This is a genomic window from Pseudomonas sp. ANT_J28, from assembly GCF_008370005.1.
Taxonomy (GTDB): Bacteria; Pseudomonadota; Gammaproteobacteria; order Pseudomonadales; family Pseudomonadaceae; genus Aquipseudomonas; species Aquipseudomonas frigoris.
The window spans coordinates 1-56,367 of sequence record NZ_VOBM01000033.1 but is presented as its reverse complement, the minus strand read 5'-3'; the positions used below and the strand labels follow the sequence as shown (position 1 = coordinate 56,367).

The window sequence follows — 56,367 nt, the reverse complement described above, 5'->3', positions numbered from 1 at the left end:
CCACCCAGGCTTTGCTGCCATAAACCGGCGCGCAGGGCGTTGGCTTCGACCACCAGGTTGCGTGTCGCCGCCATGATCAGCGCCCAGGTCAGTTCCGGCGCGGCGTGCTTGTAACTGTCGGTGCCACAGACCTGGATACCCAGCGCGGCGGCCGCTTTCAGGTCCAGGGCGGCGTTACGCATGCTGCCGGTGACCAGCAGCTTGAGTTTCGGTAAGCGCCGCAGCAGGTCCTCATCGAACCGGGTGCGCTCGCGCGTCACGCAGATCACCTCGAACTTGCCCAACCGTGCCGCCAGGGTTTCGTTGTCGGCAGGGTAGTCATGGATGAAGCTCACTTGGCCGATGTGATCCAGCACCGACCAGTCCACCACGTCACGGGCCACGTCCTTCCAGTCATCAATCACCGCAATCTGCACTGCCATCAGCCTTATCTCATCAATGAACGGGGTTGGTTTTGTTCAGCCAGGCAAGCAGGGCCTGGTGGAACTGCGCCGGTTCTTCCATTTGCGGCGCGTGGCCCATGCCGGGGAATTCGACCAGCGTCGACCGGGGTATCAGTTTCGCCACTTGTTTGCCGAGTACATCGTAATGACCGATTTTCGCCTTGACCTCCGGTGGTGCAATTTCTTTGCTGATGGCCGTGGTATCGGCGGTGCCGATCAGCAACAGCGTTGGAACTTTCAGGTCCTTGAACTCGTAGTACACCGGTTGGGTGAAAATCATGTCGTAGATCAGTGCCGAGTTCCACGCTACCTGGGTTTTACCCGGGCCTTTGCTCAGGCCCGCATACATGTCCACCCAGCGGTCAAACTCGGGTTTCCAGCGGCCGTCGTAATAGGTACTGCGTTGATAGTCATGGATGCCTTGTGCGGTGACCTTCAACTCGCGCTCATACCATTGATCAACAGTGCGATAGGGCACGCCGAGGGCTTTCCAGTCTTCCAGTCCGATGGGATTGACCAGCGCCAGTTGCTCGACCTGATCGGGATATTGCAAGGCATAACGAGTGGCGAGCATGCCGCCGGTGGAATGCCCAAGCAAACTGGCCTTCTGGATGCCGAGGGCCTTGAGCAGTTGCTGCGTGTTGGCCGCCAGTTGCTGGAAGGTGTACTGATAGTTGTCCGGTTTGCTGGAGGTGCAGAAACCGATCTGGTCCGGGGCGATAACCCGGTAACCGGCTTCGCTCAGGGCCTTGATCGAGGTTTCCCAGGTCGCGCCGCAGAAATTCTTGCCGTGCATCAGCACCACGCTGCGTCCATTGGCCTTGCCGTGAGCGGCGACGTCCATATAACCCATTTGCAGGGATTTGCCTTGGGACTCAAAGGCGAAATGCTTGACCGTGTAGGGGTACTCGAAACCTTGCAGCTCCGGGCCATATTCCGGGCCTTCGGCGTGGGCGATGACAGGCAATGCAGCGGTCAGCAGCAGGCCGGGCAGCCAGCGGGAGCGGGTGAGGGACATGGGTGAACTCCATTGGAAATCGGCCGATGCTGGATCGGCGTGATTAGGGCGACATTAAACACAGGCAATCGCCGTGGATGATCGTTCAACCCATCCAGCCCGATGTGGCCATGGCCAACACACCATAACGGGCGCCTTTGGCAAGGGTCACGATCAGCAGGAATCGCCCCAGCGGCTCGCGCATCACGCCGGCCACCAGGGTCAGCGGATCACCGATCACGGGCACCCAGCTCAGCAGCAACGACCAATGACCGTAACGCTGATAATGGACTCGGGCTTTTTCCAGATGGCACGGGCTGACCGGAAACCAGCGCCGATCACGAAACCGCTCGATACCGCGCCCCAGCCACCAGTTCAGCAGTGACCCCAGAACATTGCCCAATGTCGCCACGGCTAGCAGCGACCAGAGCCAGTACTTGCCGCTGAGCAACAGCCCCACCAACACCGCTTCGGACTGCAAGGGCAGTAAGGTTGCCGCACCGAATGCGGCGACGAACAGCCCGATGTACGCACCGAACATCAATGGGCAGGGTAGTCCGCCACCACCACGTCAGTGCCGTCTTTTTTCACACCGATCACTTGATACGCATCGCTCATGCCGTCCATTTCCATGCCGGGTGAACCCATGGGCATGCCGGGGGCGGCAACGCCCAACAGATCGTCGCGCTTGCTCAAGGCCAGCACCTGATCGGCGGGGACATGACCTTCAACGAATTTGCCGTTGATCAAGCCAGTATGGCACGACGCCAGACGCGGAGGCACGCCGTGCTGTTGCTTGAATTCGCTCATATTGGCTTCGACGTGATCGTCGACTTTGAAGCCGTTGGCCTCCAGGTGGCTGATCCATTTTTTGCAGCAACCGCAATTGGCATCGCGGTGGACTTCAATCGGGATCAGGTCGGCGGCCTGGGCCAGGGAGGAAATGAACAGGGCGCTCAGGGCGACCAGACGCAGGTGGGTTCGCATGGGGAATCTCTTTTCGAATTGCGGCCAAAAAAATGCATTCTGACCATTTTTTTGGCCAGGCATTCAAGGAGTGTTTCGAAGTAATACAAAACTGGGCAGCCTTGATCATCGTAGATCAAAGCTGTCAGTCAGATGAGGCGCACATTACAAGATTGTCAGGTTGGCCGCTGAGTGCCGGGGACGGCACTCAGGGTAGGGCAGAATTAACGAACTCTGAACCGCCCCATGATCGCGCTCACGCGACTGTTGGCTTCCAGCAGTTGTTGGGTATTGAGCTCGCTGGCCTGGCCGCTTTTCACCAGTTCGTCGACCATGTGGCGGATTTGCACCATGCTGCGGTTGATCTCTTCGGTCACCGCGCTTTGCTGCTCGGCGGCCGTGGCGATCTGGGTGCTGAGGCTGTTGATGTGGCTGACGTTGCCGGCCATTTCATCCAGACCGGTGTTGACCCGTGCCGTGGCATCAGCGGCCGACTGGCAGCTGGTCTGGGTGTTTTCCATGGCGGTTACCGACGAACTCACGCCTTGAGTCAGGCGCGTCAGCATTTCATTGATTTGCGACGTACTGGCCTGAGTGCGGGCGGCGAGGGCGCGGACTTCATCGGCGACTACGGCAAAACCGCGGCCCTGTTCGCCGGCGCGGGCGGCTTCGATGGCAGCGTTGAGGGCCAACAGGTTGGTTTGCCCGGCAATGGCGCCGATGACCCCGAGAATCTCGGTGATGCGTTGAGCGTCCTGTTGCATGCTTTCGACTTTATGGGTGGCGCTGGCCACTTCGTCGATCAACGCAATCACGCTGTTCGACGCTTCCCCCACCACGACCCGCGAACGGTCGGCGTTTTCGTTGGCGCGCTGGGTGAAGGCCGCGGTTTCGGCGGCGTTTTGCGCGACGCTTTCGGCGGTCGAACTCATCTCCGTGATGGCGGTGACAGTCTGATCGGTTTCCGAGGCGTGACGCACCAGAATCTGGCTGGTGTGGGCGGAGGTGCGTTGCAGGTTATCCAGGCTGGAAGCCATGGCGCCGGTGGCCTGGGTGACTTCGCCGATCATGTTCTGCAAGTAGGCGATGAAGGCGTTGACCGAGTGGCCGATGGCGCCCAGTTCGTCTTCGGCGCGAATGGTAATGCGTTTGGTCAAGTCGGCGTCACCGGCCGACAGTGCGTCGATGTTGGCCTTCAGGGCTTTCATACGCTGGACCAGTTGGCGAATCGCATAGATCTGTAACAACACCAGCAGGATCACCATCGGGATTTGCAGCAGGCTCAGGGTGCTGAGCACGTCGTCGCGCTGGGCGGTGATCAGCTTGGTCGGCAGGGCGGTGGCGAGGAACCAGGGTGTGCCTTCGATCGGGCGCATGAAGAAGGTGCCGGCTTCGCCGTTGTTGTCGAACTCGACCCGCTGCGACTGGTCACGGTTTTGCAAGCCGGCCTTCACCTGGCTAGCGAACGGCGAGTTGCCGGCCAGCTCACTGATGTTCTTCAGTACGATCGGCCCGCTGATGCGCGAGCTGTTGCTGATGATCTTGCCGTCGGCTTCGACGATCAGCATTTCGGCGCCGAGGTCTTTCTCCTTGCGTGCCACCAGGTCATTGAAAAAGCCCAGGGTCACATCGATGGTCGACACGCCGTAGGCCGCGCCATTCTTCTGGATGGCCATGGCGCAGTTGGTGCGTGGCTCGGCGCTGGCGTCATCTTTATAGGCTGCCGCCCACGCGCATTGGCCGCGCGGGGTTTGCATGCCGCCTTTGTACCAGGTCTGGTCGTAGTAGTTGGGCGCGGCATCGCTGTTCCAAAAGGTGTTGACCGCCAGTTTGCCCGAGGCATCCCGGTGCCAGAACGTGCTGAACTTGTTGCGCCCGGCTTCGCGCTGACCGGGCAGCGGCCAGATTCCGCCGCCGAACACTTTCAGCTCGCCGTACTGGTCGACCAGGCCCGGCAGGACGGTGTCGATGGCGGCGCTGTCGAGCAGGGGAATGGTCTGGGTGATGCTTCGCTGTTGCGCCTGAACCTTGTTCAGTTCGCCCTGGATTTGCTCGGCGACTTCGGCAATTCGGTTGAGGGCCACTTGTTCTTCGGTGTGGCGCAGCTTCGGTGCGACCAATTGGCTGATGCCGACCACTGTCAGCACGGACAACAGCAGGATGAACAGGACCAGAAACAGCGTGTAACGAGCCTGAATGGTACGGAATGCGGGCATGGGACCGGTCCTTAGTGCAGCGTTCTTGTTGTGGTCGTCGGTATGAAGTCGACGTTTCCAAGGGCTATCGGCTCGCGAAAGCCGAGCTTTAGGTACCATCGTGCAGGAACGGTGCGGGGTGACGGGCGGTGCGCGGTATAGTGATGGATACAAACTAACTAACCAAAGCGTACGTACCACTTGGTTAGTTGCTATTTCACTTTCCAAGTTAATGCCTGGATCAATGAAAAAGGGCACTTGCCTGGTTGTATCGTAAATGTATGAGAATTGTAAAAAGTCGGAAATAATTGTAGGTGTGGCTAGTGGCCAGGCTGATACTCGCCCGCTCTAAACCAGATTAAACAAGGAGCTTTTTATGGTCGCCTCACACGGACGTCTGCATCAGGTAGCGCAGTCGGAAGTTCGGTCATGACTATCGGCTATACCGGGGCCTGGACGGCCAAGGCAGGGTTGCTGGTCAAGGACACGGCGGGCGGCAAGCCTGTGACGCATAACGCCAGGGTCAAGCAGATGCTGGCATTGGTCGGTACCAATCCAACCTTGCTGAACACCGCGAAAATGGATGAGCAGAAACTGCACAGAAACATCAAAGGCTTCGACCCGGAAAACGTCACCCCCAAACAGCTGGGCAATCTCAGTGCCTTCTTGAGAGGCAAAGGCCTGATTTCCGATATTACGTCGATGACGCTAATGAATGCCGGTGACAAGTTTGACCGGTTTGGGATACAGAAAGACCCGGATGCGAAATTCAACGCACTGGAGTATTTCGCCACCCAACTGGACACCATTCAGAACAACAGTATCAGGGGTGACAAGTACGCCGTGGGCCTGATCCCGGAATACAAAACGGCGATCTACGTGCTGCAGAATTTACAAACTTACGGCAAGGGTAATGGCACGACGGTGCCGACCGACAAAGGCGTCAGCTCCAAGGCGTGACGCCCAATTGTCCTGGCCCACTCAACTTGTCGAATGGGCCAGGTGTCGGTTACCGGTCAAGCAACTCCATGACTTCCTCCGGGTAACGTAAACCGGCTGTGGCATTGGCCGGGAATATCGCTTCCAGCGCTTGCAAGTCTTCGCCGCTGAGCTTCACATCCAGCGCGGCCACATTTTCTTCCAGGTATTTACGCTGTTTGGTTCCCGGAATCGGGATCACGTAATCGCCCTGAGCCAGTACCCATGCGAGCGCCAGTTGGCCGGCGGTCACGCCTTTTTCTGCGGCGAGGTCCTGCACTTGCTGCACCAGCAACAGATTTTTGGCGAAATTCTCTCCTTGAAAGCGCGGGCTGAAGCGCCGGTAGTCGTCTGCCGCGAAATCATCAGGGCTTTTCAGCGCTCCGGTGAGAAAGCCACGACCCAAAGGGCTGTAGGGGACGAAGGCAACCCCCAGGCGCTGACACGCAGCCAGACAACCGTTTTCCTCCTGGTCACGGCTCCATAACGAATACTCGCTCTGCAGCGCACTGATCGGATGAACCTTGTGTGCCCGCTCAAGCGTTGCGACCGAGGCCTCGCTCAAACCCAGGTACCGAACCTTGCCGGCTTTCACCAGGTCGGCCATGGCGCCGACGGTTTCCTCGATGGCCACCTGCGGATCGATGCGGTGCTGGTAGTACAAATCCAGGGTCTCGACACCGAGGCGCTTGAGGGTGCCGTCGATAGAGGCGTGAATGTAATCCGGTCGGCCGTTGACGCCCCGCGCAACCGGATTGCCCGGGTCGCGGACGATCCCGAATTTGCTCGCCAGAAACACCTGGTCACGTTTGCCGACGATGGCCTTGCTGATCAGTTCTTCATTGGTGTGCGGGCCGTACATGTCGGCGGTGTCGAGCAGGTTGATCCCCAACTCCAGCGCGCGGTGCAGAGTGGCCGTGGCTTCGCGGATGTCCACGCCAGTCGTGTAGAAATCGCTCATGCCCATGCAGCCCAGACCTATCGCGCTCACTTGTGGACCGTTTTTGCCCAGTTGTCGTGTTTGCATGAAATCATCTCCCTGTGAATGTGGAGCCTATTGTTAACCTCGACAGAAACGAGATAAACCGGCTAAAACTGCTATCACTGTTCGTAATTTCTAAATAATCAGCCGGTAAGCAAAAGCAATGGACCGTTTTAACGCGATGCGCGTATTCACTCGAATCGTCGAACTGGGCGGCTTTGCCAAGGCGGCGGATAGCCTGCAATTGCCCCGGGCCTCAGTGACCATCCTGATCAAGCAGCTGGAGGCGCATCTCGGTGTGCAGTTGCTGCAACGCACGACGCGGCAGATCAGCCTGACGCTCGACGGTGCGGCCTATTACCCTCGTTGCGTACGGTTGCTGGCGGACCTGGAGGAAACCGAAGCGGTGTTCAGCGCTGCACGCAACAACCCCAAGGGGCTGTTGCGCGTGGACATGCCGGCGGGCGTGGGACGCTTGATGGTGATCCCGGCATTACCGCACTTTACTGCCCGGTATCCCTTGATCGAGCTGGAAATCGGCTTGAATGACCGGCCAGTCGACCTGATACGCGAAGGCGTCGATTGCGTGCTGCGGGGCGGCGACTCACTGGACGATTCACTGGTGGCGCGGCCGTTGGCCATGCTGGACCAGGTCACGTGTGCCAGCCCCGACTACTTGAAGCGATTCGGAACGCCTCAGTGTCTGGCTGACCTTGAAGGCCATCAGATGGTGGAGTACTTCTCCAGCAGCAATGGCAAACGTTATGGGCTGGAGTTCAAGGTCAATGATCAGGTGCAGGCCATTAATCTGCCCAAGCAGGTTTCGGTCAACAGCGCCGATGGTTACCTGGCCGCTTGTGAGGCGGGGTATGGTCTGGTCCAGACCCCGTATTACCACGTAGCCCGTCAGTTGAGCGAAGGCCGTTTGTGTGAAGTCCTCAGGACGGTGCCGACACCGGGGATGCCGCTGACGGCGCTCTACCCGCCACACCGTCAGTTGTCCCGGCGGGTGAGGGTGTTTGTCGACTGGCTGGTGGAGCTTTGCGCGCAGCCGGGCAATGACTTTTATCGAAAAGACTCACGCGGCTGAGCGGTCTCTGTTCAGCGCTTCGGCGCAACTGTGCGTGTTGGCGTTTTGCTGTAAATCGTCATGCAAGCGTTGCATGTGAGGGCAGTGCAGGTTGAGGTGTCGAGACTGCGCCCCTCGATGAAACAGGGCGAACCACCCATTGGTGTTTGATGTAGGCATCAGCCCGGTAAAGGTGAAGCCAAGGGCCGCCAAATTGCGAAAGTCCTGGGCAAAGTGCCGTGACATCTGAAGTTTGGCCGAGATCAGCCAGTGCCTGGGCAATTGACCGATCTGGTCAAGCAGACGTTTGGTCAAACGCTGAATGACCATGTCGAATCTTTTATGGTGTTGCTTGAGTTGCAAGGGCAGAGAAGACAACGGCGTCGTGTCCGGATGAGTCCCGAACACGGAACACAAGTGCTGCATAAACCCCCGGCAGCTGTCAGGCCATGGGATGTCGGGGAGTGGACGCGTATGTCCTTCGGCGACGTAACAACCCATCACGATGGTTTCCGGCAGCGGCTCAGCGAAGGGCGAAGGGACGTAGTCAGGAAGCAAACCCGTGCTGTGGAAGCCGATGTTTGCTGCCATGCGTTGCGTGTAGGGATGGTGTGTCACTTGTTTGATCGAGACGCTCTTGAACCCCATGGAACCTGACCGAGACAGCAACTCCCGTCCCAGACGGGTCGCGATACTCTGCCCCTGCGCGGTGGCATGCACCACACTGAGGGCCAGCTCGGTAGTGTCCGCAGGTGTGTCATGGCACAACGCGGCATGCCCCAGAACGCGTACGTCATCCACCGCCAACATCGACTTCCAGCGCCCCTTGGCATTGTGCTGATTGATCATGTTCGGCAAGTAAACATCCGGCTGAACGTAATGATCGCCATAGACCTCGCGAAACAACTGGCTCACGGCACGTGCGTCGGATGGCCGATAGGGTCGAAAAATCAAATGCGGCATCATGCGGGCTCCGGCGACGGTGCGTCATACACGCGCCAATCCAGGACCCGCAGTTGTTTGCCGGAGCGTGGGTGAAGCTTCAGGGCTGTGACATCACAGGACAACACTCGCAACTCCAACAGACCCTCGCGGCTCAGTTCCTCGATGGCGGGATAGTGTTCAACCAGCGCCTCGTACAGCGCCCGGCATACCGGTACGGTGGCCATGGATTGAGCCGAGGGAACCCACTTCACACTCAAAATGTCTTTGTATCCGTCATGTTCGATCAGCAATTGCCATTGGTCGTTGTGGGCAATGCGCTGGACGATCTCGTGGATGTCGTCGATCAGCAGCGACAGCACGCCCACCCGCACTCGCTGGCTGTGCGAGCTACGTCCCTTGAGGGCGAATTTACGCCTAGGGGTTGCGCCGGGTTCGCGCCAGCACGCGCGATCGCCCACTGGATAACGCAGCAGTGGCATGAGCTGGCGAGTCAGATTGGTCACCACCAATAATCCGGTGCGATCGCATTCTTCGATGACTTCACCGGTGAGTTCATCGACGATCTCCAGCAAGGTTTGTGGTTCAAACACCCGATGCTCGCCCAAGGCGCAGTCGCGACCGCTGGCTCCGATAAGGCCGGCGTCTACACTGGCGTAGCCAATGGAAGCAATGCGCACGTTAGGAAACACGTCGGTGAGGATTGCCACCTGCGGGGCAAACAGGCTTTCGCCGCCATACAGCAACGTATCAATCCCGCACAGTACTCGCCGATGCTGGTTCAGGTAGGCCGCGAATCGCAGCAGCTGCGCCGGGATGCCAACCAGCACGTTGATCCGATGCTGATCAATCGCATCGTCCAGTACGTCCAGTTCGACTTGCCCGGTAAACGGAAACTCGCAGATGGATCGCCTGACATGTGCCAGGGAGTCGTGGATGAACAGAAAACTGGCGTAAAGATCACCGGAAAAAAACAGATTGGCGACACGGTCGCCGTCGTTCAGCTGAGAAGAGAAACTTTCTCCAAACGTACTGACCAGTACTTGCCATTCGTTATGGGTGTACACCGTCAGTTTGCCTTGGCTGGTCGATCCGCCGGTTTTAAACACCAGCGCATCGTCGACCTTTCCGGTCAGGACCGGCCAATGATTCAAGTCATTGCTGTCGGCCCAATAGTCCACCGCATTGGTGAGCGGGAGATCTTTTAGTGTAATTCCCTGCGGTGGTAAGTGTTCCAGTTGTTTGCTATAGAAGTTTGAATGTTGTCGTATATGAGGCAGCAGTTGTTCGAGCGAATAAGTTGATTTCATTGGGTTCTCTTTTTTATATAAGTCGTCTAGACGGTTAAAATCAAGTTGTGAGTAGTTGACGGTATTTTTAGCTTCTTTTATCAATAACCAACGGTGTTTTGCCGCTGTGTTTGTTTCGAGTGAACGCTTGCACCGTGCACACTTGAACTTCGACAGTTAACAGGTTGGCGTTTACGGCATTTGCCAGCGCTTCATGGCTCAGCAATGCGTTGCGAACCTGGTTGATGTCTGCATCCGTTAGAACGTTGAGTCGCTCGACGCCATCAGGGGCGTGGTCGAGAACAATCTGAATCGGTGCGCCGACGCTATCCTGCAGAGCCGACGACGAAATGAACTCCGTGCCCATTCGCACCAGTTTTCCGTGGCGCTGGAGCAGTTCGAATCGGGGTGAATCCAGCCCGCACGGACAGGCTCCGGGTATCCAGCGACCGGTGTCTCCAACGTCATACCTGCGCACGGTTTGGCCTTGCCGTGCTCGTGAAGTAAACAGCAGGCGCCCGATCTTATTGGCCTGAACCGGTTCATCCTGTTCGATCTGCACAATTTCCAGATGCTGGGTATCGCACATCAAGTGAAACACCCCGTTCTCAGTGGCTGCGCACGCATGCCCCAAGGGACCTGCGTCGACGGAACCATAGATCGCGGAGCGGATCATCGAGACCCCGCAGCTTTCCATCAGGCCGAGGCTGGTTTGGCCCGGATGCTCGCCGCCCAGGAACACTTTGCCGATACCTGCGTACGCGCGGAGCCGGGTCTGTTCGTTGAAAAACAGACGATGCAAGGTGCTCGGCATGCCAATCAGCACGGTGACTCGCTGGTCGACGATAAGTTGGGCGATTTCGCTGAAGTCATCGTCCTGGGGCGCACCCATGGGGAAATGTGTAACGCCCATCTGTTCCAGTATTTTGGTAAAACTGAGGAAACCTCCGTACAGGCTGCCGCCGTAAAACAGGTTCATGACCCGGTCCTGTGAAGGATCGAGCCCGGCGGCGAACAGGCCGTCTGCCGCTGCGCGCATCTGCCGTTGAAAGTCGCGGTAGCTGAAACCGGCGAGGGCCGGAGTGCCGCTGCTTCCTCCAGAGCGAAAATACAATTGCGCCGCGGTTCCCATCGGCTGGGTTGTGAAGGCGTTTTTGTCCATGATCGGCGCATGGGCGGTGTCAGGGGCGGGCGGGACCGGGTCGAGCGTTGCACGGCCCGTCAGCACATCAGGTGCCAGACTCACCGAAAGGCGGCGACTCAGACGCGTCAGCGCGTAGACGCCATCATGCGGCTCACCGGCGTAGCCGTCATGAATCCCGCCACATTCTGCAATACGGGTGACGCCGACGTTGACCAGCGCTCGAGCAAGGCCTGGCGTTTCTGCCGCAGAGCAAATCAGCGCGCAGCTTTGCAGGACCGTGCGCCAGGGCAACAGCGTCTCGGCGATCAAGTGTTGCGGCACGGGCTTGAGCAGCACCGTACGAAACAGCGGCGACGGTGCGAGCGTCTGATGGTGTTCCCAGATGATCCGCCATCCGTGGCCGGCCCAGACCTGGCCGGTCTGGTTCGCAAAACAATAATCCAGTTGCGCCATGGCCGTGCGGGTGGTGATCTCGCACGCTTCCTGATCCGTGGGCACCAGCGCCGGCCAGTGCGATGCACGACGCTTGAAGGCCTCGCTCAAACGCTCACCCAGGTCCTGCAGGATGGCCGGATCATCGCTGTCCACCAGCACCCATTGCGGGCTGGAACACGCTTGCTGATCCAGGCTGCAAACTTCATCCACCAACGCATCCAGCGCCGAAGGGCTGGCCGCGTCAGGCGACAGATAAGCGAAACTGATCCTGTGTCCCCAATCGATCCAGCGACATCCAGCGGGGATCTGCTGCCGAATCGCCTTGAGCGCCTTTTCACCGCCCCAGGCTGACACGCCATCGGCCTGAGCGCAGAGTTCGGCTATCCGGGAAGTGCCCACGGGCAGCACCGCGACGAATTCGGCAAGCCTGCCACTGGTGTCGCACCGCACAAGGGCGGCCAGCAATTGTGCGGTCAAACCCGCATCGCTGGCGCTGGGGCGTAACCAATTGATGTTACCGGCCAGCAGGCTTTCGAGAACCGCGCAAAACGCCAGCATCGGCGCATTACCTGGCGTCACATGCACCACCAGTCCCAACGGGTGCCAGCTTTCAAAGTGTGGCTGCCGGTAGTCGATGCGCCTCAGCGAACGGGGTTGCGAACCCAGTTCCCGCTCAAGCTTCGTGCTCAGGTTGCTGCGCTGGCAGAACTCGATCAGCCCCTGACATTGATCGTCGTCCAGAGGCAGGTTCAGGCTGCGAGTCTGTAGTTGCGTGACGAAACGAGCCGCGGTTTCGATGACGGTCTCGCTGTCGATCGGTGCAGCAAGCAACCTGGGCAATTGTTTTCGAAGGCAGTCGAGGGCGCTTTGCGGGGTAACGTCGTCACGCAGTTGGCCATTGATGAGGTACATATCAAGCCCCTCCCAGCAATTCGGAAGCCGCCATGGCGCAGCTGCGACTGGCGGTTGTGCCGGCACGTCCGTGCAGCTCGAACCAATCGGTCGTCAGGCCGCATCCGCAATGTGCGCCGGGGCGTAATGTCGCCAGATCGCCCATGACCACAGCATGCGCCGGGCTTGACGAAATGTACGGGGAGACGAATTCCAGCAAGCCGCGCTGGCCGTATGGCTGGACCGTGAAATCGGATGGGTTGCGCACGAAAACCTTCGAGTAAATGGGTGCATGAAAATGATGGCGGGCACATTGGACATAGGGCACGGCATGCTCGACGGCACCGTAACCATCCCGGCATCGGGACAGGTCGATACCCAATTGCCGATTGATTCGGGCATACAACTCAAGCAGGGGAATCTCTTGTGCTGCCTGGGTTTTCCAGCCGCCCCCCAAAAATACCAATGACTGAGCGGATAGCTTGAGATTCGGTGCGCAGGTGTTTTCCATGTGTTGTAGCGCATGCGAAAGAAATGCAGGAAATCCGAGTATCCGCACGGGCAATCCCTCTTCGGCAAACTCCTGCAAGGCGCGAATCACGCCAAACAGGTCGAACTCGTGACCGTTACCGGTCAGGCGCAATCCATAGACGACTCGATTGACGGGTGCATAGCCGCAAAGAAACTGGTCGGTGTAAGCAGTGCCCAACGTGATGGCCGCCTCGGGCTCGTAGCTCAGGAGCAAATAATTGCAGGGGCTTTGCGGAGTATCCCAGCCGTAGTGCCGGAAAATGTGGCTCACCATGCCTTGAGCCGCTGCCATGCTGCGAGGGTCATAGCGCATGCGACTCTTCTGGCCGCTTGTGCCGGACGAGGTCAGCTCCAGCGCGCCTTCGCCGGTGGGGCCGAACAACAAGTGGCGTTTGAAATAGTTGGCGAAAATCGGTGGCAACCTGGACCAGTCATCCAGTGTCTCCAGGTCTTGGGCATCGAGCCCGTTGGCGTTTAGCCAGCGTTCGTAGCCAGGCGTGTGGTGACAATGAAACAGGCTGATTTCCCCCATCGCCTGGTCGAACAGGCCCTCGGGTACGGAATCCAGGCAATAGGGTTGCGTTAACGCGCAGAGCGCATCGGTATGAGGTAAATGGATCATCAGAAGACCTACTGTGTGGTGTCAGACGGCAAGCGCGATGTGAGAGCGCCGCAGAAACAGGCGTAGGGGTGCCAGGCTCAGAAGCCCCGCAATACCCGCCATCAAAGCGAACGATTCGTGGCTGTCACCGGCACCGGCGGCCGCAATAAGCGAGCCGCCGCCACCCATGACGGCGATCGAGATCATGCCAATCATGGCCGAGACCAGACCTTTGCTGTCGTCGCTGGCGAACAGCGCAAGCCGGTACAGCGCCGCATTGCTCATGCCAAGCCCCACGGCATAAAGCGCCAGGCAACTGATCAGCACGGCTGACGAAGCACCGTAGACGCTGACGGCGACTAGCGCGATGAGCCCGCCGCAAAACGGCCAAAGCGCGTATCGAATCAGTGATGGCAGTTCAATGTTGGCAATCAGTCGGTTAAGGATCAGATTGCCGAGAATGACGGCCGCGAACACCGGGATTTGCCACAGGCCATAGTGCAGCGTTGAAAGCCCCTGGTTGTGGATCAGCAGGAGCGGCGCCAACCCGATCCAGGCAATCAACGGCAGGCTCATCACGCCCAGCGCGACAGCGGCGCACAGGAATCGCGGGTTAGTCAGCAACGCGGTATAGCGGCGCAGGATGCCGTGCCATTCAAAGCGCACGGCTTCCAGTCGCTGACCGTCTTGGCGCAGGGTGCCCACGGTTTCCGGCATGAACAGGTAAAGCCCGAACCAGACCATCACGCCGCCAAGACCCAACAGTAAAAACAATTCCCGCCAGGACAACCATTCCAGCAGCAGACTGCCGAGCAACGGCCCCAGAAGCGGGGAGAGCAGTGCAACGTTCCCCAGCAACGCCATGATTTTGACCGCGTCGGCTTCGCAGAAAACTTCTTGCAGGGCTGGATAGCTGACCGCGATGACAAACCCCAACCCCATGCCCTGAATCAGTCGCAAGCCATTGAACGCATAAATGCTTTGCACGTTGAACGCGGCGGCACAGGCCAGGGCGAATACCGCGCAACCGATGAGCAATATCCGGCGGCGACCGAAATGATCAGACAACGGGCCAATCAGCCATTGCAGAAGAATGCCGCCTGCCAAATACAGATTGAAGGCGTAAGGGACATGATCAGGACTGGCATTTAGTTGATGGGTGACGGTCAACATGGCCGGCATGATCATGTCGCTGGCCGTATACGTCAGAAGTTCGAATAAAGTCATTGCAAGGCAAAAGCCAAACAAATGGTGGGGGCTGATATTGATCAAAGGCTTGTGCATGGCATCCCTGTTCTTGCTCGAAGTTTAATAACGGGTTTATTGCGATGCACCGAGACTAATCATTGAGTATGAATAGCTCCAATGAACTATTGAGACTCAAGGTTTCGATTATTTTCGCTATGTTTCGATATTCGATGGGCAGTAAGAGTTGATTATGCACGTACGAAAAATGCCCGCGACAGGGCGGGCATTTATTCAGAAGTTGTTGGGTGGGGTAATTAGCTTACAAATGGAGGTTCAATTATTCACGTTATCGATGCTGGTAATAACCGGGCCCACCACGGTCGTAATGGTGACCGCCGTGCCAGCCGCCGTGGGGGAAAATGATGCAGCCGCTCAGGGTCAGGAGAGCGAGCAGGGGAATCAGCAGTGTGATTCGACGGAACATTTCAAAATCCTCATGGGGCAATAAAGCCAAATCTCTTGATCGGCTGTAACATGAGACCCCTTTTGTAGCGTCCCATCCCCGGAGAAAGGTAGGGGCTTGGCATGCATTCTGATACAAATCGGATACATTTTTCAGGTTCAGGAACTCGCAATGACTCAGTCGCAACGTTTGAAATACTCGATTCTGATCTCCCTCGTAGTGTTGGGGATCATGTTCGGCCTTTCGTATCTGCAAAACACAGGCGTCATCAGCGAGAAGCTGTTTCAGTACATCGCCATCGGCGTGGCGGTGATCGTGGTGGTGATCAATGGCGTGATGCGTCGCAAGGTCAAACCCTGAGTGACGCAGCTAAGCTGATTACTCGCGATGGAGCATGGCCACAGCGTCCGGATGCAGGCTGTAGCTTTTGTCCGGATTGAGCGTGATCACGCCTTCGCTGCACAAGCGTTTCAACACTTCCCGCACACTGAGAAAGGACAGGGGAATATCCAGGTCCAGCAAGTGGCTGTGCACGCCACGCACGCCAAGGCTACGGTCACTTTCGGCGGCGCTCAGCAAGGCGTCGATGACTTTGAGGCGGATCAGACTGGTTCGCAGACCATAGCTTTTGAGCAGTAACCTGATCCGCTCGTTGCCATTGCGCTCACTGCGTTGACTAAAAACACTGGAGCCCATGGCAGAGCCCTTTGGCGCATTGCTACCGTCCGTTGGCAGTTGCGAGTTGTACATGCAAAAACTCCTTTTCCGAGCCGGCCAGGAAATGTGATGGGTGCTCTCATTCAATAAGACGTACGAGCAGGGCAAATAATGAAGCCCCGAATGTAGAAATTTTGTCGCCATCACGTCAGCGGCCTGTGAGATGGCCATGAAAAGGACTTTTCAGGGCCTAAATTTTTGTCATTTCTTTCGTTTCTAGGGGAAGGCGCAGTGCGTGTATGACGCAGGGTGTTTGTCTTTTCGATCAGGAGCGAGCGTGATTATTTCCAGGCAGTTAACCCGGTTGAGCCTTACAGGCGTATTGGTGGGCTTAAGTCTTGCGGCAAACGCACGCAGTCAGCCGGAGCAGGCGAGCGCCGACATTCGCCGGACCAGTTTCGGTGTGCCGCATATCCGTGCCGACAATGAGCGCGGGCTCGGTTATGGCATTGGTTACGCCTACGCTCAGGACAACCTGTGCCTGTTGGCCAATGAGATCACCACCGTGAACGGCGAGCGTTCACGCTATTTCGGCCCGGATCAGTTCACGGTCGAAGAGCGCGAAAACCTGGTCAGCGATCTGTTTTTCAATTGGCTGAACACGCCACAGGCCGTCGAAGGTTTCTGGCAGGCGCAAACCCGGGCAGTGCGCGATCTCATCGAAGGGTATGTGACGGGCTATAACCGTTCGCTGACAGAGCGTCGGGCGCAGGGTTTGCCGCAGCAGTGTCAGGGCGAGTGGGTGCGCGAGATAACCGCCCAGGATCTGGTCAAGTTGACGCGGCGTCTGCTGGTCGAAGGCGGAGTAGGGCAGTTTGCCGAAGCCTTGGCCGGCGCGACGCCACCCAAAGTCGTTACTCATGTGGCAGGCGACCCCGTGTCGTTCCAGGTGGCTGACTCGCGCATGCAGCGTTTTGCCCTGGATCGCGGCAGCAACGCCGTGGCGGTCGGCAGTGAGCGTTCTTTCAACGGCCGGGGAATGTTGCTGGCCAATCCGCATTTCCCTTGGGTCGGCGGGATGCGTTTCTATCAAATGCACCTGACCATTCCCGGCAAACTGGACGTCATGGGCGCGGCACTGCCGGGGCTGCCGATGATCAACATCGGTTTCAACCAGCACCTGGCGTGGACCCACACCGTGGATTCGTCCAAGCATTTCACCTTGTATCGCCTGCAACTCGATCCCAAGGATTCGACCCGTTATCTGCTCGACGGCAAGTCATTGCCTCTGAAGAAACAGACCCTGACCGTGAACGTGAAACAACCGGATGGCCAGACCAGGCCGCTTTCTCATGTGGTCTACAGTTCGCAGTTCGGCCCGATCGTGCAATGGCCCGGAAAGCTCGACTGGGACAACCAGTTCGCCTACAGCTTGCGCGACGCCAATCTGGACAACGACCGGGTCTTGCAGCAGTGGTATGCAATGAACCGCGCGGTCAGCCTCAAGGACCTGCAGGCCTCGGTGCACAAGATCCAGGGGATCCCGTGGGTCAACACCCTGGCGACGGATGATCAGGGGCAGACGCTGTACATGAACCTCTCGGTCGTGCCGAACGTCAGTGCCGACAAACTGGCCAGGTGCAGTGATCCGCGGGCCGGGTTGCAGATGATCGTCCTCGACGGTTCCAACAGTGCGTGTGCCTGGGACATCGACCCGACGGCTGCACAAAAAGGCATTTTTGCGGCAGACAAGTTGCCGCAGCTTTTGCGCAAGGATTTTGTGCAGCACTCCAACGATTCGGCCTGGATGGCCAACCCGGCGCAACCGCTCACCGGTTTTTCGCCCCTGATCAGCCAGGATGGCCAGCCATTGGGGCTGCGCTCGCGTTTTGCGCTGGATCGCCTGAACACGTTGAACAAGGCCGGCCCAATTGCGGCGGTGGATTTGCAACTCATGGTGATGGACGACCAGGTGTATCAGGCGGCACAAGTGATGCCGGACCTGCTGCAGTTCTGTGCGGCGGCACTGGGTACCGATACGCCAGCGCTCGGGCCGCTGTGTGCCAGTCTCAAGGCCTGGGATCGCAGTGCGAATCTGGACAGTGGTCTGGGCTTTATGCATTTCCAGAATGTCATGGAGTCGCTACAGCAAACGCCTGATCTCTGGCGTGTGGCGTTCGATCCGAAAGATCCGCAACACACCCCGAGTGGCCTGGCGGTCGATCGTCCGGAAGTCGCAAAGGCAGTTCGCGAAGCGATGCAGGCATCGATAGCGAAGATCAACAAGATGGGGCTCAAGGCCGATAGCCGCTGGGGTGATATCCAGGTGGTCAGCAGCGGTGGCCAGCAGACACCGATTCACGGTGGACCTGGCACTCTGGGGGTTTATAACGCCATTCAGAGCGTGCCGAGAACCGACGGTAAACTCGAGGTCGTCAGCGGTACCAGCTATTTGCAGGTGGTGACCTTCGATGACAAGGGGCCGCAGGCCCAGGGGCTGCTGGCATTCTCGCTCTCCAGTGACCCAGCCTCCAAGTACTCCAGAGATCAGGCCGTGGCATTTTCCAGGAAGCAGTTGAGTGTGTTGCCGTTCACCGAACAGCAGATCACGTCCGATCCGCAGTACGAGGTTCAGACGATCCGCGAGCAGGATGAAAAAGCCGGGAAGGTGGCCGCACAGTAACGCTGATGGTGTTTGAACGAAGAATGAAGGCCGCACCCGCAAGGGTCGCGGCCTTCAGCTTTTTGGGACTTGTTGCGGAATGGAATTGAGGACCGGATTGCCGTCCTTGTTGCGGGTCAGGTAGACCGGCAATACCTTGGGCAGGGAAGCCACCAGGTTGTTGAGCTCTTTGATGTTGTAGATGCCGCCGATACGAATCGAGCCGGTGCTGTTGTCGGCCACCATCACCGGTTTGCTCAAGTAGCGATTGATCAATGGCAATGCGTCGGTCAGCGTCAGATCATCGAGCACCAGTTTTCCGCTGCGCCAGGCCAGTGAGTTGTCATAGTCGTAGGTCTGACTGATCCGGGGAGTGAAGTCGCCTCGTCTATAGCTCGCCTGCATCGCTGGCTCGAGGCGCAAACCGTCGCCCGCAACGGCGTCATTACTGCTCACCAGCACCGAACCTTCTATCAGGTTCACGCGTACCTGATCTTCATACATCCAGACGTTGAATTTGGTTCCAGTGACTCGAATCCTGCCTTCGGCCGCTTTGACAATGAAGGGGTGCCGAGTGTCGTGGCTGACGCTGAAGAAGGCTTCGCCTTTTTTCAGGGTGATCCGACGTTGATCTTTGTAGTTGCTGAACGTCAGCTCACTGCCCAGGTTCAGTTCCACCTGACTGCCATCGCTCAGAGTGACCTGGCGGACATTGTCGTTCGCCTCGAAATGTTGGTAGGAATTGGGTAGCCAGCCCAGGTTCCAGCCGCTATAGGCCGCCAATGGCAACGCCAAGGCGCAAACCGCGGCGGCGATACCGAAGGTGCGCCAAGGCGTAGCAGGTTTGGCGCGCACCATCGGGACCACGGTTTCTGGACGTGGCAGGTCCCCCGCGACATCCCAGATCTCCAGCATGGCCTCGTACTCAAACGCGTGAAGCGGATGAGCGTCATGCCATTGCTCGAACGCCAGCCGCTCTTCAGCAGTGCAATCGTCGGCGTGCAGACGCATGCACCAATGCGCAGCGGCATCGGTGACAGCGTCGTATTCGGCTTGCGAGTGAGGGTTGTCGGTCATTGACTCATCCTGATTTCCTGCATTCTAACCTTGTGGGGAAGTCTGCGAGAACAATCGTCATGGCAATTACCCATCAAATGGGAGTTTATTTTTCTGATTCACGGGGTGCTGGTATGCAGTTGGCGCCCCATATGGCTGATGAGCCATGCAACGCTGTCGGCGTTTCCGAGTAGCACTTTGAGTCTGACCAGTGGATCTCTCTTGAAAATTTTGCGGGCACCGCTCAGGTTTTCTCCGCCGGTCACGGTCAATATATGCGCTTTTACCCGATCAGTATTTTCATATGAAGTGCTGCCCGGATCCTCCCACTCACCGGTATCAGGATCCTGGGTCATGAACAGCTGAGTCAGGGGTGTCTTGATCGAAAGTGCGGTGTCCTGAAGGGTGGTCAACCCCTCCTTGAGGTCTCTGGCGGTTGCGCTGGTCGTTTTAATCAGATGGGGAAATGGTCTGCCGGAATCGAGGTAAGCAATGTCTTCGGTTTTGCAGACGAGGTGGGAAAGCTCATGAATAAGGGTTACTGCTCGAGCATGGGTGTCGATTGGGAAGGCAAGGTCGGAAAGATGTGGGCGGTAGAAGTCTAAACCGGTGTTGAAGAATTTTTCTGCCAGATAAATTTTCCGCTTTGCATCCGTTGGAACGGTGAAAGCGAATGAATTTTCCGCGCCACTGATCAGCCTGCCGACTACAAAACGACTGCTCTTCGGCTTTCTGAGTGAGGGGTCCAACAAGGCCGCAAAAATCTCGCCCAAGACTTTTTCAAACGGCTCCACATGCGCAGACTGCACCTGCGGAACATCAAAAAAATCCATGATGAGTTGATGCACGGGGGTAACCGTGTTGTCGGAGAATTTCAGCAATTGCAGGTTTTGAAAGCAGTTCCAGGCATAGGTGGTTGCCAGGTCCAACGCTTCGTCAATCTGACGAGCCTTTTGCGGAAACAGTCGACGGATTTCGGGCATTCCACTGGCATCGACGTTCATGCCTTCCCAAACCGAAAGTGCGGTGAGCAACCGATTGCCGATGCTGAAACGGGGCGCTGGCGTTTGCCTATCCAGAACCCATTGTTTCGACACGTTCCGAGTCAGCCGAGGACCACGAATTTTTGTGTCGGCGATGCGCCAGCGTGTGCCGCGCTTTGCGACCGGATATACCTTTCCTTCAACCGGTGCGTAGGTTTTTTTTGTTGTCGGATGGGTATAGAGCCCAAGACTTGAGTTCAATGTGAGCGAATTCAGATCGACGTCGATGCTTTCATGACGCTTCAACTGCGTACGTTCGGGGGCTGTAATGGCAACGTTCTGCCATTTGAACCGGGTATCGGGCGTTTCTGGCGCAGGTGCACTTGGCGTAGAAGATGGCTTCGCTTGCGCTACCAGCGGTTGTCGCAACGTGGCGAGTTGCGCAATGCCGCTGATGAACTCTTTTATCGCGGGCCCCCATTTGTGCATCTGAAGGTCTTCGGCGGATTGCTTGATGTCGCGATAACTGCGCCACACCGTAATCGGGTAGGCAAGCTTGCCCATCAGGAGCGTAAATGCCTCATGCAGATCTTCACCCAGCACATGCTTGATGGTTGCCCATTCGCCCTGCTTTTTGTCATCGGACTGACAACCGAGCAATCGTGCCAGTAACTCGGCATTGTCGTTGAACAAGTGTCTGAACAGATTCCCCTTGGCCGGATTGGACGCCAGCGTCACCTCGGGGAGGCGGTTACTCGCAGTCGCCATCCGGTTTTCCAACAGCAACCGGTCAGGTTGCGGCAGGTTCATGAGTACCCAGTCGAGCAGACCGCCGCGAGTCTTCAGTTCTGTCAGCAGTTGTGTTTCATTCTTGTATTCTTTCACTCCGTGCCGAGGGCTATGAGGCGCGACAAGGACCTGTGGCGCGGTCCTATCGGCCGATGAGCCAATCAGATAGACGCCTGGCACTTTGACCGCCTGTCCACTCTTGATGCCCAGGAGCTCAAGTGGGCGGATGATCGCGTGGGCACCGTCGACTGCCGCGCGGGCGATAGCGTCAGGCATGTCCATGACTTGGCGTATCAGATCAAACCCCGTCTCGCTCAGGCGCTCCTGCAGTTTTTCCGTGTGGGCGTAATGCATCAGCTGCCAGGGTAATTGCGTGTAAAACCGCTTCCTGCGGTCCGTTGCGTTCGCCTGGGTGTCTGCAAAGGCTTCGTTCAGTGTTTTTTGTTGATGTTCACCCAGCTTCAAGTTTCGTATCAGGGCTCTGATGTAGCTTTGGTCCATGTCCTCGGGAATCTTGGTGTTAGCAAGCGACACCAGTTTGAAATGGGTTTTGTCCAGATCCTTGAAATGGGTCAGTGCAAAGTCGGTCAGGGTTTGGGTGCTGGTCGCAGAGCTCGAACGTGTGTCGATCTGTATCTGGACTTTGTCCGGATCGATGTCGAAGGTGTCAGCCTTGAGTTGTTTTTCAAGTTCATGGTGCGCCGTACGCGCCAGGGAGCGTATGCCGGTTAGGTAGTCCTGGTCGTCGGTGACGTTGTCGAGGTATTGCTGAAGCAACTCCGCATGCAGTATCTGGTCTTGAATGGAGGCCTTGGCCAGCCATGCCGGCAGTTTTTGCTGGGTCGTCAGGGATTGGGCGATGTCCGTCGCGCGGTCTAACCCGGTCATCGGTTGGCGTAACGCCACCAGCTTCAGAAGACTGGCCAGGGTCGTCGCGGGGAGCTTCGTGGCCAGCGCACGGGTGACGCACGCTTGGTCCAACTGGACATAGGGCTTTTGCACGTGATCGAGAAAATGCTCATCTATTCGCTGCAGCGGCGCCAGGGTGTAAGTCTGCCAAGCCACTCTCTCGCTACGTCCAAGGCTCTCCAGAAGGGTGGTGCGATCATCGGTGTCCTTGAGGCGTCGATTCAGCTCGGTCAGCAACGGAGTCAATGCCCTGAAGGCTTCAAATCCCGACGCCGGCGTCCACAAAATCGCCTTGCCCGAATGCTTCGGGTCCAGCCCTCCACGTTCCGTCAGCACAAAACAACTAGCCAGCTTCAACGGGGCCGTGGCTGCGCCTGTCTTCAACGCCAAGGAAAATACGTCCGGCAAAAAGCCGTTCAATGCAGCTCGCTGCAAGCGTACCGGGGTATCAAGCACGGTTTTGATGATCGCCTGTTCCGTCGCACTCAGGGTGCGCGTAACGGCGTGCAGCTTCAATTCACTGCGCAATGCCGTTGACAGGGTCTGAATGAAACGCGATTGCAAGCTTCCGAGTGACGAATCGACGATGCTCTGCGCCTCGGTAAACGTGCGGGTTGTTGCGGGAATGACCGGGAGGTTTTCGAGGAGTAGGTTGAGCGGCCGCTGAACGGTGGGGAGATGGGCCAGATGCTCTTTGGCCGACTCGCCACGAACGGTGGCTGGTTGCGCGCTCAGGCGCCGGTCTGGGTGTGTACTCCAGCGTCCTGCGGCATCGGCCGTCAGCAGTCGATTGTTGATCAGTCCCCGGACATCCAGTGCCTTGTCGAACAAGGCACGGGGATCCTGTGTGCCTTCGCTTTCACGGTAATGGCTCAGCGCATGGGACAGATTCTCTCGTTGCTTGCCAAGGATGTCGGTCATCAACTGCTCAAACACCGGGCCGATGATCGGTTCACCGACAATCACTTGTTCATCCGTCTCCATTGAAAGAAACGTAGCGCGTTCGTCCAAGGACATGAAGTTGAGCAGCGTGTCTTCGTGCCCTTCGCTTTTCAACATCTGCGTGACGATTTTCCTGACAGCGGGCAGGTCGCTCGTTGCCTCGATGCCTCTGGACGGGGTGTACAGAAAGCCCGGCGTGTCGCTGCTGCCGATCATCACGGTCGAGGCGAGCTCCACGTAATGCCTGGAGGGGGCGGTGATACGCACTTTTTCGATGCGAAGAGGATCGTCGGTGTCAGGTTCGAGGCTGAGATTCAACAGTCGCAGGTATTGCTGCGTCGTTAGTACACGTTGCTGACGCTGTAGCAAAAGTTTCACGTGAAAGGTATCGCGCAAACCCTCGGCAAAAACCTCCCGGCGTGACTGCCCATTGTTCATCGGTGTGTTCCAGAACGTCTTGAGCAGGCCTTGCAAGTGAGGGGTAAAACTTTGCGCGATCGCTTTGACTGCGCTTTCCCAGGCCTGGTTATCGGCGTCGCTGCTCACACTGTGTTGGGAATTGGAAAAGACTCTGGAATCGCCAGTCGGCCACTCGTTGGTCAGGTAGTAATGCAGCAGGGCATCGCTCAGTGAATGCGAGGAAAGCGTGTGCTGGTAATCGCTGCCCGAGGCTGAAGTCGTCATGACAAAGCTCTTCAGTCGAGTAAGGCGCTGGTCCAGTTTGGGGAACGGTTTGTGCAGCGCGTTCTTGAGGGTATCGTCCAGCATCGATTGCAGCGTTGGCAGCTTGACCAGCTCACCCATCATCGTCTTGATGTTCTGAGCCTGATTGCGCTCAAGGGTGAGCTCCTGGTCCTGGAACACCGCACCTTCGATTATTTGCTTGGAAATGTCTGGCGCAGTGGCCGCGGATAAAGCACTGCGTTGTTCGATGGAGAGAAAACGCAGCAGCTCACGCTTGCCGGTGGCCTGCGCCAACCATTCCTTGAGCTTGCTTTTGAGGTCCGCCATGTCCGCGAATTTGATCAGGCCTTTCCACGGTGTGTAGAGCGTAACTTCTCCATCGTTGGGCCGGCTCATGGCAAAAGCGCCGGCCAGGGGAATGCCTGGCGCATCAGGTACGCTTAAAAGCAGCTGGTCGACGTGCATGGGCTCGCTATTGGCGATACGGGCTTCATGCGTCGCCAGATAAACAGTATTCAACCACTTCAGGTCATCAAGCGTGAAGGACAGTGCCTTTTCGCGTTCACCGGGCTTTTGGGCTTTGGATGCAAGTACTGCTTCGTCGAAAAAATACGGCAGTGGGGGAGCAATCATGGTTTTCCCTCGAAGTGCTGCGATCGGCGGTTAATCGCAGGCTGTTGGATTGAGGAAAAACAGTACGGTCAATGGAAGGCGCGGGTGCGGTACATATTGCTTGATCCGAAGGCTGTCGAGACTTGACAGGAAGCCGGTAGAACAGCGCTTAATCGACAAATGTTTTGGGTTGCCATGCAACCTCGCTTCACCCTGTTGCCCGTACTCAATAATAAAACTGGAGCTTCAGATGACCGCAACGCCCGAAATGGCCGTCAGTTCGAACACTCAAACGCTCGATTTCGACGCGCTCGTTCTTTTGCTTGAGCAGATTTTTCAGCGCCATGGCACCTCCGCCGAGGTGGCCAGGACACTGGCCCTCAACTGCGCCGGCGCCGAACGCGATGGCGCCCATAGCCATGGCGTGTTCCGCATTCCCGGTTACGTGTCGACGCTCCAGAGCGGCTGGGTCAATGGCCAGGCCGTGCCGGTGGTCGAGGACGTGGCTTCGGGCTTTGTCCGGGTCGACGCCGGTAATGGTTTCGCCCAGCCGGCCCTCGCGGCAGCGCGCGCACTGTTGGTGGAGAAGGCCCGCAGTGCTGGCATTGCGGTGCTGGCGATTCGTAACTCCCACCATTTCGCCGCCTTGTGGCCGGATGTCGAGCCCTTCGCCTATGAAGGGCTGGTGGCGCTGAGCGTGGTCAACAGCATGACCTGCGTGGTGCCGCACGGCGCCGATCGTCCGCTGTTCGGGACCAATCCGATTGCTTTCGCCGCCCCTCGGGCTGACGGCGATCCGATTGTCTTCGACCTGGCGACCAGCGCCATTGCCCATGGCGATGTGCAGATCGCCGCACGCAAGGGCGAGCGTTTGCCGCCAGGCATGGGTGTGGACGGTCTTGGCCAGCCGACCCAGGACCCGAAAGCGATTCTCGAGGGTGGCGCGTTGTTGCCGTTTGGCGGGCATAAAGGTTCGGCGCTGTCGATGATGGTCGAGTTGTTGGCAGCGGCGTTGACCGGCGGCAATTTTTCCTTCGAGTTCGATTGGTCGAACCATCCGGGGGCCAAGACGCCTTGGACTGGCCAACTGCTGATCGTGATCGACCCGAGCAAGGCCGCCGGGCAGAATTTTGCTGAGCGCAGTCAGGAACTGGTCCGGCAGATGCACGGGGTGGGGCTCAAGCGTTTGCCGGGGGATCGACGTCACCAACAACGGGCCAAATCCAGCACCGAGGGCATCCGGCTCGACGCGCAGACGTTGGCGAGTTTGCGGGAATTGGCCGGGCTCTGAGTCCTGCATACTCTCAGTCTGCATAAAAGCCGGGCATGAAAAAGGCGAGCTGCGTGCTCGCCTTTTTGCTGGGTACTGATTAATACCGGGTCGCTTAACGCCGACCCAGCAACAACCCGACTACCAAGCCGAAACCGGCAGAGATCGCCACGGTTTGCCACGGATGACCACCGATGTAGGTTTCAGTGGCTTCGACCGCAGGTTTGGTCCGGTCACGAACGCGGGTGACGGAGTCCCGAGCCTGCTGAAGTTTCTGAGCGATTTGCCCACGAAGGGTGTCCGCTTCCTCACCCACCAGTGAGGCACTGCTCTTGAGCAGCTTTTCAGACTCTTCGATCAGAGCCTGAAGTTCGCTGAAGGCCTGATCCTTGATCTGGTCTTCGGCGACTTGTGCGGCGGTTTTTCGGGCCATTGAGGTACTCCTTGCAGATAAATGGACAGTGAACAATGGAGTCTGTCGTCAGCGAAAAAGTTGCAGTGGATTTTCGCGTTGACCCAACCCTGAGGAAAAATCCTGAGTCGGACATTTCTTCCTACAGTGTAAGATGGCGCCTATTTTGCGCAGCAGGTAACTTCCATGAGCTTCAATCTGGCCGACAAACCCCTTGCCGAGCGCGCTGCGCTTGAAGATGAGAAATCCCGTCTGTTCGATCTCTGGCAAAGCAACCTGGGCAAGTCCAAGGGCGAGGCCGCGCGGTTGTTCGGTGAACGCGCCAAGCGCAAAGGCAAATGGGCGGAGTGGGTCCGTGCCGAACTTGACGGCATGTCGCCCCCGGAATTCGCGAACATGGTGCGCAGCGAGATTAATCGTCTAATGGCTGCCAAGTAACCTGAACCCGACACACATCTCTGTAGGAGCTGCCGAAGGCTGCGATCTTTTGATCTTGTTTTAAAAAAGCAAAATCAAAAGATCGCAGCCTGGGGCAGCTCCGCGCTCGCAAAACTCGCGACAATCGCTTCCCGCACTTTCAGCACCACCGGATCGAGCTGTGTACTGGTGCGCCAGCCCAGTTCGATCGGGTAACGCGGCAACGCCAAAGGGCAGGGCAGCAGTGCCAGCCCGCTGAGCGCTGCAATGCTTTGGGCCGCATGGGCCGGAATGGTCGCCACGGCCTGACTGCCCTTGAGCAAGTGCGGCAACGCGGCAAAGTGTGTGGTCGAAGCGCATACCCGCCGAGTCAACCCCAGCGCCGCCAGCCCCTCATCGGTGATCCCGATAAAGCCACCCGACGACACCAGAATGTGCTCGCGGTCGACGAACTCATCAAGGCTGAGGGTTTGCGGTCCCTCGGCCAGGCTGAGCGGGTCCACCAAACACAGATAACCGCCTTCTCCCAACACCTGACGGCTGAGCAAGCGCTCGGCAAACCCACCGGCGGTGATCGCCAGATCAATGCTGCGTTCCATCAACGCCTGGGCGACGATCTGGCTATGGGTCTGACGAAAGATCAACCGTAGCTTCGGCGCGACGCGGGCGATTTCTTCGATCAGCCGGCGCCCATAAGCGATCTCGAAATCATCTGACATCCCCACGGTCACCGAGCGCCCGTCGTAATGGTGGGCGGCCGGATCGACCATCGCCAGGCTCTGCCGGCATTTGTTCAGGGCGTCGCTGACCACCGGTTTCAACTGGTTGGCCTTGAGTGTGGGCGCGAGTCCTCGGCCGGTGCGCACGAACAACTGATCGCCATACACCTCGCGCAGCCTTCGCAGTGCGGCGCTGACGGCTGATTGCGTCACGCCCAGACGCAATGCGGCCCGGCTGGCGCTGGACTCTTCATGCAGCGCTTCGAAGACTTTCAGCAGGTTGAGATCGACGGAGGCGATATTCATTTGGTTCATATCATTCAGCAGTGAATGGGGCTTTATTCATGATCCCGTGGCGACTGAAAATGAGCAACACCTCATTGCTTTCGGAGTTACTGCGATGCCCAAGTCAATCGTTGCTGCACTGCAAATCGGCTCTTTGCCCGGCGGCAAAGCCGAGACCCTGGAACAGATCCTTGCCTGGGAAAACGCGATTATCGAATCCGGCGCCGCGCTGGTGGTCATGCCGGAAGCGTTGCTCGGCGGTTACCCCAAAGGCGAGGGCTTTGGTACTCAGCTGGGTTATCGACTGCCGGAAGGGCGTGAAGCCTTTGCCCGGTACTACGCCAATGCGATCGACGTGCCCGGCGCGGAAACCGAAGCATTGGCCGGGTTGTCTGCGCGCACCGGCGCCAACCTGGTGATCGGTGTCATCGAACGCGCCGGCAGCACCTTGTACTGCACCGCGTTATATTTCGACCCGCAGGCCGGGCTGGTCGCCAAGCACCGCAAACTGATGCCCACCGGCACCGAACGGTTGATTTGGGGCAAAGGCGATGGCTCGACGTTGCCGGTGATCGACAGTCAGGTCGGGCGGATCGGTGCGGTCATTTGCTGGGAAAACATGATGCCGCTGCTGCGCGCCGCGATGTACGCCAAAGGCGTGGAGGTCTGGTGCGCGCCAACGGTCGATGAGCGGGAAATGTGGCAGGTCAGCATGCGCCATATCGCCCATGAAGGACGCTGCTTTGTGATCAGCGCCTGTCAGGTTCAGGATTCACCGAAAGCCTTGGGCGTGGAGATCGCCAACTGGCCGGCGGACCGGCCATTGATTGCCGGTGGCAGCGTGATCGTCGGGCCGATGGGCGACATTCTGGCGGGGCCGCTGCGTGACAGCGCCGGTTTGCTCACCGCAGAAATCGACACCGATGACTTGGTCCGCGCCCGATACGACTACGACGTAGTCGGGCACTACGCGCGCCCGGACGTGTTTGAGTTGACGGTGGATGAGCGCGTCAAACCGGGCGTTCGATTTATCTGAGAGCACGCCACTCTTCACGGGTGATTTCCCAGATATCTCTGGGGAATCGCCCGCTGACGAAGTCGCCCTCATCGCTGCGGATCAAGCGCATCCCCGTACGTTCAGAGAGTTTGCGCGAGCCGAGGTTGGGCGCTGCTTTCGGTACCCGCATCACGGATCGGCCGAGGGTTTCGAACCAGTACTCGGTGACCGCCGCACTGGCTTCGGTCATCAAGCCCTGGCCTTGCCATTTTGGCCCGAGCCAGAAGCCGCGGTTGTTGTCCTGCTCATCCATCAGGCTGATATTGCCGATCAGTTGCTCCGGCGCCGACTTCAAACGAATCGACCAGTGCCACTCTTTGCCGGCAGCAATCGCCGGCAAAGCGATCTCACGCAAATAGGTCAGTGCGCCGTCGGCAGGGTACGGCCAAGGTACCAAGGCGTTGAGATAACGCACCACTTCCCAGTGCGGGAACTGTTGCTGGATGGCTAAGGCGTCAGCCAATTCCAGCGGACGCAGGATTAAACGTTCGGTGTAGAGCGTGGGGGTGGCTTCCATGTTCTTTGTCGCTCCTTGAATCGAACTTACCAGGTGCCGGTCGTCGACGTTGGCAGGCTGAGTTTGCCACTTTCCACGAAACGCATGGTGCCGAACAAGCCGCCCGCGAGTTTGCCGCGCAGGACGTAGGGCAGGTTGTCGAGGGTTTGGGTTTTGCTCAGGCCCAGGGTCTGGCGCAGCACGGAGAACGCCGAAACACTCACTGGCACGGTCAGCACGGTTTCGGAAAAGCGTGCAATCGAGCCCGATTGATCGCTGACGCCAGAGGCGAGTGGCTGGCCGTTGACCTCCAGGTCCAGGGCGACGCCGTTGTAATTGATGGGGGTTTCGTTGGGATTTTGCACGCGTATTTTCACGGCAAAGCGTACTTCCATGTCCTGGCTTTGCAGTGGCTCAATGCCGACGACATTGATGTTCAGCGGGTCGCGATTGGGGAATAGGGCACAGGCGCTCAGGGAGAGCAAAAGCAGGGAAAGGATAACGGCGTGGACACTGCGCATGAACGTGCTCTCTTAAAGAAAAAGGCCGAACCACCAGTGGCTCGGCCTCGAGCATTTTCTAGCGGTTCAAGGGTGCGACAGCGGCAGGCGAGACGGGTTCACCCTTGGCCGAGACACCCGGGTTTTCCATGACCCGCAGGATCGAGGCTTCCGGATGAAAATCGTCTTCTTCCAGTTCAATGAGCTCTTCGGACAGGAAGATATTCAGCACGATAGCGCACAACGCGCCGACGGTGATCGGCGATTCAAAGATGTTGTGCAGCGCCTTCGGCAACTCGCGCAGCACTTCCGGAACTGCCGCGACACCCAGACCCATGCCAAGCGAAATCGACACGATCAGCATGTTGCGCCGGTGCTGGCCGGCTTCGGCGAGGATCTTGATCCCGGCGACGGCGACGGTGCCGAACATCACCAGTTCAGCACCACCGAGTACCGGTTTGGGCATCAGTTGCCGCACCGCGCCGATCATCGGAAACAACCCCAGAACCACCAACAAACCGACTATGAAAAATGCCACGTAACGGCTGGCCACGCCGGTGAGCTGAATCACGCCGTTGTTCTGGGCGAAGGTCACCATCGGTATGCTGTTGAACACGGCGGCCATGGCCGAGTTGAGGCCGTCGGCGAGCAGGCCGGACTTGATCCGGCGAATGTAGATCGGGGCCTTTGACGGGCTGTCGGGAAATCATCGAGTTGGCGGTCAAGTCACCGGCGACACCAGGAAAATCACCGCCACCGGAACAAACGCCACCCAATAGAAGTTGAAGCCGTACTTGAACGGCACCGGTACGCTCATCAGCGGTACGTCGGGCAGGCTGGCGAAATTGACGTCACCCATCAGCCAGGCCACGACATAACCGAGGGTCAGGCCGATGACGATCGCACCGAGGCGCAGGATGCCAGAACGGCAGGGTCACGGCAAAAAAAACGACCGAAGCTTTAGGTAAACGCCGCCAGCAAATCCTCTTCAAATGCCTTTTGCGCATCCCCCGGCACCTGGGCGCGATGGCGGGCCAGATGGAACGCCACGTCGAAACTCATGTCCTCTCGACGCACGGCCCTGAGCAGGCCTTTGTCTTCCCAGCTCCGGGCAAAGTGGCTGGGCAAATAACCGACGTGCTTGCCGGAAAGAATGAAGGCGAGGGTGCCTTCGACTTGCTCCGAGCGCGCCGAACACATCTTCCCCTGGAAGGGCTCGTCGCTGCGCAGGAAGCGGTAAGGGTGATCGACCCGATCGCAGGCCTGTAGCGCTTGATCGTCAGGCGCATCATTGGTGAACAACGGATGGCCGGCGGCGCAATACAAGTGCTGGGTTTCGGTAAACAGTTCGCGGTAGTCAAAAGCGCTTTGCACTTGTGAGAAATAGCCGATCGCCAGGTCCAGTCGTTGTTGCAGCAGCAACCGTTCCATTTCGCCGGGCATGGCGCTGATCAACTCGATACGTACCGATTCGTCCCGTTCACGAAAGCGTCGGATCGCATCGGCCACCCGTTGCAACACGGATTGATCGAGCGCTTCGGACAGCCCCAGACGAACCTCGCCGATCAAGCGCCCGGCCACACCATTGGATTGATGGCGGAAGGCTTCGATGGACTCGAACAGGCTGCGAGTCGCGTTGAGCAATTGCTCACCCTTGGGCGTGATCTTGAAACCACCCTTGCCGCGACTGCACAGCCGATAACCGAGTCGGGTTTCCAGTTTGGCCATTTGCTGGCTGATGCTCGACTGGCTCAAGCCCAACTCACCTTGGGCTGCACTGAAACCACCGCACTCCACCACGTTGACGAACAGGCGCAGCAGTTGCAGATCGAGATCGTGGAGTTGGCTGAGCATAAAACATTACTCCTGGATAAAGTCAGGATAACTAACTTGGTATTTTACCAATGTATCCGACGACGCATTCTGCATCCACTTCATCTGGTCAGGTGTTCCGTCATGGCTCCCATGTTCAAGCTGTGTTTACCCGCGCTTTTTCTCGCCATGGCCGTATCGGCCCAGGCCGAGGAAAAAGTCGTCAATCTCTACAGTTGGGCTGATTACGTGGCGCCGGAAACCTTGCAGCGGTTCGAGCAGGAAACCGGCATCCATGTGCGTTACGACACGTTCGACGCGCCGGAAGTGCTCGAAACCAAACTGCTCACCGGCGGCAGCGGTTATGACGTGGTGGTGCCTTCGTCCAGTGTCCTGGCACGCGGATTGGCGGCCGGTGCGCTGAAGGCCATTCCTCACGAAGGCCTGAAGGGCTACGCCAACCTTGATCCGGATCTGTTGGAAAAACTCGCCGCGGTCGACCCGGGCAATCTCTACGGTATGCCCTATACCTGGGGCACGCTGGGGCTTGGGATGAATGTCGAAGCGGTGCAGAAACGCTTGCCGAACGTGCCGCTCAACAGCCTGGACCTGCTGTTCAAACCGGAGTACGCCAGCAAACTGAAGGACTGCGGCATCGCGATCATTGACTCGCCGCAGGAGGTGATCGGTCTGGCGTTGCACTATCTGGGTAAGGATCCCTACAGCACGGACAAGAACGACCTGGACGCGGCGCAAGCGTTGCTGCATCAGTTGCAGCCTAACGTGTTGTACGTCGCCAGTGGCCGACAGATCAATGATCTGGCCAACGGCAGTGTCTGTTTGGCCCTGGCCTATAACGGTGACGCGAGCATGGCCGCCGATCAGGCGCGCAAGGCCAACAAACCCTATGAAATCGCCTACCGGATTCCCAAGGAAGGCACGATTGTGTGGCAGGACAACCTGGCGATCCCCAAGGACGCGCCCCATCCCGAAGCCGCACGCCAGTTCATTGAATTCATGTTGCGCCCGGAGTCCGTCGCGGCACTGACCAACACCTTGTTCTTTGCCTCCGCCAACCAGGCCGCCACGCCGCTGGTGGATGAGGCCGTGCGCACCGACCCGGACATTTACCCACCCGCCGACGTGCGTGATCGGCTGTACGCCGACCGCAGCATGAGCCTCAAGGACATGCGCCAACGCACTCGCTTGTGGACCACTTTCCGTAGCCGCCAATAATAAGGAACCTGAGATGGACGTCCCGATGCAAAACGATCAGGCCATGACCCGCGACAGCCTCTACGGCACTGCCGCCGAAAGTACCTACGCCGGTATCACCAGTTTCATGCGTCGACGCTACAGTCGCGACTTGCGCGGCGTTGACGTAGCGGTCAGCGGTGTCCCGTTCGACACTGCCACCAGCAACCGTCCCGGTGCGCGTTTCGGACCACGCGGCATTCGTGCCGCGTCCACCGGGATTGCCTGGGAACGTCACTGGCCGTGGGCCTTCGACCCGTTCGACCACCTGGCGGTCATCGACTACGGCGATTGCGACTTCGATTACGGCACACCGCATTCGGTGCCGGAAAGCATCGAAGCCCATGCCGAACACATACTCAACGCCGGTAGCGCGATGCTGACGTTCGGCGGGGATCACTTCATCACGTATCCGCTGCTCAAGGCCCATGCGCGTAAACATGGTCCACTGTCGTTGATCCACTTCGACGCCCACAGTGACACCTGGCCGGACGAAGACGGCAAGCGCGTCGATCACGGCACGATGTTCTGGCACGCGGCCAAGGAAGGGTTGGTGGATCCGTCGCGTTCGGTGCAGATCGGCTTGCGCACCACCAATGATGATCACCAGGGTTTCCAGGTGCTGGATGCGCGACAAGTGCATCGACGGGGTGTTGATGCGATTGTCGAGGCCATTCGGGCGCGGGTCGGTGATAACCCGGTGTACCTGACGTTCGACATTGACTGCCTTGATCCGGCTTTCGCTCCAGGCACTGGAACGCCAGTGTGCGGTGGCCTGAGCACGGTGCAGGCGCTGGAAATCCTGGGTGGCTTGCGCGGGATTAATCTGGTGGGGATGGACGTTGTGGAAGTGGCGCCGGCCTACGACAGTGCGGACATTACCTCACTGGCGGCGGCGACGTTGGCGATGGAAATGCTGTGCCTCTATGCAGCTAAACATAAGGTCGACCGGTAACACACAAGAAAATGTGGGAGCGGGCTTGCTCGCGAAGGGGACATAACATTCAACATTTAAGCTGAATGTCAGTCCGCTTTCGCGAGCAAGCCCGCTTGTGTCTTGCGCAGGGGCCATCAAAGCCAGCACAACTTCAGGCCCGACGCGTCTCCAGAAGGTCCGCCGCACACAACGCAATCCGCTGGCACGCATCCGCCAGCTTCAGCTGATCCACCACCAACCCCAGTCGAATATGCCCCGCCGCGCCCAGTTCCGCGGCAACGGCCGTCAAGGCGCTTTCCCGTTCGCAAGAGAAAGGCCGACCATCGGCGTCATTGCTACTGCCACTTTCTGACAGGGTCCTCTGCTAAGCTCCGACAACTTTTACGGACAGAGCCTGCCGATCGTGTCGCGTACCACTCGTTTACTGACCTTGTTGCAAGTACTGCGTGGCAAAAGTCGTCCAGTGACCGCGGCAACACTTGCCGGCGAATTGGAGATTTCCGAGCGTACGCTGTACGCTGTACCGCGACATCGCCGAACTCACCGCCCTTGGCGCGCCAATCTATGGCGAAGCGGGGATCGGCTATGTGCTGCGCAGCGGTTTGTTTCTGCCGCCGTTGATGCTCAACGCCGATGAAACCGAAGCCATCGTGCTGGGGTTGCGCTATGTGGATCAGCGCGGGGATGAGGTGTTGAGCAAGGCTGCGGCGGATGCGTTGGCCAAGATTGCTGCGGTATTGGCGCCTGAAGCGCTGGACGCGTTACGCAACCCGACGGTGTTGCCGGGGCCGCCCGGCTATGGCTTTGCGCCCAACGCGGTGCCACTGAATGTGTTTCGCCAGGCCATCCGCGATCAGATCAAGCTGCACATCGATTATGCGGACGTCAATCAGGTGCCCAGTCAACGGCTGATCTGGCCGCTGGCCCTGGGGTTTCTAAACGAGGTGCGAATCATCGTCGCCTGGTGTGAATTGCGCAGCGCCTATCGCACCTTTCGCACTGACCGGATCTCGGCAGCGAACGAGCAGGGCGAGCGTTATCCGGGGCGGCGCAGCGACCTGCTGCGCACCTGGCGCAAGCAGATGCAACTGGACGAAGCAGGGCGCTTCACTCCTGACAAGAACTGACACAGGCTTGTTTTAGCATGGCTCCAGAATCAACAAACAAGGAGCCGTAACCATGTCCAATCCCGCCTCTTCACTGGCACCCGCCATCGCCGCCTACATTGCTGCCGCCAATGCCCGCGACACCTCGCGGGTCGCCAGTTTTTTCGCTGAGGATGCCAATGTGTTCGATGAAGGCCAGCACCAGGTCGGCACTCACGCCATCGCGCAATGGATGCAAGACACCGCCCAGCGTTACCAGCCACGGGTCGAAGTGCTCGACGTGCAACTGCGCACAGGCAAAGTGCTGGTGCATAACCTGATCTCCGGAACGTTTCCGGGCAGCCCTCTGGAATTGCGCTACATGTTTCGCCTGAATGAACAGGGCAAGATCGCCCGGCTAGACATCTCTCTCTAACCAGACCGCGTGGCATACTGCCGCGCATGAATGTCGACTCCCCCTTAAGCGCCTGGCAACACGCCATCGAACAGAAGGGCTTCGTCCAGGACGAAGCCCAGGAACATGCCGTGTGGGCGCTGCAGAAATGCTACGAGGCGCTGCATGAAGGGCGCACGCCGATCACTGGCGTGTACCTCTGGGGCCCGGTCGGGCGCGGCAAAACCTGGTTGATGGACCAGTTTTACCAAAGCCTGAAGGTCCCGGCCCGTCGCCAACACTTTCACCACTTTATGGGCTGGGTGCATCAGCGTTCGTTTCAACTGACCGGCACCGCCGACCCGTTGAAGGCGCTGGCTCGCGAACTGAGCGAGGAAGTGCGGGTCCTGTGCTTTGACGAATTGTTCGTTAACGACATCGGCGACGCGATCATTCTCGGGCGTTTGTTTCAGGTGATGTTCGAGCAGGGCGTGGTGGTGGTCTGCACCTCCAATCAGCCACCGGACCAGCTGTACGCCGATGGTTTCAACCGCGACCGGTTCGTGCCCGCCATCGAGGCCATCAAGAAACATATGCAGGTGATTGCGGTGGATGGCGGCGAAGATCATCGCCTGCACCCAGGCAAAGGTTTGCAACGTTACTGGGTGGCGGCACAGGGGCAACCCAGCGCTCTGGGTGAAGTGTTCAAGGCATTGACCGTCGGCCAGTCGGTGTCCAGTGACCCGATCAAGGTGGGCTACCGTTCACTCAATGTCGTGCAGGCCAGTCCAACCGTACTCTGGACTCGTTACGCCGATCTCTGTGAACAGCCGTTTGCCGCCATGGATTTCATCGCCCTGTGCGACACCTTCAGCGCTATTCTGCTGAGTGACGTGCCCAACCTTAGCGCGCAAAAGCGCGAAGGGCGCATCGCCCGAGGCACTGAAGACGGCGTCGAGCGGGTGGTGGCGGGTGATCGCGAGCTGCCGCAATTGTCGGTGCATGACGACGGTGTACGGCGTTTCATCGCACTGGTGGACGAGTGCTACGACCGCAAAGTGCCGCTGTGCCTCGAAGCGCAGGTGCCCATGGAATCGTTGTACACCGAGGGCTATCTGGAGTTTCCGTTCCGCCGCACCTTCAGCCGTTTACAGGAAATGCAGCTGCAACGTTTCGCCGAAGCTTGAACAAGGAGCCGCGAACATGAATCAGCCTTTGTCGCACCATCTGCTGACCATGGCCTATCAAAACGCTTGGGCCAATCATCGACTCGCCAAGGCCTGGAGCCAGTTGAGCCCGGCCGATCTGGCGGCGCCGCGGGTCAGCTTCTTTCCCAGTCTGCGCGCGACCCTCAATCACATCCTGACCTGCGACTGGTTTTACGTGGATGCGCTGGAGCGGGAGTTGCGCGGCGACGATCCGCATCCCGACTGTTACGTGTTTTTCAATCAGGACGAGCCGTTTACGCAAGCGGTACCCCTCAAGCGCGAACAAGCGCTGGTGGACCGGCGACTGATCGCCTACTGCGAGCAAATGCGCGATGCAGACCTCGGGAAGATCGTGACCATCGCCCGGGACACGCCGCAACATGACAGCCGCTTGCGCCTGCTGTCCCATCTTTTCGAGCACCAGATCCATCATCGCGGGCAGGTTCACGCCATGCTCAGCGACACCGCGGTCAAACCACCGCAACTGGACGAGTTTTTCTGTGCCGGTGAGTCAGGCTTGAGGGCTGAGGATTTTGCCGCGCTGGGGTGGACCGAGGCGCTGATCTGGGGCGCTTGAGCGCAAAATTACAGCAGGATCGGGTTGTCGACATGGCTGTGCCCGCGATATTGTCGGTCGGCCCTTCAGTGCGAGATGCACTGGGGCAACTTAATGTGTGAACGAGGGTGGAAATGGAATCCGCAGAAATTCTTGTGCTTCAGGCCAGTTACACCAACCCGGTGCATGCCGAGGCTATTGGGCTGGTGCTCAATGCTTACGCCGAAGACCCGATGGGTGGCGGCCACTCGTTGCCCGCCGACTTGTTGAAGCAACTGCCGGCGGAACTGGCCAAACGTCCCCACGCGTTCAGCGTTCTGGCCTTTGTCGGTGGCGAGCCGGCCGGGCTGGTCAATTGTTTTGAAGGTTTCTCGACCTTCGCCTGTCGACCGCTGGTCAACGTGCACGATGTGTGTGTGGTGTCGAAATTTCGTGGTTTGGGGTTGAGCCAGAAGATGCTGCAAAAGGTCGAGGACATCGCTCGCCAGCGCGGTTGCTGCAAAATCACACTGGAGGTGCTGGAAGGTAATGCAGTCGCCCAGGCTTCCTATGGCAAGTTCGGTTTTGCCGCAGGCATGTTCGACCCGGCGCACGGTCGGATGCTGTTCTGGACCAAGGCGCTTTAAGGTATTACGGGCAAAGAAAAAGGGCGTCCATCAGGACGCCCTTTGTCGTTACGGCTTGTAGTGCTCTGTCACTTGCGCAGTTTGATCATCCGGAACCCTGATTTCATTGGTGTTGCTGGCGTTACTTTGATTCGCCTCTTGGCTGAGCCGCAGGCTCTCAAAGTAGTACCGCATGCGTTCAGCGCCACCTTCGGCCAATACAGCGGTTGAACTGAACATCATCAGGCCGGCGAGGATCATGGTTGTACGTTTCATGGTGTGCCCCACTACGAGTTGTCGGGTCCTTTCGTCCATGAAGCAATGTCGAAGGGACATTATCCGCCGATTCCGATAAATGGGAATTACCTGCGCCTAGAGCTTCCAGTCCAGGCTCAGGGTCACCGTGCGCGGGTCACCCCAGAAGACGCCGTTGTAGAACCCGACATTTTCGTAATACTTCTTGTCGAACAGGTTATCGACGTTCAGCGAGGCCGACAGGTGCTTGTCGACCTCATAACGCGACATCAGTTTGACCGCGGTGTAGGCTTCCTGCCGGATCTTCGCGCTTTCGGTGATCAGCTCACCATCGGCGTTGCGTCCGATCGGACGTTTGGAGTTGCCAAAGACGTCACTCTGCCAGTTCACCGCACCACCCACGGTCAGCGCCTGCCAGTCGCCGGGCAGGCGATAGGCCGTGGAGAGCCGGAACATATTCAGCGGCTGGTTGGTATTGGCGCGTTTCTTCTCGCCATTGGCCGAGTGGGTGTAGGTGTAGCCGGCCGTCATGTTCCAGCCGGCCATGACCTCGCCAGAGACCTCGGTTTCGAAACCCTGAACCTTGTTGCCTTTGCCGCCTGACTTGAAGAACTCCTCACCGGTCGCCGGGTCCGGTGGCACCGAGTCGTCGCGTTCGGCAACGTTGTCCTGTTTGCTCCAGAACAGCGCGGTGGCGAGGTTCAGACGTTCTTCAAGCAGGCTGCCCTTGAGTCCCAGTTCATAGTTGCTGCCCACCACCGGCTCGAGGTATTTGCGATTGCTGTCGCGGTTGGACTGCGGATTGAAAATGTCGGTATAGCTGACATACACGGTGTATTCGGGCGTGAGGTCGTAAAGCAGGCCGGCGTAAGGCGTCCAGATGTCGTTGTGTTGCTGGTGGGAAGCATCGACGCTGTTCAACTGCAGGTTGTCGTCGTAGCTGTTGGTCGTGCTCGAGGCTTTCCAACTGCCATAACGACTGCCGAGCACCGCGTGCAGGTCATCCGTCAGGCTCAGGCGAGTGGCCAGATAGCCGGCCTTCTGGCGGGTATTGTTTTTTGAACCTGAAAGGTGGGTGACGGTGTCGGGATACTTGGCGATGCCGCCCATGTACTTCCAGTCGGGGATGTTCAAGTAACCCGACGGCTGTGCGCCCTCAACCAGGTAGGGACTTTCTTCGCGGCGTTCGGCCTCGCCATACCCGAACATCATTTCGTGTTCCCGACCGAACAGCGAGTAGGGGCCTGCCACGTTAAAGTCGTAAGCATTCATTTTCTGCGTCCCGAGCATGTGGCCCAAGTAGGCGCTCATGCCACTGCGATCCTCATTCGGGAAGCCGCCACCGCCGTAATACAACTTGCCGTCCGTATCGCTTTCGCGGTGCGTGTAGGCTGCTTTGAAGTGCCAGCCGGCGCCCAGTTGTTGGTCCAGAGTGGCGAACGCTGTCTTGTCCTTTAACGGCCAGGAACTCCAGGATGTGGCCATGTTGGTGGAGCGTCCCAGGTTCGCTTTGCCTCCGTCAGCGTTCCAATAGGGCGTGGTGCCATAGGAGGAGCCCTGGACGTGTTTGTTCTGATAGTCGTAACCCACCGCCAATACGGTGTCATCGGTCAAATCGGCTTCAAGAATCCCGTAGCCGACTTCACGTTGTTGCTGGTATTTGTCGCGGAACGAATGGCTGTCGCGATAGGCCAGCACGCTGCGTCCGCGCAGGCGTCCGTCGAAAGCCATTGGGCCTCCGACATCCAGATAGCTGTAGTAGTCGTCATAACTACCACCGCTGGCCCCGGTTTGGACTTCCCACTGCGACGTCGGCCGTTTACGCACCATGTTGATGGTGGCCGAAGGGTCTCCGGCGCCAGTGGTCAGGCCGGTTGCTCCGCGAACCACTTCGATGCGGTCGTAGATGATGGTGTCCGAGTCGGACTTCATGTAGCTGAAGGTGTTCAGCATGCCATCGACCTGGAAATTTCTGATCGTGTAACCCCGGGACGAATAACTGACCCGATCCGAATCGTTGTGCTGAACCACCACGCCGGTGGTCTGGCCCATGGCTTCGGAAAGCGTACCGAGTTTGAAGTCGTCCATTTGCTGACGCGTGACCACGGACAACGATTGCGGTGTTTCCTTGATCGACAGGTTCAAGCGCGTCGCAGTGCTCATGGCGCCGGTGGTGTACGACTCGGTGTTTTCGGTGGTGCTGCCCAAACCTTGGGCGGTCACATTTGTGGCGCCCAGTTCCAGGGTGCGGCCGGGCTCTTTATCAGGGCCGGTTTCAGCCAGCAAGTCGGGGCACAGGGCGGCACTGCACAGGCTCAGGGTAAAAGTCATGGAACGGGTGATAGGCGCGAACATCGCAGCCGACTCCTTGTCTTCGAGGAAAAAATTCCGTTTGTTAAAAGACGAAGGGGAGAGGCGGGATTTAGCTCTAAACGAGAATAGTTGTTATCTTCGGGGGGTGTCTGACAGAGCAGTCGCGCAATGACGTAGGGAAAGGGGGGATGGCAGGTCGGAAACAGCAGTGGGCTGCTTCCGAATCAAGCGAGGGGATCAGGCGTGAGGCACACGGTGAGTGACGGGCAAAGGCTGGGCCTGATTGCTTTGTGTCAACAAGCGCAGTTGCGCGAGCTCCTGCTTCAACTGGTCGCGCTCGTCTTTCAACTGGCGTAATTCATCGCGACGGATCGTGACGTAAAGGGTTTGTGCTGGCAGTGCTGCGTGTACTGTGCCCATTGCTCACCTCGCAAATGGCTGTCTCAACTGTAAATCCGCCCCGACATCGGTGCTTATTTACTATCGGCTGCGATTTTGATTTCTTTTGCCCCGGAAGGGAACTTTTTTATTTTTTATGGTCGTTGTGTCTTCGGCGCGATTACCGACGTTATCAATCTGGATCGGGCACAATGCCCGGAAACTATGTGCCCCAACGCTGGACTAAGTCGAATGAGTCGCGTTGGGCTATAACCTTTGACACACATTTATTTGTAGTAGGGAGCATCAGCACATGCAACTCGGGATTATTGGACTGGGCCGCATGGGCGGTAATATTGCGCGGCGCCTGATGCTTAACGGTCATACCACCGTTGTTTACGATCGCAATACCGCCTTTGTCGACACCCTGGCCGCAGAAGGCGCCTCTGGCGTCATCGACCTGCCGGCGCTGGTCGCTGGCCTGGCCAAGCCACGTGCGGTGTGGGTCATGCTGCCGGCCGGCGCACCGACCGAAGACACCATCGACACCCTGAGCACCTTGCTCGAAGCTGGCGATACCATCATCGACGGCGGCAACACCTTCTATAAGGACGACATCCGCCGGGCGAAAACCCTGTCGGAGAAAGGCCTGCACTACGTCGACGTCGGCACCTCCGGCGGCGTCTGGGGCCTGGAGCGGGGCTACTGCATGATGATCGGTGGCGAAGCCGAGGTGGTTAAACGCCTTGACCCGCTGTTCGAGAGCCTTGCACCGGGCCTGGGCGACGTCCCTCGCACCAAGGACCGCAAGTCCGAAGACGATCGTGCCGAGCGCGGTTACATCCACGCAGGCCCGGCCGGTTCGGGCCATTTCGTGAAAATGATCCACAACGGCATTGAATACGGAATGATGCAGGCCTTCGCTGAAGGCTTCGACATCCTCAAGACCAAGGCCAGCACCAACCTGCCGGAAGATCAGCGTTTCGACCTGAACGTGGCCGACATCGCCGAAGTCTGGCGTCGTGGCAGCGTCGTTTCGTCCTGGTTGCTCGACCTGACCGCCGACGCGCTGGCCAGCGATCCGAAGCTCGACGGTTACACCGGTGAAGTGGCTGACAGCGGTGAAGGTCGCTGGACCATCGAAGCCGCCATGGAGCAATCGGTGCCTGTACCGGTGCTGTCCAACTCGCTGTTCTCCCGCTACCGTTCGCGCGGGCAAGGCACCTTTGGCGACAAGATTCTCTCGGCCCAGCGCTTCGGCTTCGGCGGCCACGTGGAGACTTCGAAAAAATGACCCGTCTGATCCGCAATAAATCCAAGGCAGAACCCGCACCACCGACCACGCTGTTTTTGTTCGGTGCCCATGGCGATCTGGTCAAGCGTCTGCTGATGCCGGCGCTGTACAACCTGAGTCGCGATGGTCTGCTTGGCGATGGACTGCGGATCATCGGCGTTGACCACAACGCCATTACCGACGAAGCCTTTGCCCGCAAGCTCGAAGATTTCATTCGAGCCGAAGTGGCGAGCAAGGTCGGCAAGGGCGATCAAGCCCTTGATCCGGAACTGTGGGCCAAACTGGCCAAAGGCATCAGCTACGTCCAGGGCGACTTCCTGGACGACAGCACCTATCAAGCGCTGGCGGCGAAAATCGCCGCCAGCGGCACCGGCAACGCCGTCTTCTACCTGGCCACTGCGCCACGTTTCTTCAGCGAAGTGGTGCGTCGTCTCGGCGCCGCCGGCATGCTGCAAGAGTCGCCAGAAGCGTTCAGAAGGGTGGTGATCGAAAAACCCTTCGGTTCCGATCTGCATACTGCCGAAGCCTTGAACGCTTGCTTGCTCAAGGTGATGACGGAAAACCAGATCTACCGAATCGATCACTATCTGGGCAAGGAAACCGTGCAGAACATTTTGATCAGCCGGTTCTCCAACAGCCTGTTTGAAGCGTTCTGGAACAATCACTACATCGACCACGTACAAATCACCGCCGCCGAAACCGTCGGCGTGGAGACCCGTGGCAGTTTTTATGAACACACCGGCGCCTTGCGGGACATGGTGCCCAATCACCTGTTCCAATTGTTGGCGATGGTCGCGATGGAGCCGCCGGCCGCCTTTGGCGCTGATGCGGTACGCGGCGAGAAAGCCAAGGTGGTCGGTGCGATTCGCCCCTGGACAGTCGAGGAAGCGCTGGCCAACTCGGTGCGTGGCCAATACGCGCCCGGCGAAATCGACGGCAAGCCGTTGCCGGGTTATTGCCAGGAAAACAACGTGGCGCCCGACAGCAATACCGAAACCTACGTCGCGCTGAAAGTCATGATCGACAACTGGCGCTGGGTTGGCGTGCCGTTTTACTTGCGCACCGGCAAGCGCATGAGCGTGCGCGATACCGAGATTGTCATCTGCTTCAAACCGGCGCCGTATGCGCAGTTCCGCGATACTGAGGTCGATGAGTTGCAGCCGACCTATCTGCGAATCCAGATTCAACCCAACGAAGGCATGTGGTTCGACCTGCTGGCCAAACGACCCGGGCCGGCCTTGAAAATGGCCAATATCGAACTGGGCTTTGCCTACAAGGATTTCTTTGAAATGCAGCCGTCCACCGGCTATGAAACCCTGATCTACGATTGCCTGACCGGCGATCAGACGCTGTTTCAGCGCGCCGACAACATCGAGAACGGCTGGCGCGCCGTGCAGCCATTCCTCGACGCCTGGCAGCAGGACGCGAGCGTGCAGAGCTATGCCGCTGGCGAAGACGGCCCGCAGGCTGCAGAAGATCTGCTGACCCGCGACGGTCGCGTCTGGCACGGTCTCGGATGAGTGATACAACGCCGCAACCCATCCGTTTTCTGCTCAGTGATATGGACGGCACCTTGTTGCTGCCTGATCACAGTCTCAGCCAACGCACCATAGAAGCGGTCCGTTCCTTGCGCGAGGCGGGCGTGTTGTTCAGCCTGGCCACCGGCCGTCCACCCAAAGCCATGTTGCAGCAGATTGAAGCCCTGGGCGTCGACCTGCCGACGGCAGCCTTCAATGGCGGCACCATCGTCAATCCGGACGGCAGTTTGCTGGTCGCGCATTACTTGCCGGCAACGGCGGCGCTGACCACGTTGGCGCTGTTTGCCGATCAACCTGACATCGAAGTTTGGGTGTTCAGCTGTGGCGACTGGTTAGTGAAGGACCCGACCGGTCCCATGGTTCCACGGGAGCAGCATGGCCTGGGGTATCCACCGGTGGTGGTCGAGCGTTTCGAACCGTATCTGGAACGCATCGACAAGATTGTCGCCGCCAGCAACAACGCGGAGTTATTGATTGAGCTGGAGGCGCAGTTGTTGCCCATGGTCGAGGGCCAGGCGCAAGTATCGCGTTCACAACCGGTGTACCTGGACGTGACCGCGATGCAAGCCAACAAGGGGGCAGCGCTGGCGACACTGGCCGAGTTCCTCGGTGTACCGCTGGAGCAGACCGCGGCGCTGGGCGATGGCGGCAACGACCCGGCGATGTTTCACCGCGCAGGTTTGTCGATTGCCATGGGGCAGTCGGAAGAGGCAGTGAAGCGCCAGGCGGACGTGGTGACGGGCGCCAATACCGAGGACGGTGCGGCCCAGGCGATCGAGCGCTACATCCTCCCTCGATAACCACACAAAACCCCTGTGGGAGCGGGCTTGCTCGCGAAGAGGCCGTGTCAGGCAACGTTAATGTTGAATGACACACCGCTTTCGCGAGCAAGTCGGACCGCCGCACCGCCGCTCCCACAGGTTTGGCCGGTGTTTACAGCCAGAAACTCACTGCATACCAGCCAAGAACACCCATCACCACGGTGTACGGCAACGCCATCCACACCATCCGTCCGTACGACAGTCGAATCAGCGGTGCAATCGCCGAGGTCAGCAGGAACAGAAACGCAGCCTGACCATTGGGCGTCGCCACGCTCGGCAGGTTGGTGCCGGTGTTGATCGCAATCGCCAGCGTCTCGAAATGCTCACGGCTCATGTGGCCGGAGATGAAGGCCTGTTTGACTTCGGTGATGTAAATGGTCGCGACGAACACGTTATCGCTGATGGCCGACAGCAAGCCGTTGGCAATAAACAGCATGCCCGGCTGTTGATCCGGTGGCAGTGCCAACACCCACTGGATCAAAGGCGTGAACAGTTGCTGATCGTGAATCACCGCCACCACCGCGAAAAACACCACTAGCAGCGCCGTGAACGGCATGGCGTCCTTGAACGCGTTGCCGATACGGTGCTCGTCGGTGATGCCAGTGAATGCGGTGATCAGCACGATCACCATCAAGCCGATCAGGCCGACCTCAGCAATATGGAACGCCAACCCCGCAATCAGAATCAGCGCTGCCAATCCCTGCACGATGAGCGCGGCACGTTGGCGCGAGGTGCGTTCGGCACTGTCTTCTGCAGCGTAATTGGCCAGAACCGCACGCACGTTGTCCGGCAACAGCGTGCCGTAACCGAACCAGCGAAGTTTCTCCAGCAGGACGCAGGTCACCAGGCCTGCCACCAGGACCGGCAATGAAACCGGGGCGACTTTCAAAAAGAACTCAGAGAAGTGCCAGCCCATCTCGTGGCCGATCAGCAGGTTCTGCGGCTCACCGACCAATGTGCTAACACCGCCCAGTGCGGTCCCCACGACACCGTGCATCAGCAGGCTGCGCAGAAAGGCGCGGAATTGTTCGAGGTCGGCGTGATGGAGTGTGGGCAGGTGCTGGTCATCGCCAAACGCGCTGTCCTGACGCGGATCGTTGCCGGAGGCGACGCGGTGATACACCGAGTAAAAGCCGACGGCTGCACTGATGATCACGGCAGTCACGGTCAAGGCATCAAGAAACGCCGACAGAAACGCCGACAGGAAGCAGAACATCAACGCCAGCAGCGCCTTGGAGCGAATCCCGAGCAGGAGTCGTGAGAACAGAAACAGCAGCAGGTCTTTCATGAAGTAGATGCCGGCCACCATGAACATCAGCAGCAGGATCACCGGGAAGTTGTGCACCAGCTCGTCGTAGAGTGCCTGGGGCGTGGTCATCTTCAGCAACAGTGCTTCGATCAACAGCAGGCCACCGGGCATTAACGGATAACACTTGAGCGCCATGGCCAGGGTGAAGATGAACTCCAGCACCAGCAGCCAGCCGGCCACCACCGGGCCTACGGTCCACAGCGCCAACGCGTTGAGAATCAGGAAACCGACAATGCTTGCCTTGTACCAGCGGGGTGAATGCCCGAGAAAATTGTGCGCGAACGCCTGAGCCATTGAACCGGGCATCGGCTACTCCTTGTATTAAGAAGCGCGCAACTTGCCGTAAACGGGAGGGAAGATCAAGTGTAGGAAAGCTGTGCAGGCCTACCCCAGATAGCGTGCGACGATCGCTCGATAGTTGCCGTCCAGTGAATAGCCTCCGACGACGATGTTTCCATCGGCCTGCATGACCACTGAAGTCGCGGTATCCAGGCTGCGGCCAAGGCGGGTGCGAACCCAGCCGGCGCCATTGCCGAAGCTGCGATCGAGCTGCCCGTCGGGCAGATGCCGCGCCAGAATGAAATCTGCCTCGACGCCGCCGATCGTGGCTCCGACCGTCACCACGCAGCCGTCCGGCAGTGCCTTTGCGTCGGTCCACTGGCAGCCACTGTGACCGATTTCCAGCAGTTGGGCCTGACCTCCATTGCAATGAATGTCCGGGCGGCCGTTGCTGTGTACTTTCAGTGCCAGGCAATGCATCGGGTCGCGGCTGCTGCCAAAGCACTGCACATCGCCATTTTCCTGTTGGACGATCTGGCTGACCTGAGCGCTATACCCCCGTGCCTTGAAGGTCATGAAACCATCCACGGCGAAACAATCGTCGAGCCTGCCGTCGCTGTGATAGCGGGCCAGCAAACCTTCTTCGGGGAAGTTGATTGACCCGCCCACCAGGATCCGACCGTCTCGCTGCACCATCAGGCTGCTGAGCCAGGTGTTCATCAGCAAGTGCCTGACAATCACGAAGCCGTGGCCGTTGAAGGAATCGTCCAGCGAACCGTCGGTGTTGAGTCGTATGAGAATGCCGACATGATCGGACAGTTCGAAGTGATGATTGGCCTGCAGCAGGATTCGACCATCCTCCTGCACGCAGAAATCACAAGCTTCTGCGCCCGATACGCCGGGGGGTAGCCAAGTGTCACGCACTCCTTGGGAAAGACCGCCCGGCAGACGCACGACGCAGCGGCCATTGTCGCCAAAACATTGAACCGGCCGGCCATGCTGATCAAACAGGGCCAGGGCGGGCAGTGTCCGGTGATCATTTTCGTAGTGCAGGCCGGCTACCAGAATGTGCCCGTCGGGCAGTACGTGGACTTTGCCGGCCATGGCCTCGAAGCCGTGTTCAAATTGCCCGATGACGCTGCCTTGATTGCCGAACGTCAGATCTGCCGAGCCGTCCTCGAGCAACCGAGCGAGGCCGAAGCGGCTGCCGCCTGGCGTCCCGACCTTCGCCGCCACCAACAACCGGCCACGTGAATCAATCGCGACCCCGTTGGCCATGCTTGAGAGGCTGCCAGCGAAATACACCTGGGTTTTGCCAGACGAGGCAAAGGTCGTATCAAGTTTGCCGGCGTTGTTCAGGGTTGCCGGTAATGCAAACGCGGTCTGGATTGACATGCACGCAGCTCCTTGCGAGTCGTCCTGAACCGGGAGTTTGGGTGGCGACTGTATAAGGAAACATTCAATCCCTGAACGCCTGAATGCACAACTGTCATAACTAACAGGCGGAGGGTCGCTGTGTGCCAGAACAGTGTCTTTTCGACCCACTGACAAGCCTGCCAAGTAGTTGGGCGCGTGCAAGTTCGAATAATAATCGGGGAGGGTGCGGGTTACCGTTTAGTAACCCGCAAAACGCTTAGTGTGGCATCGACCACGATTGGAGTTTATAACCCTCCTCGCTCAATTCCGCACGTGCCGCTTCAAGCAGGCATTCAAGTTGCGCAGGATCGGTATAGGCACTGCTTGGGATCTGCTTACGGCCGATGCTGCGGGTGTTGGTGCGATCGATAACGGTCAGGCTGAGTTCGCCATTGCCGTCTTGTGGGGCCCAGGCCACGCATTGGAACGGTTGGAATGCGCGGTCGGCAATCAAAAGAGCTTCGTTGATGCGGAGCGGGGCGTTCATGGGGTTTTCTCTCTGTATGCCCAATCAAGTGATGTGCCGTCGGTTGGGCTTACCGTTCGGCTGGTTACTTGTACTGATGCCCGCAACCGGGGGGCGGGTCACATACAATTAAAAGAAATATCTACTTTCTTTCATTGACTCAAGGTTTGGACAGGGTTTGAAAGCTGAACGAAAGGCAGGACTCGTTAGGTAACTAACTAAGTCGCTTCTTATAACTAATAACGCAACTGCTCTATAGTCAAACGGTACAAGGTCACGTCAAATTATTGCTAACGTTACAGCCAGGTCCGCCAAACGACTGTTTTTAATAATATTTCATAACTTTGGCGCCAAGGAACAGTCATGATCGAAGCGCCTGCCTTACGACGTCTGTTAGTAGTGGACCCTTGCGACGACTGTCATCGTCTGCTGCCGGTTTTGCGCTCTGTGGGTTGGGACGTTGACAGCTGCAACCTGGAAAACGTTGCCGACAAAACCTGCGATGTCGGCCTTTTGCGTTTGCAGCCTTTTCACTTCGAACGCCCGGAAGCCGTCAAAGAGCTGATCAGCCGTAGCGGTACCGAGTGGATCGCCGTACTCAACCAGGAAGTCCTGCGATTGCAGAATGTCGGGGACTTTGTCTGCGAATGGTTCTTCGATTTCCATACCTTGCCATTCGATGTGTCCCGGGTTCAGGTGACGCTGGGCCGGGCATTCGGGATGGCACGCCTGCGTGGGCAGGGCACGGTTCACATTGATCAGCCTGAACACGAACTGCTTGGCGACAGCAAACCCATTCGCGAACTGCGCAAGTTGCTGAGCAAGCTGGCGCCCACCGAGTCTCCGGTATTGATCCGTGGAGAAAGCGGTACCGGTAAAGAACTGGTCGCCCGCACGCTCCATCGACAATCCCAACGTCACAGCAAACCCTTTGTTGCGATCAATTGCGGCGCAATTCCCGAACACTTGATCCAGTCCGAACTGTTTGGCCACGAGAAGGGGGCCTTTACTGGCGCCCATCAACGCAAGGTTGGGCGGATCGAAGCGGCTAACGGCGGCACGCTGTTTCTCGACGAAATCGGTGATCTGCCCCTGGAGCTGCAGGCGAACCTGTTGCGTTTCCTCCAGGAAAAGCACATCGAGCGGGTGGGCGGCAGTCAGCCGATTCCCGTGGATGTGCGGGTGTTGGCCGCGACCCATGTCGATCTTGAGGCCGCGATCGAGAAGAAACGCTTTCGCGAAGATCTGTATTATCGCCTGAACGTGTTGCAGGTCGTGACCGCGCCGCTGCGTGAGCGCAATGGCGATTTGTCGATGCTGGCGAACCACTTTTCCCATTTCTACAGCCATGAAACCGGCCGTCGTCCGCGCAGCTTTAGTGAAGACGCCTTGATTGCCATGGGTAAGCATGACTGGCCGGGCAATGTGCGCGAACTGGCCAACCGGGTACGTCGCGGGTTGGTACTGGCCGAAGGCCGGCAGATCGAAGCGCGAGACTTGGGGCTGATCAGCCAGCAGGCCGTTGCTGCGCCGATGGGCACGCTGGAAAACTACAAGCACCGGGCAGAGCGCCAGGCCTTGTGCGATGTACTTAACCGCCACAGCGATAATTTGAGCATCGCCGCCAAGGTGCTGGGGATATCCAGGCCTACCTTCTACCGTTTGTTGCACAAGCATCAGATACGTTGAGCTGCATGTTTTTAGCTGCAAGGTAAAGCTCTGAACACCTGGAGCTATCAACAACAAAAAACCCGCCGAAAAAGCGGGTTTTTTGTGGGGGCCGGATTAGAAGTAGTACGGGAATTTCAGGCTGAAGGAAAAGTCTGGCGAGTCGTCGGTCAGTCCGATGGACAGGTTGGGAACGATGGTCAGGTTATTGGTTGCTGCCAGGGTCATGCCGATGTTGAAGTTGGCCGAGTTGTAATCGCTGTTGGTAATCGATTGCCAATCGCCACCGTCCGGCTTGATCTTGCTCTTGCGGGCGAACTGATCGGTGAACGAGAACGACATACTCATCTTCTCGTTCAAGGCGAATGCAATGCCGGCGCCGACCTGCCAGGAATCGCCCAGTTTCACGTCCCCGGGCACCTTGGAGTTGACCTGAGGGCTGATGTCGCTGAAAGAGTCTTGCATGTTGTAGGTGTAGGCCAGGCTGCCGAACAGCACGGCCGGGTCGAAGGTCTTGACCAGCGAGATACCCGGGGTGATCGACCAGACACCGTTGCCAGTAGGCAAGTCCTCGGGTACCGAGAGGTTATCGTTGGACGGATCATTGACCAACTTGATGCCGTAAGGGTCATCACCGGTCGGCGCCTTGACGCGCAGTGTAACGACCGCGTCCGGCAGGTTGGCCGACTCATCCAGAAATTTGTAAGCAACGCCAACGTTCACATCGCCGATGGTCGGGTCGCGGGTAACGGTTGCGTCCGACGTCACCGGGCCAGCGCCACCGGCGCCACCGGAGGAGTATGTTGATTCGCGATAAACCACGGGGACGTTAATGTCGAACTGCCAGCGTTGTCCCGTGTTGTAGCGGGCGGTCAGGTCCAGTGTCCAGTTGTCGGCCTTGATGCGGTCGAGGTTGATGTTACCGAGGAAAATCGAGTCCAGTGCCAGGAAGCCGTTAAGTACCAATGCACGGGTATCGTAGTGCGTGTAGGTCAGGCCGGTTTCGAGGCTGAACTTGCCGCCACCGAAGAAGCCGCTGGCTTCGTCATACAGGTTGGAAACGCTTTGCGCAGGCTCCGAATCATCCTTGAGCGATTGGCCGTATGAACTGCCTGTGGTTCCCGGCGCACCGGCGGCCACCGTCTGGGCACCCTTGGTCGTTTCGGCAGGGGATTTGGTCAGGCGTTTGGGAGCCGGTGTCGCAGGTGTTTCTTCGACTTGGCGAACGCGTTGCTCGAGTACCATCAGCGCGTTCTGTTGTGCTTCGTAACGCTGTTTCAACTCCATGAGTTCTTGTTTTAGTATTTCGACCTGGGGGTCCGGTGCTGCGTGTAGCAGTGCCGCCGGGGCCAGGCTACTCAAACAAACGATAGCTCTGAACGTTAACGATCGGTGCATAGGTTAGCCGTCCCTTCTGACTTCATCTGATGAGACTGAGCGTAGATCAGAATCCGAGAGTGCGAAGGCCTTTGAGCTGGTCCAGGTTGCCGTTCAGCGACCCGCCTGTCAGTCCGTTGTCACGCAGCACGACATTGAGGGACGTGAAGTTGCTGACCTGGTTGCCACTGCCGAGCAAAGTCGTGTTCTGCATCAGCCCACCCTGGGCCAGGCGTTGTTCGGTACTCCCCTGGTTATTGTTGGCCACGATGTTGAGTTGCACACCGGTACCGGTCGAGGAAATGCTCAGCGAGCCCGCGCCATTGGCGCCGACCAACGTCGAGCCTGCGGCCAGTGCCTGGCCCTGCTGTTGCGTTGCTGGTACTTGGTTAGCCTTTGTGACGTTGATATCAACGTTGTTGTAGGCAGTGTTATGGTCGCCGGCAGCACGCACGACTTGAGTGACGCCTTCGGTACTGTTGAGGCCGCCGCCGCCAGTGACGGTACCGGTGCCGGGGACTTGAGAACGCGCTGAGCCATTACCTTTTTCGTCGATCATCGTCACATAGAACTGTGGCCTGATGGTCGATTGTTGAATTTGCATCGAGGAAGTTGCCCCGATCACTTCACCGTTGGCATTTTGCCAAGCGCTGGTCATGACAATGCCAAAACTGACGATCCGTCCCGGCATGACATAGCGGCCTCGCAGGGTCGCCAATTCCTGATCATTCAGTTCAATGGGTTTGAACGTCTGTGCCTGGGTCGGCAGGCTGGCGGCCAGGCAAACCACGGCCAGCCAGATTGGAGTCTTCATTGGAATGCTCCCGGAGCGTCGTGCTCCCTTGTTATTAGAAGAAGTCGCTTTGGATGAATCCGAAATCCATCAACTCTGCATCTTGCACCGGGCTGAAGGTGTTGATGCGGTTCTTGGCGGTCAGTGGCAGTGGGGGGGCGAGCAACACATTGGTTTTGTCGTAGCCCTGGCCGATGACGGCAAAGATGATGCCGTTCCAGCCTTTTACAAAGTCTTCGACTTTGTAACGTTTATGACCGAGTACCGGATCTCCGATATAGACCCAGCCCTGATGGACTCTTTGCATGACCACAAAATGTTTGTAGCCACGGATATCCATGAGTACCACGACCGGAATTCTGATCTCGCTCAACGTTTCTGGCGCTACCCGGTAGCCACGGGCCCGCATGCCGATACTTTCCACGTAGCGCTTCATGTCGAGCATGGAAAAGCCCTGGACGCGGACAAGATCCTGATCGGAGTGTGACAGCATGCCTTCGATGATTTGTTCTTCGTTCACGTCCAGCCAATAGGCCTGGCGCAAGACGGTAGCCAGCGCAGCTGCGCCGCAACTGAAGTCGGTTTTCTGTTGCACCAGGTCGGCAAACTTGCGCTCACGCACGCTTTGGATCGGCTTGAACACCACCGCGCCGCCCGGCAGGACGGAAAACGGCAGTTGTGCAGCCTCGCTCACACTGGCCACGCAAAGCAAAAATGCCAAGGCGATAATGCGCATAGTGGGACGCCTTCTGGTTGTGTTGAAAAAAGGCCCCCATAAGGGGGCCTCCAGAGACAGCAATTAGAACGATTGGTTGGCAATGGACAGCGAGTTGCTTTGTTGGTTACCCACACCGGCAGCCACGTTGACGCCCAGGTTGCCACTGCCACCATTCACCGAACCGCTCAGGGTTGCAGTGTTGGTCACAGGGTTGGCCCAGCCAGTTGGAGTCAGCACTTGATAGGAGTAGGTGTTGCTCAAATCAAATGAACTGCTTTCACTGAAGCTTCCCGCTTTTGCGAACTCGGATTCGGACGATTTACTGCCCGATTTTTCGAACGAGGAGGCGTTCGATTTCTCGAACGACTTATCGAACGATTTTGCGAACGAGGAATCGCTCGATCTGTCGTACGAGGAATCGCTCGATCTGTCGAACGAGGAGTCGCGAGATCTGTCGAACGAGGAATCGCGCGATGTGTCGAACGATTTGTTTACCGCTACGTTAAGCGTTGCGTCAAGCGATGCGGTAAGCGATGCGTCGGAACTGCTGCTGCGGGTGTGATCGCCATAGCCATTATTGACGGTAGTGGAATGGGAAGCCGCCGCAGCAGCGTCCAAAGTAGCGCTCAAGGAAGCATTCAAGGATGAACTCGAAGAACCGCTTGCACTACTGCTGTTGGAACCGCTCGCAGAACTGCTGTTAGAACCGCTCGCAGAACTGCTGTTGGAACCGCTCGCATTGCTGCTCTTCGAACTGCTTATATCAACGCTAAGGGAACCGCTGGAATTAGAGCGATCGGCACCGGCCGCGGCCCAGCTCGAAGAAGCGCTTTCACTGCCGCTAACCTCGAATGACTTATCTTTAGAGAAACTACCGCTGGCCGTGTTGGTAACGGTAATCGTATCCACGCGGTAGGTCCGATCAGCGGTGTTATTCACTGTCAGGCCAGGACCGCTTTGATTGGCAGAGGCGCTGGCTGTTGCGTTACCCAGCGGGGCATTGGAGTTGGCAATTGCCATGGTGTTTTTCTGCTGGTTGAGGTCGCCGCCAGCAATGTTGATACCCATGTTGCCGCTACTGCCATCGCCCGAACCGCTCATCACGGCAGAGTTTGTGACGCCGTAGTTGTTGACCTTGTTGTTGTTGCTGTATTGCGTGACTCGAGCGCTGGCGTCGGCATTGCCGAACACGAAGCTGTTATCGAGGCTGGAGGTGGAACCAGCGTTTGCGATGGCGGCCGCGTTGTCTTGTTGGTTGCCGGCGCCTGCTGCCACGTTGACGCCGACGTTGCCGCTCGCGCCTGAGGCAGAGCTGCTCATCTCGGCTGAGTTCTGAGTCCCTTCGTTGTGGATGCGGTTGCCGGTACTGGTCTGCCTATCGTTCGCATTGGCGGTCGCGTCGGTATGGATCCATGTTGGAGGAGGGGTGTGGTGACCGTTGTTATGGTGATCACGTCGATCGTTCTGTCCAGCTTGAGCAGCAACAGCCAAGACCGCAGCGATTGCAAAAACCAGAGGTTTTATTGCCATCGAAGGTTTCATGGTGATTCTCCGTACTTATTTTAGGTTAAGTGTTGTTCTTACCTGTTTGGGTCAATCCGTGACCCGTACGCTCAGGGTATTGGCCGTTCGGTTTCCCACCCCGGCGCTCTGATTCAACTGGATCACCCCACGGCTACCGGTGAAGGCCTGATCGCTGGTAGCGACCTGGCGATAGCCTGGTGCAGAGTCAGTTGGATCGGAGTTAGTGATCAGCGTCACGTTTTGTTGCCTGAGGACGCTGTCGTCGATGCTTTGCGGCTGTGTACTGATGCTTATCCGCAGGGCATTGGCTTGCTGGTTGCTGGCGCCCGCGCTCTGGTTGACGCCCAGTACGCCGTTGCCGTGGCTGAAGGAGTCGCCTTGAATGCTGGATCGAGCATCGATCCTGGGGTCGACCACCGTACGCAGCCGTTGGCGAATCTGTGTGGTCGCGCTGGCCCCATGGCCCACGGCGATGGCCCGGGCGTTAGCCTGTTGCTGTAGATCGCCGGCAGCCTGGTTGACCGCGAGGTTGCCTTGGTACTGCGTGCCCGAGCCGTCGATTTCGGCGTTGTTGATGACGGGAGATTGGGCAAAGGTCGATGCACTGCAAAACATGGCGATAATCAGCAGCGTACGATTCATCTTAACGGTCTCCCGTTATGACTTTCAGAGCACCCAGGCCTTGCTGGACGCTTGAATTGACCATGTTGGCAATACCGTTGCCGGCATTTCCCGAACGTCCAGCGGGGAGGTTGGAAAGCTGGGTCTGGTTGCTGATATTGCCGCCCAGATTGTTGGTGTTTTGAGTGATCAGGCGGGAGATGCCTGCACCACTGGCGACACCGGCAAAGTCGCCGTCGCTCAACTCGTTCGTTTGACTGATGATCTGTTTGGACGGATTGGCATTGGCGGTCGTGGGGCTAGGGTCGGGCATCAACGGCGCACGCGTTGCCATGCGTGGTTGGACATCACGTTTGATAATGATGATGCCGTTGTCAGCCTGTACAGGCAGGCAGACACTTGAGCCCAGTGCGCATCCGATCAGCAAGAGGCTATAAATGCTTTTATCAAATTTCCCCACAGCGGCAATTCCTTCTGTAAGTGAAACGCTGGCCCTTATCAGCGTTACGAGGAAGAGAGCAGAAGGTGTGCCGGTTCTTGTTTTTCTTTTAAAACCAGTTGGTTGGCTTTAATTGTCGAGGTGGTCAAAAAAATTTTGTAACGCCACTGAGACAAGAGCCTCGCAAAAACGCCGTCCATGCTGGCGGCATTGCTCGCAAAGAGCGCTGAAGGCAGGTTGTATCAGTGGCTTAACATTTTCTTGCTGGAGTGCTCGGGCCGCTTCAGCTCGCAGGTTTGCGCAGGGGGGGGTGTTTCAGGAATGGACATTTGCGGCAGGGCTGGGTACCCCTGTCAGGCCTTGAGCAAGCGCGTCACAGCCTCGAATGCCGCGTCCTTGCGCTGTTTCCAATCACCTTGCAGCACCTGGCAAGGCTGGCGGTGCAGGTCAAGCCATTGGCGGCTGGCCTGGAAAAACGCCTGGCGTTCTGCCAGTTGCGGTTGGCAACGCTGCCCGTCGTCATGCCAGGCCACGGTTTCGGGGCTCAGCAGCAAATGCAGGTCGTAGTGTCGTGCCAGCAATGCTTGCTCGATCCACGTCGGGCAAGCGCCAAACAAGGTCTGGCTCCAGAGGATGTTGCTCAGCAAGTGAGTGTCGAGAATCAGCAAATGTGGCTGTCGGGCGCGTGCCTCGTCCTCCCATTTCAGCTGCCCTCGGGCGATTTCCGCAATGTCGGCCAAGCAGGTGTCTCGTGGGTTTTGTTCGATGAACCAGCGTACATATTCGTCTACCAGGACCCCGCCGAATTGCTGTTGTAACTCGGCTGCCAGCCAACTCTTGCCGCTGGACTCCGGGCCTGCGAGTACCAGAACTTTCATGTGCGCAACGCCGGATCGGCCCGCCATTCCCTCCAGCCTTGCACGGCAATCAGGGCGAACAGCGCGTAGAGCCCGGCGGTCAGGTACAGGTCTTTGTAGATAAACAGCCCGACGAAGACCACATCCAGGGTGAACCACAGCGGCCAGCATTGAACGCGTTTTTGCGCCATCCATAACTGCGCCACCAGGCTGAAGCCAGTCAGTGCCGCATCGAGCCAGGGTTGTGCGGCATCGGTCCAGTTCGCCATTGCAGCGCCCAGCAACAGACTGCCGACCGCTCCAATGACCAGACTGAACGCGACCGATTTACCGTCGAGTAGGCTGACCTGCCGACCATGACGCGCGCCCCCCGCATGCGTCCACTGCCACCAGCCGTAGAGCTGCAATGCGGCGTAGATCATCTGCAGGAGCATGTCCGAGTAGAGCTTTACCTCAAAAAAGATCCAGCTATAAAGCAGCACCATGACCAGACCGATCGGCCAGCACCAGGGGTTCTGTTTGACCGTCAGCCAGACGGCGATGACACCGAGGGCGGCGGCAAACAGTTCAAGCCCGGACATGGAGGTTCCTTGGGGGAAGTCGAAGAGGGGGCGGATTGTAACGGCAGGCGCTGCCAAGTAGAACCGGCGTGCGCCGCCCTTTGTAGCAGCTGCCGAGCCTGCGAGGCTGCGTTCGGCTGCGTAGCAGTCGTGAAATCAGACACCGCGGTGTGTCAGAAAAAACTTGCATACCGGATTGACGACTGCTTCGCAGCCGAACGCAGCCTCGCAGGCTCGGCAGCTGCTATGTATGGACTCGCCCCCACTGTCTACCCGCTTTTGAAAAACCGCCGCCCCGTTGCATCTATGTATCAGGCCTATTCGAA

The 56,367-nt window shown here is 58.2% G+C and carries 52 protein-coding genes and 2 pseudogenes (1 of these 54 only partly in view); 18 read left to right on the top strand and 36 right to left on the bottom strand.

Annotated features, from left to right (window positions below):
• The 5 genes from FQ187_RS21460 to FQ187_RS21440 form a co-directional block, all read right to left on the bottom strand.
• Positions 1 to 422, bottom strand: partial view of a D-2-hydroxyacid dehydrogenase family protein gene (locus FQ187_RS21460; protein ID WP_149631001.1) — the start only. The gene continues 532 nt to the left of window position 1, outside the view; the window shows 422 of its 954 coding nt (coding positions 1-422); it begins with the start codon at positions 420 to 422; its stop codon lies off the left edge, out of view.
• A 13-nt stretch (positions 423 to 435) separates the two neighbouring features.
• Complete coding sequence (locus tag FQ187_RS21455) at positions 436 to 1,461, bottom strand: alpha/beta fold hydrolase (RefSeq protein ID WP_149631000.1); 1,026 nt, start codon at positions 1,459 to 1,461, stop codon at positions 436 to 438.
• Between the two features lie 85 nt (positions 1,462 to 1,546).
• On the bottom strand, positions 1,547 to 1,981 hold the full coding sequence (locus tag FQ187_RS21450; RefSeq protein WP_149630999.1) for a YqaA family protein: 435 nt from the start codon (positions 1,979 to 1,981) through the stop codon (positions 1,547 to 1,549).
• Entirely contained in the window at positions 1,981 to 2,427 is a 447-nt protein-coding gene (locus FQ187_RS21445) for a DUF411 domain-containing protein (RefSeq protein WP_149630998.1), read from the bottom strand. Before FQ187_RS21445 ends, FQ187_RS21450 begins: the two co-directional genes overlap by 1 nt.
• 203 nt (positions 2,428 to 2,630) lie before the next feature.
• Complete coding sequence (locus tag FQ187_RS21440) at positions 2,631 to 4,622, bottom strand: methyl-accepting chemotaxis protein (protein WP_149630997.1); 1,992 nt, start codon at positions 4,620 to 4,622, stop codon at positions 2,631 to 2,633.
• Between the two features lie 408 nt (positions 4,623 to 5,030).
• Between FQ187_RS21440 and FQ187_RS21435 the strand changes: the two genes are divergently transcribed.
• Positions 5,031 to 5,561, top strand: coding sequence for a hypothetical protein (locus tag FQ187_RS21435; protein WP_134420076.1), 531 nt, complete (start codon positions 5,031 to 5,033; stop codon positions 5,559 to 5,561).
• A 49-nt stretch (positions 5,562 to 5,610) separates the two neighbouring features.
• On the opposite strand, the gene FQ187_RS21430 is transcribed toward FQ187_RS21435, so the two are convergent.
• Complete coding sequence (locus tag FQ187_RS21430; protein WP_149630996.1) at positions 5,611 to 6,606, bottom strand: aldo/keto reductase; 996 nt, start codon at positions 6,604 to 6,606, stop codon at positions 5,611 to 5,613.
• A gap of 118 nt (positions 6,607 to 6,724) precedes the next feature.
• On the opposite strand from FQ187_RS21430, the gene FQ187_RS21425 reads away from it, so the two are divergent.
• Positions 6,725 to 7,651 (top strand): LysR family transcriptional regulator, encoded by a 927-nt coding sequence (locus tag FQ187_RS21425; protein WP_129444423.1) that lies wholly within the window; start codon positions 6,725 to 6,727, stop codon positions 7,649 to 7,651.
• Here FQ187_RS21425 and FQ187_RS21420 read toward each other — a convergent pair.
• The 6 genes from FQ187_RS21420 to FQ187_RS30010 form a co-directional block, all read right to left on the bottom strand.
• Positions 7,640 to 8,593, bottom strand: a complete 954-nt coding sequence (locus tag FQ187_RS21420) for a GNAT family N-acetyltransferase (protein ID WP_149630995.1) — start codon at positions 8,591 to 8,593, stop codon at positions 7,640 to 7,642. The genes FQ187_RS21425 and FQ187_RS21420 overlap by 12 nt on opposite strands.
• Positions 8,593 to 9,882, bottom strand: coding sequence for an AMP-binding protein (locus FQ187_RS21415; RefSeq protein ID WP_149630994.1), 1,290 nt, complete (start codon positions 9,880 to 9,882; stop codon positions 8,593 to 8,595). Before FQ187_RS21415 ends, FQ187_RS21420 begins: the two co-directional genes overlap by 1 nt.
• 67 nt (positions 9,883 to 9,949) lie before the next feature.
• Complete coding sequence (locus tag FQ187_RS21410; RefSeq protein WP_149630993.1) at positions 9,950 to 12,352, bottom strand: aldehyde dehydrogenase family protein; 2,403 nt, start codon at positions 12,350 to 12,352, stop codon at positions 9,950 to 9,952.
• Between the two features lies 1 nt (position 12,353).
• A complete protein-coding gene (locus tag FQ187_RS21405; protein ID WP_149630992.1) occupies positions 12,354 to 13,484 on the bottom strand; it encodes an acyl-protein synthase in 1,131 nt (376 codons plus the stop codon).
• A 21-nt stretch (positions 13,485 to 13,505) separates the two neighbouring features.
• Complete coding sequence (locus FQ187_RS21400; protein WP_149630991.1) at positions 13,506 to 14,747, bottom strand: MFS transporter; 1,242 nt, start codon at positions 14,745 to 14,747, stop codon at positions 13,506 to 13,508.
• A 250-nt stretch (positions 14,748 to 14,997) separates the two neighbouring features.
• Entirely contained in the window at positions 14,998 to 15,135 is a 138-nt protein-coding gene (locus FQ187_RS30010; protein ID WP_178122743.1) for a hypothetical protein, read from the bottom strand.
• Positions 15,136 to 15,285: 150 nt separating this feature from the next.
• On the opposite strand from FQ187_RS30010, the gene FQ187_RS21395 reads away from it, so the two are divergent.
• Positions 15,286 to 15,474, top strand: coding sequence for a hypothetical protein (locus tag FQ187_RS21395; protein WP_028620074.1), 189 nt, complete (start codon positions 15,286 to 15,288; stop codon positions 15,472 to 15,474).
• Between the two features lie 18 nt (positions 15,475 to 15,492).
• Here FQ187_RS21395 and FQ187_RS21390 read toward each other — a convergent pair whose 3' ends face one another.
• Positions 15,493 to 15,864 carry a fe2+ zn2+ uptake regulation protein gene (locus FQ187_RS21390; protein ID WP_149630990.1) on the bottom strand — a complete coding sequence of 124 codons (372 nt, stop codon included), beginning with the start codon at positions 15,862 to 15,864 and terminating at the stop codon, positions 15,493 to 15,495.
• 244 nt (positions 15,865 to 16,108) lie between these two features.
• Here FQ187_RS21390 and FQ187_RS21385 point away from each other — a divergent pair, with 244 nt between their 5' ends.
• A complete protein-coding gene (locus FQ187_RS21385) occupies positions 16,109 to 18,454 on the top strand; it encodes an acylase (RefSeq protein WP_149630989.1) in 2,346 nt (781 codons plus the stop codon).
• Between the two features lie 54 nt (positions 18,455 to 18,508).
• Here FQ187_RS21385 and FQ187_RS21380 read toward each other — a convergent pair whose 3' ends face one another.
• Together FQ187_RS21380 and FQ187_RS21375 are read right to left on the bottom strand one after the other, a co-directional pair.
• Positions 18,509 to 19,510, bottom strand: a complete 1,002-nt coding sequence (locus FQ187_RS21380) for a FecR family protein (protein WP_149630988.1) — start codon at positions 19,508 to 19,510, stop codon at positions 18,509 to 18,511.
• Positions 19,511 to 19,608: 98 nt separating this feature from the next.
• Positions 19,609 to 24,429: a dermonecrotic toxin domain-containing protein gene (locus FQ187_RS21375; RefSeq protein WP_149630987.1), complete on the bottom strand. Its 4,821-nt coding sequence runs from the start codon at positions 24,427 to 24,429 to the stop codon at positions 19,609 to 19,611.
• Between the two features lie 229 nt (positions 24,430 to 24,658).
• Between FQ187_RS21375 and FQ187_RS21370 the strand changes: the two genes are divergently transcribed.
• Complete coding sequence (locus tag FQ187_RS21370) at positions 24,659 to 25,699, top strand: Ldh family oxidoreductase (protein ID WP_149630986.1); 1,041 nt, start codon at positions 24,659 to 24,661, stop codon at positions 25,697 to 25,699.
• 94 nt (positions 25,700 to 25,793) lie between these two features.
• Here the strand turns inward: FQ187_RS21370 and FQ187_RS21365 are convergent, their stop codons facing one another.
• On the bottom strand, positions 25,794 to 26,111 hold the full coding sequence (locus FQ187_RS21365) for a YqjD family protein (protein ID WP_056739945.1): 318 nt from the start codon (positions 26,109 to 26,111) through the stop codon (positions 25,794 to 25,796).
• Between the two features lie 165 nt (positions 26,112 to 26,276).
• On the opposite strand from FQ187_RS21365, the gene FQ187_RS21360 reads away from it, so the two are divergent.
• Positions 26,277 to 26,528, top strand: coding sequence for a hypothetical protein (locus FQ187_RS21360; RefSeq protein ID WP_129444401.1), 252 nt, complete (start codon positions 26,277 to 26,279; stop codon positions 26,526 to 26,528).
• A 74-nt stretch (positions 26,529 to 26,602) separates the two neighbouring features.
• Here the strand turns inward: FQ187_RS21360 and FQ187_RS21350 are convergent, their stop codons facing one another.
• Positions 26,603 to 27,541, bottom strand: coding sequence for a LysR family transcriptional regulator (locus FQ187_RS21350; protein WP_149630985.1), 939 nt, complete (start codon positions 27,539 to 27,541; stop codon positions 26,603 to 26,605).
• Between the two features lie 85 nt (positions 27,542 to 27,626).
• Between FQ187_RS21350 and FQ187_RS21345 the strand changes: the two genes are divergently transcribed.
• On the top strand, positions 27,627 to 28,547 hold the full coding sequence (locus FQ187_RS21345) for a carbon-nitrogen hydrolase family protein (RefSeq protein ID WP_149630984.1): 921 nt from the start codon (positions 27,627 to 27,629) through the stop codon (positions 28,545 to 28,547).
• Here the strand turns inward: FQ187_RS21345 and FQ187_RS21340 are convergent.
• The 4 genes and pseudogenes from FQ187_RS21340 to FQ187_RS21325 all read right to left on the bottom strand — a co-directional run bounded on the left by FQ187_RS21340 (position 28,540) and on the right by FQ187_RS21325 (position 31,418).
• Positions 28,540 to 29,085 (bottom strand): GNAT family N-acetyltransferase, encoded by a 546-nt coding sequence (locus FQ187_RS21340; protein ID WP_149630983.1) that lies wholly within the window; start codon positions 29,083 to 29,085, stop codon positions 28,540 to 28,542. The two genes, FQ187_RS21345 and FQ187_RS21340, sit on opposite strands and share 8 nt — an antisense overlap.
• Positions 29,086 to 29,111: 26 nt before the next feature.
• Complete coding sequence (locus FQ187_RS21335; protein WP_149630982.1) at positions 29,112 to 29,585, bottom strand: LEA type 2 family protein; 474 nt, start codon at positions 29,583 to 29,585, stop codon at positions 29,112 to 29,114.
• A 58-nt stretch (positions 29,586 to 29,643) separates the two neighbouring features.
• Positions 29,644 to 30,480: pseudogene (locus FQ187_RS21330) on the bottom strand (solute carrier family 23 protein).
• A gap of 44 nt (positions 30,481 to 30,524) precedes the next feature.
• Positions 30,525 to 31,418, bottom strand: coding sequence for a LysR family transcriptional regulator (locus FQ187_RS21325; protein WP_149630981.1), 894 nt, complete (start codon positions 31,416 to 31,418; stop codon positions 30,525 to 30,527).
• A gap of 102 nt (positions 31,419 to 31,520) precedes the next feature.
• Between FQ187_RS21325 and FQ187_RS21320 the strand changes: the two genes are divergently transcribed.
• Positions 31,521 to 32,612 (top strand): polyamine ABC transporter substrate-binding protein, encoded by a 1,092-nt coding sequence (locus tag FQ187_RS21320; RefSeq protein ID WP_149630980.1) that lies wholly within the window; start codon positions 31,521 to 31,523, stop codon positions 32,610 to 32,612.
• A 13-nt stretch (positions 32,613 to 32,625) separates the two neighbouring features.
• Complete coding sequence (gene speB, locus FQ187_RS21315; RefSeq protein ID WP_129444387.1) at positions 32,626 to 33,585, top strand: agmatinase; 960 nt, start codon at positions 32,626 to 32,628, stop codon at positions 33,583 to 33,585.
• Positions 33,586 to 33,718: 133 nt separating this feature from the next.
• Here the strand turns inward: speB and FQ187_RS30005 are convergent, their stop codons facing one another.
• A complete protein-coding gene (locus FQ187_RS30005) occupies positions 33,719 to 33,856 on the bottom strand; it encodes a hypothetical protein (protein ID WP_165353213.1) in 138 nt (45 codons plus the stop codon).
• A gap of 114 nt (positions 33,857 to 33,970) precedes the next feature.
• Here FQ187_RS30005 and FQ187_RS21310 point away from each other — a divergent pair.
• The 5 genes and pseudogenes from FQ187_RS21310 to FQ187_RS21290 all read left to right on the top strand — a co-directional run bounded on the left by FQ187_RS21310 (position 33,971) and on the right by FQ187_RS21290 (position 37,436).
• Positions 33,971 to 34,694: pseudogene (locus tag FQ187_RS21310) on the top strand (helix-turn-helix transcriptional regulator).
• Positions 34,695 to 34,746: 52 nt separating this feature from the next.
• Positions 34,747 to 35,088, top strand: coding sequence for a nuclear transport factor 2 family protein (locus FQ187_RS21305; RefSeq protein ID WP_008069241.1), 342 nt, complete (start codon positions 34,747 to 34,749; stop codon positions 35,086 to 35,088).
• Positions 35,089 to 35,114: 26 nt separating this feature from the next.
• Positions 35,115 to 36,233 (top strand): cell division protein ZapE, encoded by a 1,119-nt coding sequence (gene zapE / locus FQ187_RS21300; RefSeq protein WP_149630979.1) that lies wholly within the window; start codon positions 35,115 to 35,117, stop codon positions 36,231 to 36,233.
• 16 nt (positions 36,234 to 36,249) lie between these two features.
• A complete protein-coding gene (locus FQ187_RS21295) occupies positions 36,250 to 36,831 on the top strand; it encodes a DinB family protein (protein WP_149630978.1) in 582 nt (193 codons plus the stop codon).
• A gap of 113 nt (positions 36,832 to 36,944) precedes the next feature.
• Positions 36,945 to 37,436, top strand: a complete 492-nt coding sequence (locus tag FQ187_RS21290) for a GNAT family N-acetyltransferase (protein WP_008149916.1) — start codon at positions 36,945 to 36,947, stop codon at positions 37,434 to 37,436.
• A gap of 48 nt (positions 37,437 to 37,484) precedes the next feature.
• Here the strand turns inward: FQ187_RS21290 and FQ187_RS21285 are convergent, their stop codons facing one another.
• From FQ187_RS21285 to FQ187_RS21275, 3 genes are all read right to left on the bottom strand, one after another.
• Entirely contained in the window at positions 37,485 to 37,691 is a 207-nt protein-coding gene (locus FQ187_RS21285) for a hypothetical protein (protein WP_149630977.1), read from the bottom strand.
• A 96-nt stretch (positions 37,692 to 37,787) separates the two neighbouring features.
• A complete protein-coding gene (locus tag FQ187_RS21280) occupies positions 37,788 to 40,025 on the bottom strand; it encodes a TonB-dependent siderophore receptor (protein WP_149630976.1) in 2,238 nt (745 codons plus the stop codon).
• A 195-nt stretch (positions 40,026 to 40,220) separates the two neighbouring features.
• Positions 40,221 to 40,403 (bottom strand): DUF6026 family protein, encoded by a 183-nt coding sequence (locus FQ187_RS21275; RefSeq protein ID WP_056739988.1) that lies wholly within the window; start codon positions 40,401 to 40,403, stop codon positions 40,221 to 40,223.
• A 271-nt stretch (positions 40,404 to 40,674) separates the two neighbouring features.
• Between FQ187_RS21275 and gnd the strand changes: the two genes are divergently transcribed.
• Genes gnd through FQ187_RS21260 form a run of 3 tightly spaced genes read left to right on the top strand, consistent with a single transcriptional unit; the run spans position 40,675 to position 43,993 of the window.
• On the top strand, positions 40,675 to 41,655 hold the full coding sequence (gene gnd, locus FQ187_RS21270) for a phosphogluconate dehydrogenase (NAD(+)-dependent, decarboxylating) (protein WP_149630975.1): 981 nt from the start codon (positions 40,675 to 40,677) through the stop codon (positions 41,653 to 41,655).
• Positions 41,652 to 43,175 carry a glucose-6-phosphate dehydrogenase gene (zwf, locus tag FQ187_RS21265; RefSeq protein WP_149630974.1) on the top strand — a complete coding sequence of 508 codons (1,524 nt, stop codon included), beginning with the start codon at positions 41,652 to 41,654 and terminating at the stop codon, positions 43,173 to 43,175. The genes gnd and zwf overlap by 4 nt, the downstream gene beginning before the upstream one ends.
• Complete coding sequence (locus tag FQ187_RS21260; protein ID WP_149630973.1) at positions 43,172 to 43,993, top strand: HAD family hydrolase; 822 nt, start codon at positions 43,172 to 43,174, stop codon at positions 43,991 to 43,993. The genes zwf and FQ187_RS21260 overlap by 4 nt, the downstream gene beginning before the upstream one ends.
• A 133-nt stretch (positions 43,994 to 44,126) precedes the next feature.
• On the opposite strand, the gene nhaB is transcribed toward FQ187_RS21260, so the two are convergent.
• From nhaB to FQ187_RS21240, 3 genes are all read right to left on the bottom strand, one after another.
• Positions 44,127 to 45,629 (bottom strand): sodium/proton antiporter NhaB, encoded by a 1,503-nt coding sequence (nhaB, locus tag FQ187_RS21250; RefSeq protein ID WP_149630972.1) that lies wholly within the window; start codon positions 45,627 to 45,629, stop codon positions 44,127 to 44,129.
• Between the two features lie 78 nt (positions 45,630 to 45,707).
• Positions 45,708 to 46,997, bottom strand: a complete 1,290-nt coding sequence (locus FQ187_RS21245; protein WP_149630971.1) for a hypothetical protein — start codon at positions 46,995 to 46,997, stop codon at positions 45,708 to 45,710.
• Positions 46,998 to 47,235: 238 nt separating this feature from the next.
• Complete coding sequence (locus tag FQ187_RS21240; RefSeq protein WP_008149930.1) at positions 47,236 to 47,505, bottom strand: hypothetical protein; 270 nt, start codon at positions 47,503 to 47,505, stop codon at positions 47,236 to 47,238.
• 342 nt (positions 47,506 to 47,847) lie between these two features.
• Here FQ187_RS21240 and FQ187_RS21235 point away from each other — a divergent pair, with 342 nt between their 5' ends.
• A complete protein-coding gene (locus tag FQ187_RS21235) occupies positions 47,848 to 49,173 on the top strand; it encodes a sigma-54 dependent transcriptional regulator (protein ID WP_149630970.1) in 1,326 nt (441 codons plus the stop codon).
• A 96-nt stretch (positions 49,174 to 49,269) separates the two neighbouring features.
• On the opposite strand, the gene FQ187_RS21230 is transcribed toward FQ187_RS21235, so the two are convergent.
• From FQ187_RS21230 to pnuC, 8 genes are all read right to left on the bottom strand, one after another.
• Positions 49,270 to 50,550: a transporter gene (locus FQ187_RS21230; protein ID WP_149630969.1), complete on the bottom strand. Its 1,281-nt coding sequence runs from the start codon at positions 50,548 to 50,550 to the stop codon at positions 49,270 to 49,272.
• A gap of 46 nt (positions 50,551 to 50,596) precedes the next feature.
• Positions 50,597 to 51,343 carry a hypothetical protein gene (locus FQ187_RS21225; protein ID WP_149630968.1) on the bottom strand — a complete coding sequence of 249 codons (747 nt, stop codon included), beginning with the start codon at positions 51,341 to 51,343 and terminating at the stop codon, positions 50,597 to 50,599.
• 34 nt (positions 51,344 to 51,377) lie between these two features.
• Positions 51,378 to 52,058 carry a C39 family peptidase gene (locus FQ187_RS21220; RefSeq protein WP_149630967.1) on the bottom strand — a complete coding sequence of 227 codons (681 nt, stop codon included), beginning with the start codon at positions 52,056 to 52,058 and terminating at the stop codon, positions 51,378 to 51,380.
• A gap of 63 nt (positions 52,059 to 52,121) precedes the next feature.
• The gene (locus FQ187_RS21215) at positions 52,122 to 53,582 is read right to left on the bottom strand and encodes a heme utilization protein (RefSeq protein ID WP_149630966.1); all 1,461 of its coding nucleotides are present in this window, start codon (positions 53,580 to 53,582) and stop codon (positions 52,122 to 52,124) included.
• Positions 53,583 to 53,633: 51 nt separating this feature from the next.
• Positions 53,634 to 54,206: an adhesin gene (locus FQ187_RS21210; RefSeq protein WP_129444357.1), complete on the bottom strand. Its 573-nt coding sequence runs from the start codon at positions 54,204 to 54,206 to the stop codon at positions 53,634 to 53,636.
• Between the two features lies 1 nt (position 54,207).
• Positions 54,208 to 54,645, bottom strand: a complete 438-nt coding sequence (locus tag FQ187_RS21205) for a hypothetical protein (RefSeq protein ID WP_149630965.1) — start codon at positions 54,643 to 54,645, stop codon at positions 54,208 to 54,210.
• Positions 54,646 to 54,977: 332 nt separating this feature from the next.
• Positions 54,978 to 55,502 carry an AAA family ATPase gene (locus FQ187_RS21200; RefSeq protein WP_149630964.1) on the bottom strand — a complete coding sequence of 175 codons (525 nt, stop codon included), beginning with the start codon at positions 55,500 to 55,502 and terminating at the stop codon, positions 54,978 to 54,980.
• Positions 55,499 to 56,062: a nicotinamide riboside transporter PnuC gene (gene pnuC, locus FQ187_RS21195; protein ID WP_149630963.1), complete on the bottom strand. Its 564-nt coding sequence runs from the start codon at positions 56,060 to 56,062 to the stop codon at positions 55,499 to 55,501. Before pnuC ends, FQ187_RS21200 begins: the two co-directional genes overlap by 4 nt.
• Positions 56,063 to 56,367 lie beyond the last annotated feature (305 nt).

Bases quoted from the DNA above. Each gene is read 5' to 3' on its own strand.
- FQ187_RS21455 (WP_149631000.1), bottom strand. From the start codon at position 1,461: ATGTCCCTCACCCGCTCCCGCTGGCTGCCCGGCCTGCTGCTGACCGCT.
- FQ187_RS21450 (WP_149630999.1), bottom strand. From the start codon at position 1,981: ATGTTCGGTGCGTACATCGGGCTGTTCGTCGCCGCATTCGGTGCGGCA.
- FQ187_RS21445 (WP_149630998.1), bottom strand. From the start codon at position 2,427: ATGCGAACCCACCTGCGTCTGGTCGCCCTGAGCGCCCTGTTCATTTCC.
- FQ187_RS21440 (WP_149630997.1), bottom strand. From the start codon at position 4,622: ATGCCCGCATTCCGTACCATTCAGGCTCGTTACACGCTGTTTCTGGTC.
- FQ187_RS21435 (WP_134420076.1), top strand. From the start codon at position 5,031: ATGACTATCGGCTATACCGGGGCCTGGACGGCCAAGGCAGGGTTGCTG.
- FQ187_RS21430 (WP_149630996.1), bottom strand. From the start codon at position 6,606: ATGCAAACACGACAACTGGGCAAAAACGGTCCACAAGTGAGCGCGATA.
- FQ187_RS21425 (WP_129444423.1), top strand. From the start codon at position 6,725: ATGGACCGTTTTAACGCGATGCGCGTATTCACTCGAATCGTCGAACTG.
- FQ187_RS21420 (WP_149630995.1), bottom strand. From the start codon at position 8,593: ATGCCGCATTTGATTTTTCGACCCTATCGGCCATCCGACGCACGTGCC.
- FQ187_RS21415 (WP_149630994.1), bottom strand. From the start codon at position 9,882: ATGAAATCAACTTATTCGCTCGAACAACTGCTGCCTCATATACGACAA.
- FQ187_RS21410 (WP_149630993.1), bottom strand. From the start codon at position 12,352: ATGTACCTCATCAATGGCCAACTGCGTGACGACGTTACCCCGCAAAGC.
- FQ187_RS21405 (WP_149630992.1), bottom strand. From the start codon at position 13,484: ATGATCCATTTACCTCATACCGATGCGCTCTGCGCGTTAACGCAACCC.
- FQ187_RS21400 (WP_149630991.1), bottom strand. From the start codon at position 14,747: ATGCACAAGCCTTTGATCAATATCAGCCCCCACCATTTGTTTGGCTTT.
- FQ187_RS30010 (WP_178122743.1), bottom strand. From the start codon at position 15,135: ATGTTCCGTCGAATCACACTGCTGATTCCCCTGCTCGCTCTCCTGACC.
- FQ187_RS21395 (WP_028620074.1), top strand. From the start codon at position 15,286: ATGACTCAGTCGCAACGTTTGAAATACTCGATTCTGATCTCCCTCGTA.
- FQ187_RS21390 (WP_149630990.1), bottom strand. From the start codon at position 15,864: ATGTACAACTCGCAACTGCCAACGGACGGTAGCAATGCGCCAAAGGGC.
- FQ187_RS21380 (WP_149630988.1), bottom strand. From the start codon at position 19,510: ATGACCGACAACCCTCACTCGCAAGCCGAATACGACGCTGTCACCGAT.
- FQ187_RS21375 (WP_149630987.1), bottom strand. From the start codon at position 24,429: ATGATTGCTCCCCCACTGCCGTATTTTTTCGACGAAGCAGTACTTGCA.
- FQ187_RS21370 (WP_149630986.1), top strand. From the start codon at position 24,659: ATGACCGCAACGCCCGAAATGGCCGTCAGTTCGAACACTCAAACGCTC.
- FQ187_RS21365 (WP_056739945.1), bottom strand. From the start codon at position 26,111: ATGGCCCGAAAAACCGCCGCACAAGTCGCCGAAGACCAGATCAAGGAT.
- FQ187_RS21360 (WP_129444401.1), top strand. From the start codon at position 26,277: ATGAGCTTCAATCTGGCCGACAAACCCCTTGCCGAGCGCGCTGCGCTT.
- FQ187_RS21350 (WP_149630985.1), bottom strand. From the start codon at position 27,541: ATGAACCAAATGAATATCGCCTCCGTCGATCTCAACCTGCTGAAAGTC.
- FQ187_RS21345 (WP_149630984.1), top strand. From the start codon at position 27,627: ATGCCCAAGTCAATCGTTGCTGCACTGCAAATCGGCTCTTTGCCCGGC.
- FQ187_RS21340 (WP_149630983.1), bottom strand. From the start codon at position 29,085: ATGGAAGCCACCCCCACGCTCTACACCGAACGTTTAATCCTGCGTCCG.
- FQ187_RS21335 (WP_149630982.1), bottom strand. From the start codon at position 29,585: ATGCGCAGTGTCCACGCCGTTATCCTTTCCCTGCTTTTGCTCTCCCTG.
- FQ187_RS21325 (WP_149630981.1), bottom strand. From the start codon at position 31,418: ATGCTCAGCCAACTCCACGATCTCGATCTGCAACTGCTGCGCCTGTTC.
- FQ187_RS21320 (WP_149630980.1), top strand. From the start codon at position 31,521: ATGGCTCCCATGTTCAAGCTGTGTTTACCCGCGCTTTTTCTCGCCATG.
- speB (WP_129444387.1), top strand. From the start codon at position 32,626: ATGGACGTCCCGATGCAAAACGATCAGGCCATGACCCGCGACAGCCTC.
- FQ187_RS21305 (WP_008069241.1), top strand. From the start codon at position 34,747: ATGTCCAATCCCGCCTCTTCACTGGCACCCGCCATCGCCGCCTACATT.
- zapE (WP_149630979.1), top strand. From the start codon at position 35,115: ATGAATGTCGACTCCCCCTTAAGCGCCTGGCAACACGCCATCGAACAG.
- FQ187_RS21295 (WP_149630978.1), top strand. From the start codon at position 36,250: ATGAATCAGCCTTTGTCGCACCATCTGCTGACCATGGCCTATCAAAAC.
- FQ187_RS21290 (WP_008149916.1), top strand. From the start codon at position 36,945: ATGGAATCCGCAGAAATTCTTGTGCTTCAGGCCAGTTACACCAACCCG.
- FQ187_RS21285 (WP_149630977.1), bottom strand. From the start codon at position 37,691: ATGAAACGTACAACCATGATCCTCGCCGGCCTGATGATGTTCAGTTCA.
- FQ187_RS21280 (WP_149630976.1), bottom strand. From the start codon at position 40,025: ATGTTCGCGCCTATCACCCGTTCCATGACTTTTACCCTGAGCCTGTGC.
- FQ187_RS21275 (WP_056739988.1), bottom strand. From the start codon at position 40,403: ATGGGCACAGTACACGCAGCACTGCCAGCACAAACCCTTTACGTCACG.
- gnd (WP_149630975.1), top strand. From the start codon at position 40,675: ATGCAACTCGGGATTATTGGACTGGGCCGCATGGGCGGTAATATTGCG.
- zwf (WP_149630974.1), top strand. From the start codon at position 41,652: ATGACCCGTCTGATCCGCAATAAATCCAAGGCAGAACCCGCACCACCG.
- FQ187_RS21260 (WP_149630973.1), top strand. From the start codon at position 43,172: ATGAGTGATACAACGCCGCAACCCATCCGTTTTCTGCTCAGTGATATG.
- nhaB (WP_149630972.1), bottom strand. From the start codon at position 45,629: ATGCCCGGTTCAATGGCTCAGGCGTTCGCGCACAATTTTCTCGGGCAT.
- FQ187_RS21245 (WP_149630971.1), bottom strand. From the start codon at position 46,997: ATGTCAATCCAGACCGCGTTTGCATTACCGGCAACCCTGAACAACGCC.
- FQ187_RS21240 (WP_008149930.1), bottom strand. From the start codon at position 47,505: ATGAACGCCCCGCTCCGCATCAACGAAGCTCTTTTGATTGCCGACCGC.
- FQ187_RS21235 (WP_149630970.1), top strand. From the start codon at position 47,848: ATGATCGAAGCGCCTGCCTTACGACGTCTGTTAGTAGTGGACCCTTGC.
- FQ187_RS21230 (WP_149630969.1), bottom strand. From the start codon at position 50,550: ATGCACCGATCGTTAACGTTCAGAGCTATCGTTTGTTTGAGTAGCCTG.
- FQ187_RS21225 (WP_149630968.1), bottom strand. From the start codon at position 51,343: ATGAAGACTCCAATCTGGCTGGCCGTGGTTTGCCTGGCCGCCAGCCTG.
- FQ187_RS21220 (WP_149630967.1), bottom strand. From the start codon at position 52,058: ATGCGCATTATCGCCTTGGCATTTTTGCTTTGCGTGGCCAGTGTGAGC.
- FQ187_RS21215 (WP_149630966.1), bottom strand. From the start codon at position 53,582: ATGAAACCTTCGATGGCAATAAAACCTCTGGTTTTTGCAATCGCTGCG.
- FQ187_RS21210 (WP_129444357.1), bottom strand. From the start codon at position 54,206: ATGAATCGTACGCTGCTGATTATCGCCATGTTTTGCAGTGCATCGACC.
- FQ187_RS21200 (WP_149630964.1), bottom strand. From the start codon at position 55,502: ATGAAAGTTCTGGTACTCGCAGGCCCGGAGTCCAGCGGCAAGAGTTGG.
- pnuC (WP_149630963.1), bottom strand. From the start codon at position 56,062: ATGTCCGGGCTTGAACTGTTTGCCGCCGCCCTCGGTGTCATCGCCGTC.